The organism is Streptomyces sp. ADMS, assembly GCF_033441795.1.
Taxonomy (GTDB): Bacteria; Actinomycetota; Actinomycetes; order Streptomycetales; family Streptomycetaceae; genus Streptomyces.
In genome coordinates this window covers 1-57671 of record NZ_JAVFVX010000018.1, presented here as the reverse complement: position 1 = coordinate 57671, position 57671 = coordinate 1, and the positions used below count along the sequence as shown (strand labels likewise).

The following is a 57671-nucleotide window of genomic DNA, read 5'->3' as shown; positions in this document are numbered from 1 at the left end:
CACCTGGAACGCCCGGAAACCCAGCGCCCACATGGCGTCCAGCTTGCGGGTCAGTGCCCGCGTGTCGGAGTCCGACGACAGGCACATGGCCTGGCCGGGGGCCACCGCCCAGGCGAGCGTGACGTGGTTGCGGCGCGCCCGCTGCGCCAGCTCCCGGAACTCCGCTCGGCGCGCGGCGGGGTAGGGCTCACGCCAGCGGGCCTGGCGGTAGAGGTCGTCGCCGGGGGCGTAGAGGTAGCGGTTCTGCTTGGTCCGGCCCATGAAGTCCAGCTGCCCGAGCCGCTGTTCGCCCGTCCAGGGGGTGCCGTAGAAGCCCTCGGTCGTGCCGCGCACGGCGGTGCCGGGCCAGTCCCGTACGACGGCACCCGCGAACTCGTCCTCCGGCCCGAGGAGTTGGCGCAGGGTCTGGACTCCGTGGAACAGCCCGTCCGCGCCGGCTCCCGCGAGGGCGACGGTGTCCCGGCCCGCGACCCGGCCGACGGCGAGGCGGTAACCGCCCGGCGGGAGATCGGCGCGCGGGGTGGCGCCGAGGGCGGTGAGGGCCTCGTCGGCCGCCTGCCCGCCGACCAGGATCGTCAGCACGTCCGGGTCCGCGACGGATGCGGAGACCGTGCGGGCGCCCGCCTTGCGCAGCAGCGCCCTGAGCGCCTCGACCGCGTACGGGTCGGCCCCCGTGTCCGCGATCAGCGCGACCTCGTCCGTGACCGCGACCGGCCCGTTGCCGCTCGCGCGCAGGGACTGTGGGCGGGGCCACACCGACGGCAGGGCGGCGACGGACTCCTCGGCCGAGGTGCTGCTGGGGGAGGGCGGGGCCGCGACCGCTGCGGGAGCCGATCCCAGGGCCGCCCCGGCGACAACGGCGAACACCAGGGCGACCGCCCCCTTACCGCGCCCGTGCCGCACCCACACCACTCTCCGTCACTCGATCCGCCCCGACTCTCCCGACGATGTGTCAGAAGCGCGTCGAGCCCACCATCCGTGCGGTGAGGGTGTCAACGAGAGTGGCCGATGTGCCGGATTTGCCCCAGCCTGGAGGTGTCGCGAGGTGGGGGAGATGAGCAAAGAGAGACGGAAGGGGGACAGGAGGTGGCGGAAAGGCGACGGATGCCAGTAGGAGGGAGACGGAAGAATCGCGGAATGTGACCGTCGACGCCGTGGTTCGTCCGTTCATACACGTCTGCGATCGCGCCCACTGGGTAGGGCTGCCGATGAAACCCGCCAACCGCCGTCAGCCGTCGTACGCGACAAGGAGGCCTCCGTGGCCGTACCGGCACACATCTTCAGCGCCGAGAGCGCAGCCGCCGAGGCGCCGCTCACCAGTGAGCCGCCGCTGCCCGCCGCCGAGCCCCTCACCAGCGAGCCCCCGCTCGCCGACGCGGAGGCGATGACGAGCGAGCACGCCGACGCCGAAGCGGACCCCACAGGGCTGTACGAGGGCCCGGTCCCGGCGCTGTCGGACCTCGCGGGGCTGTAGATGTCCCTGCACGGGTCGGCCGAACCCGCCGAGGGCCACGAGAGCGGAGAGGGCGGGGAGGAGCCGGCCGGGGAACGGCTCGCGCTCGCCCGTCTCGCCGAGCTGCACGGCGTCGCTCCCTCCTACCGCCCCTCCCCGGACCGTACGGTCGCCGCCTCCGACTCCGCGCTCGTCGCCGTGCTGGCCGCGCTCGGCGTCGACGCGGGCACCCCTCGGGCCGTCCGGGACGCCCTCGCCGCCCGGGAACGGGAACTGGCGGCACGGCTGCTGCCGCCGACAGTGGTGTGCGGCGCCGACGGTACGGCGAGCGCGCTGGCCGGACTGCCCGGGGGCACCCGTCTGCGCATCAGCACCGAACAGGGCGAGATCCGCGACGCGGTCGAACAGCTCCCGCCCGGTGTGCACGAGTTGCATGCCGTCGCGCCCGACGGCCGCACCGCCCGCGCCCATCTCGTCGTCGCCCCGGCCCGGCTGCCCACGCCCACCGGACGCTCGTACGGCATCCTCGTCCAGCTCTACTCGCTCCTGTCCCGGCGCTCCTGGGGTATGGGCGACCTGGGTGATCTCGGTGAGCTGAGCGCCTGGGCCGGGCGGACCCTCGGTGCCGGATTCGTGCAGGTCAACCCTCTGCACGTGGCCGTGCCCGGGGCGCCGACCGACCCGTCCCCGTACCGGCCGTCCTCCCGCCGCTTCCCCGATCCCGTGCATCTGCGGGTCGAGGACATCCCCGAGTTCGCCTACGTCGAGGAGGACGAGGACCGCGAGCGGGTGCGCGGGCTGCTGGAGCGGGCCGCGCGACTGCGGGAGTCCGTGCTGCGGAAGGGCGCGCTGATCGACCGGGACGCCGTGTGGGAACTCAAGCGCGAGGCACTGGAGCTGGTGTGCGCCGTACCGCTCGGGCCGGGCCGGCTCGCCGCGTACGCCGACTTCCTCGCGCGGGCCGGCGAGGCACTGGAGGATCACGCCACCTGGTGCGCCCTGGCCGAGGTGCACGGCTCGGACTGGTCACGCTGGCCGGCCGGTCTCCGGAACCCCCGGTCGGCCGAAACCGCCCGTGCCCGGGGCGAGTTGATGGACCGCGTCGACTTCCACTCGCACCTCGCCTGGCTCACCGACACCCAGCTCGCCGACGCCCAGCGGACGGCACGCGACGCGGGCATGCCGGTCGGGATCGTGCACGACCTCGCCGTCGGTGTGCATCCCGGGGGTGCCGACGCCTGGGCGCAGCAGGAGTACTTCGCGTCCGGCATGTCGGTCGGGGCGCCCCCGGACGCGTTCAACGCGCGCGGCCAGGACTGGGGGCTGCCGCCCTGGAGGCCGGACCGTCTGGCCGAGTCCGGCTACACCCCGTACCGCCAGCTGCTGAGGTCCCTCTTCGGCTACGCGGGCGCCCTGCGCATCGACCACGTCATGGGCCTGTTCCGGCTCTGGTGGGTGCCCCAGGGGCTGGCGCCGACGGAGGGGGCGTACGTCCGCTACGACGCCGAGGCCATGCTCGCCGTCCTCGCGCTGGAGGCCTCGCGGGCCGGGGCGATCGTGATCGGCGAGGACCTGGGCACCGTGGAGCCCGGGGTGCGCGAGACGCTGCACGAACGCGGAGTGCTCGGTACGTCCGTGCTGTGGTTCGAACGGGACTGGGACGGCGACGGGCGCCCCCTGCCCCCCGACCACTGGCGCGCCGACTGCCTCGCCACCGCCACCACCCACGACCTGCCGCCGACCGCCGCCCGCCTCACCGGCGACCACGTCGAACTCCGCGACCGGCTGGGCCTGTTGACCAGCCCCCTGGCGCAGGAGCGGGCTGACGCGGCCGCCGACACGAACGAGTGGCTGACGCTGCTCTCCCGACTCGGTCTGCTGAAGGGGGGTGGCGGTCGCGTGGGGGTGGCGGAGGAGGACGAGATCCAGGCCGTCCACCGCTATTTGCTCCGTACCCCGGCCCGCATGATCGGCGTCTGGCTCCCGGACGGCGTCGGTGACCGCCGCCCGCAGAACCTGCCGGGTACCTGGAACCAGTACCCGAACTGGCGGCTGCCCATCGCCGACGCGGAGGGCAGGCCGGTGACGCTGGAGGAACTGGCGGCGTCGGCGCGGCTGCGGGCGCTGATGGAGGTGCTGCGTTCGGGCGGGGCCGCCTGAGGCCGGGGGCGTCCGGGCCCTTGCCGGGGCGTCCGATGCCCTCATACGGCACCCCGGGCGCGCGGCCCCGCCGGGCGTTCGCTACTTTTGCACCGTGGACAAGACGAACGCCCTGCGCGCCGGTGCCCTGGTCGCCGGTACGACGCTGATGATGCTGCTCATGACGTCTCCCGCGCTCGCGCTCACCCGCGACGACGGTGACGACCCCGGCCCGGGCCTGAGCGTCATCGAGACGCTGGGCCTCTATGTCGTTGCCCCGATCGCCCTGTTCGTGGTGATCGCGGGTCTGGTGATGGTCCTCGACGGCTCCACGGACCGTGCCCCGAAGACCAAGCCCGCCAAGGCGAAGGCCTGACCTTCCGGGCCACGGCCCGACCTCTCGTTCCGAGGGCGCCGCTCTCGTCCCGTCCGGCACGGGGTGAGAACGGCGCCCTCGGCGTGTTTTCCGCCCGGTCCTACGGCTGTTGCGGGCCTTCCGTGGCGTTCAGCAGCTCCCGCAGCAGGTCGGCCAGTTGGCCGACCTGCTCGGAGTCCAGGGCGGCCAGGGCCTCCGTCTGGACGGCGAGGCCGGCGCCGACCGATCCGTCGACGCGGCTCAGGCCCTCCTCCGTAAGGGTGACCTGGAGGCCGCGACGGTCATGGGGGTCGGGGGAGCGGCGTACCAGCCCGGCCCGCTCCAGTTTGTCGAGGCGGCCGGTCATCCCGCCGGTGGTGAGCATCAGCGTCGACGACAGCTGGCGCGGCGAGAGCGTGTACGGCTCGCCCGCCCGGCGCAGGGTCGCGAGCACGTCGAACTCGCCGCGCGCGATCCCGAACCGCGCGTAGGCCTTCTCCGTCCGGTCGCCCATCGCGCGGGAGAGCCGGTAGATGCGGCCGAACACCTCCATCGCGGCGGTGTCGAGATCGGGCCGCACCTCCGCCCACTGGCCGATGATCGCGTCGACGGGGTCCCTGCGCTGCGGCGGCTGTGCACTCATGCGCCGAGTATCGCCGGTGGCGCGCGCCGAACGGTCACTCGCGAGAAAGCAGCTCGGTGGAAAGCAGCTTGACGAAAAGTAGCTTAGCGCTAAGCTACTTAGCGCCGACCTACCCAGAAGGTGCGCCCATGCCCGCGAACCGCTCCGCCCTCTTTCCCGTCATCGCCCTCACCGCCCTGGCCCCCATCTCCTGGGGCACCACCTACGCCGTCACCACGGAGTTCCTCCCACCCGACCGCCCCCTCTTCACCGGCCTGATGCGTGCCCTGCCCGCCGGTCTCGTCCTGCTCGCGCTCGCCCGGGTGCTGCCGCGCGGCGCCTGGTGGTGGAAGGCGGCGGTCCTGGGCGCGCTCAACATCGGCGCCTTCTTCCCGCTGCTGTTCCTGTCCGCGTACCGGCTGCCCGGCGGTATGGCCGCGGCCGTCGCGTCGGTCGGCCCGTTGTTCGTCGCCGGGCTCGCGGCGGTGTTCCTGGGCGAGCGTCCGGCCGTACGCACCCTCCTCACCGGGATCGCGGCGGCACTCGGCGTCAGTCTGGTCGTCCTGAAGGCGGCCGGGGCGCTGGACGCCGTGGGTGTGCTGGCCGCCCTCGCCTCCACGGCGTCGATGTCGGCGGGCACCGTACTGACGAAGCGCTGGGGCCGCCCGGACGGCGTGGGCCCGCTCGCCCTCACCGGCTGGCAGCTGACCGCCGGAGGCCTGCTCATCGCGCCCCTCGCCCTGCTCGTCGAGGGCGCTCCGCCCGCGCTGGACGGCCGCGCGACCGCCGGGTACCTCTACCTCGCGCTGGCGAACACGGCGGTGGCGTACTGGCTCTGGTTCCGCGGCATCGGCCGGCTCACCGCCACCCAGGTCACCTTCCTCGGCCCGCTGTCCCCGCTGACCGCCGCGCTCGTCGGCTGGGCAGCCCTCGGCCAGGCACTCACGCCGCTCCAGCTCGCGGGCATGGGGCTGGCGTTCGGGGCGACGGTCGTGGGGCAGTTGGGGGTGCGCTCACCCGCTCCGGGGCCCGGTGCCGGGGTGCGGAAGGTCCGGAGGCCCGTCCTGGCGTCGCGTCGCTGAGCGGGCGGTCAGCCGAGCAGGGCGGCGACCTCGTCGCGGATCGACGGCATGGCCGTGTACACCGTGCCGGGACAGTCGGTGGCCGCCCAGTGGCGGTGCCCGCCGATGACCGGCGCCGGCCGGCTGACTCCGCTGACGGGGTTGACGTAGACCACCTTGCCCGAGGGGGCGAGCGAGTGCCGCTCCGCGAGTTCGGCCAGGAGCCGGACCAGGGCGGTGCGTGCGGCGGACGACGCGGGCGTGGTGGTCAGCGTTCCCAGCAGGGCGATGCCGATGTTGCCGGAGTTGTACCCCTGGACGTGCGCCCCGGTGACCATCCGCCCCGAGGCGTCGTGCGCGGGCGTGCCGTCGGTGCCGGACCAGCGGCCCTCGTACACCAACCCGTCCGCGTCGATCAGGTAGTTGTAGCCCATGTCGCCGTATTCGGCCGCGTCGGTACGGTAGATCGCGCGCACCCGGGCGGCCGGATCCGGGTCGTCGCTGCCGTCGGCGGTGTGGTGGACGGTGAGCGTCTGGACCGGGTAGTACTCGGACGGCCAGCGCTCGGTGTCGCCGGCACCGAAGCGCAGGGTCTCGTCGGCGCCCCAGTCCGCACGGGACAGCAGCGTGTACGAGGCGGACGGGGCCGACGCGGCCGACGCCTGGCCGGGCAGCGCGCCGAGCGCGGCGCCGGCGCCCAGGGCGGCCAGGAACGCCCGTCGGGGCAGCGGGGAAACCGTCTGTCCTGTGCTGCGGGGGCCGGGGATGTCCGGGCGACTCGTCATGGCTCTTCCTGTCGGATGCGTGGGATGCGGTCAGAGGGCCGAGATGGCGCAGGCGTCCTTGGGGGCGTAGAGCCGGGACCAGGTACTGGCACCCACGATGCCGTCCGCACCGCCCGTGGTCTCGTTGCAGGTCTGCACCCAGTGAACGCCCGCCAGGGTCCTCTCTCCGTAACCGCCGTCCTCTTCCAGCCAGTTGGGATAGCCGCTGTAGTAGTTGACGAGGCACTGCACCTGACGAACCGCACTGCCCGTGCTGCCGGGGCTGACCGTGGGCCGGGCGGCGTCGTCGATGTGGTTGCAGTTGGTCTCGGCCGCGGCGGCGTTCGCCGTGGGGGCGCCGGTGAGGAGCGCCCCTGCCACCGCCAGTACGGCGGTGCCGCGGACGAGAGCCGAGCGGTGGACACGCGTGCGCATGATGTCTCCTTCGGAAATCCTGGCCGGCCGAGCGGCGCGCCACCCCCGTACGACTTGGACGCGCCGCCCGACCGGAGCGCATCAGCGCGAGTTGGCGAACTCCCTGAACGCGGCCCGGGTCCCCGAGCCGACGATCCCGTCGGAGGCGCCCGTGCAGCCGTAGCTCCGGAGCAGGCGCTGCAGCGCGCTGATCGTGCCGCTGCCGGGGTCGCCGTTGATCGCGCCGTTGTGGTCGTGGTACGTCGCCAGGCGGCGCTGGAAGGCCTTCCCGCTGTTCGTGCCGAGCCGGCCGTCGTTGCCGTCGTTGGTGTTCCAGCACGTCGCCAGCCAGCGCTGGACCTTCTGGGCCTGCGCGGAGGTGAGGCCGAAGTTCTGCGTCGCGAGGATGCCGACGGACCGGGTGTTCGCCGAGGGCGCGGTGGCCGGCGCGGCCGCCGCGAAGCCGGCACCCGTGCCCAGCAGGCTTCCGCCGGCAATGGCGACGACGGTGGCGGTACTGACGAATGACCTGGTCAAAAAGCTCGAAGGCATTCGTTCCCCCTCAGGGTCGTTGGTCGCACGGATCTGTTTTCGGACGATCCGTGAACGACTTTCGTGATGACCTTGTCAGCTCCCTCGCAGCATCGACATACTTTTCCGCCTGAGCGTAAAAGCCGTGGTCAGTGAGGGGAGTCGAATGCTCCGAATCCACTTCACGGACGCCGATCTCGCGTGCGTCCAAGTGGCGGCCAGGCCGGATCCGCTCTGGGAAATCTTTTTCAGCCTGCTCCGTTTCCAGAGACGCAAGGGCCTGTGGGCGTATGCCGGTTGGCATCGGAGCGCCCGCGAGGCGCTGCACAGCAAGGGCCTCGCGCCCGCCGTGCGCAACGTGTTGCTGCCCCTTTATCCGGGAGGCACCTATTTCCCGGATTTCCTCACACCCGGTGAGGCGTCCGAAGGCCTGGACGCGGGTCTGGAAGCGATCCTCGACGTTCCGCGCAAGCGCGTGCTGCGAGAACTGAACATCCTGGACCGGGTGAACGGCGCTCCCGACTGGACCCGACAACTGACCGACGTCGGACCGCGCAAGGAATTCGTCCGAACGGTCCGGACTTATTACGACGTGGCCATCCGTCCGCACAGCGATCACATTCAGGCGCACATCGACGCCGACCGCTCCGTCCGGGCCCGCAACCTGCTGGACGGCGGTACGGACGCGCTCCTGTCCGGGCTGGGGCCGTACATGCGCTGGCGGCGACCCACGCTGGAGGTCGACTACCCCGAGGACCGTGATCTGTACTTACAGGGACGCGGTCTGACGCTCGTCCCCTCGTACTTCTGCTGGGGCGGCCCGGTGTCGCTGGCCGACTCCGGTCTCCCGCCCGTCCTGGCCTACCCGCTGCGCCACGAGGCCTCCCGCGCCGGCGAGACCGGCGCCCAGGGGCCCCGGGCCCCGCTCTCGGCGCTTCTGGGCACGACCCGCGCCGTCATCCTCCGGGCGACGGCGACCGGCGCCACGACCGGCGAACTGGCCCGTGCCGCGGGAGTCTCCGCGGCGTCGGCCTCCCGCCACACCACCGTGCTGCGCGACGCAGGCCTCCTCGTCAGCCACCGCGACGGCCCGGCCGTCCTGCACACCCTGACTCCCACGGGCGCCGCCCTGCTGCGGGCCGGCGAACCGACCCACCGGGCGGCCCCGGCCGGGCGCGAGTAGAAGGAGTCGGGGGCACCCGGCCGTCCGGACCCACCGGGTCCTCCGACCGCCGGGCGCCCCCGACTCCGTACAACCGTCTGCCGCTGCTACTCGGCCGCCGCGTCCGCCGCCTGCGCCCTGAGCGCACGCTCGACACCGGAACGGGACTCCGAGACGAGCCGTCGCAGGGCGGCGTTCGGCTCGGCGGCGGTCAGCCAGGCGTCCGTCTTCGCCAGGGTCTCCCGCGAGACCTGGACGGCCGGATACAAGCCGACGGCGATCTGCTGGGCGATCTCGTGCGAGCGCGAGTCCCAGGCGTCCTTGACCACCGCGAAGTACTTGTCGGTGTACGGCTCAAGGAGCTCGCGCTGGTCGGTCTGGACGAAGCCCCCGATCACCGCCTCCTGGACGGCGTTCGGCAGCTTGTCGGACTCGACGACCGACGCCCAGGCCTCCGCCTTGGCCTCCGGGGTCGGACGGGCGGCCCGGGCCGTGGCGGCGTGACGTTCGCCGGCGGCCGTCCTGTCCCGCTCGTACTCGCCCGCGATCTCCTCCTCGTCGAAGCGCCCGACGGCCGCGAGCCGCTGGACGAACGACCAGCGCAGCTCGGTGTCGACGGCCAGCCCCTCGATGGTCTGCGTGCCCTCCAGCAGGCCATCCAGCAGGTCCAGCTGCTCCGGCGTCCGGGCCGTGGCCGCGAAGGCGCGGGCCCAGGCCAGCTGGTGGTCGGAGCCCGCCTCGGCCGACCGGAGGTGGGCCAGGGTGGCGTCCGTCCAGCGGGTCAGCAGGGCCTCGCGGGCGGTCGGGTCCGCGTACAGGTCGATCGCCAGCTTCACCTGCCGCTGGAGCGACTGCACGACGCCGATGTCCGACTCCTTGCCGATGCCCGACAGGACGAGGGAGAGGTAGTCGCGGGTGGCCAGTTCGGCGTCGCGGGTCATGTCCCAGGCGGAGGCCCAGCACAGCGCACGCGGGAGGGAGGCCTCGAAGTCGCCGAGGTGTTCGGTGACGAAGGCGAGGGACTCGTCGTCGAGGCGGACCTTGGAGTACGACAGGTCGTCGTCGTTGAGCAGGATCACGGCCGGACGAGGCCTGCCGACCAGCTGCGGTACGGGCGTCAGCTCGCCGTCGACGTCCAGCTCGATGCGCCCGCTCTCGTCGTCACGGAGCAGCCTGCCGCTCTCGTCGTCGAGGTCGTACAGGCCGACGGCGATACGGTGCGGCCGCAGCGTCGGCTCGCCCTTCGCGCCGGCGGGCAGGGCCGGGGCCTCCTGGCGGATGGCGAAGGAAGTGATGACACCGTTCGCGTCCGTCTCGATCTCGGGACGCAGGATGTTGATACCGGCCGTTTCCAGCCACGACTTCGACCAGGCCTTCAGATCGCGCCCGGAGGTCTCCTCCAGGGCGCCCAGCAGATCGCTGAGCCGCGTGCTGCCGTACGCGTGCTGCTTGAAGTAGGCCTGCACGCCCGCGAAGAACGCGTCCATGCCGACGTACGCGACGAGCTGCTTCAGTACGGAGGCGCCCTTGGCGTACGTGATGCCGTCGAAGTTGACGAGGACGTCGTCGAGGTCGCGGATCTCGGCCATGATCGGGTGGGTGGACGGCAGTTGGTCCTGGCGGTAGGCCCACGTCTTCATGGAGTTCGCGAAGGTGGTCCAGGAGTGCGTCCAGCGCGAGCCGGGGGCGTACGCCTGGCAGGCGATGGAGGTGTAGGTGGCGAACGACTCGTTCAGCCACAGGTCGTTCCACCACTCCATGGTGACGAGGTCGCCGAACCACATGTGCGCCAGCTCGTGCAGGATCGTCTCGGCGCGCGTCTCGTACGCGGCGTCCGTGACCTTCGAGCGGAACACGTACTGGTCGCGGATGGTGACGGCACCCGCGTTCTCCATGGCGCCGGCGTTGAACTCGGGAACGAACAACTGGTCGTACTTCTTGAACGGGTACGCGTAGTCGAACTTCTCCTGGAACCACGCGAAGCCCTGCCGGGTCACCTCGAAAATGGCGTCGGAGTCGAGGAACTCGGCGAGCGAGGGACGGCAGTAGATACCCAGCGGAACGGTCTGCCCGTCCGCCTCGTACACGCTGTGGACCGAGTGGTACGGACCCACGACGAGCGCGGTGATGTACGAGGAGATACGGGGCGTCGGCTCGAAGCGCCAGACGTCGTCCTTGGGTTCGGGCGTCGGCGAGTTGGAGATGACGGTCCAGCCGGAGGGGGCCGTCACCGTGAACTGGAAGGTCGCCTTGAGATCCGGCTGTTCGAACGACGCGAACACGCGCCGCGCGTCCGGCACCTCGAACTGGGTGTAGAGATAGGCCTGCTGGTCGACGGGGTCGACAAATCGATGCAGGCCCTCACCGGTGTTGGTGTAGGCGCAGTCGGCGACGACGCGCAGGACGTTGCGCCCCACCAGGAGCCCCGGCAGCGCGATCCGGGAATCCTTGAAGACCTCGTCGGGGTCGAGTTGGTCCCCGTTGAGCGTGACCTCGCGTACGGCCGGGGCCACCAGATCGATGAAGGACTCCGCGCCGGTCTCGGCGGAGTCGAAGCGCACCGTGGTCACGGACCTGTAGGTGCCGCCCTCCTGTGCGCCGGAGAGATCGAGCTCGATCTCGTACGAGTCAACGGTGAGCAGCTTCGCCCGCGCTTGCGCCTCTTCGCGGGTCAGGTTTGTGCCAGGCACGCGGTCATCTCCTCGTTATGTGTCGGTTGCGCCATCCTTCCACGGGATCCGCGACCGACGCGATGTCCGGAACCCGCCGGTGAGCGGGGTGGACGGGCGCGAACGCGGGGCCCCTGAAGAGGCTGCGTCCTGCTGACGCCGCGGGAGGCGAGTTGGTTCCCGTGACCGGTGGTGGGGAGGAGAGGAACGGGCGTTCCGCCCAGGCCGTACCCCTCAAGCGCCGGCCGGCATCATCCAGCCCGAGCCGGCGTTCGAAGTCGATGCCCGTTCAGGGCCGTAGAGGGGTCTACCTGCCGCCCAGCTCCGCCGCCACCAGCTCCGCGATCTGCACCGCGTTCAGCGCGGCGCCCTTGCGCAGGTTGTCGTTGGAGACGAAGAACGCGAGCCCGTTCTCGGAGGTCTCGTCGGCGCGGATACGACCCACGTACGACGCGTCCTTGCCGGCCGCCTGGAGGGGCGTCGGGATCTCGGAGAGGACGACACCCGGCGCGTCGGCCAGCAGCTCCGTCGCCCGCTCCACCGACAGCGGACGCGCGAACCGCGCGTTCACCTGGAGGGAGTGCCCCGAGAACACCGGAACCCGGACACACGTACCGGAGACCTTCAGCTCCGGGATCTCCAGGATCTTGCGGGACTCGTTGCGGAGCTTCTGCTCCTCGTCCGTCTCGAACGAACCGTCGTCCACCACATTGCCCGCCAGCGGCAGCACGTTGAACGCGATCGGCCGCTTGTACACCTGGGGCTCGGGGAAGTCGACCGCCGAACCGTCATGCGTCAGCTTGTCCGCGTCGGCGACCACCTTCTGCGCCTGCCCGTGCAGCTCCGCCACACCCGCGACACCCGAACCGGACACCGCCTGGTACGTCGCGACGACCAGCGCCTGAAGCCCCGCCTCCGCGTGCAGCGGCCTGAGGACCGGCATCGCGGCCATCGTCGTGCAGTTCGGGTTGGCGATGATGCCCTTGGGGCGGTCCGCGACGGCGTGCGGGTTCACCTCGGAGACGACCAGGGGTACGTCCGGGTCCCGGCGCCACGCCGACGAGTTGTCGATCACGACCGCGCCCTGCGCGGCGACCTTCTCCGCCAGCGCCTTCGAAGTCGCGCCGCCCGCCGAGAACAGCACGATGTCGAGGCCGGTGTAGTCGGCCGTCGCCGCGTCCTCCACCGTCACCCCGTCGAGGACCGACCCCGCCGAGCGCGCCGACGCGAACAGCCGCAGTTCCCCGATCGGGAACTCGCGCTCGACGAGGATCCTGCGCATGACCGTGCCGACCTGACCGGTGGCTCCGACGATTCCGACCCTCACGACGACTCCTTCTGTATGGCGCTGTATTGCGTGACCGATTGCGTGACCGGCGCATTTCCATCATGCGTCCCGCCCAGGGCAACCTGTCCAATCCTTTGCTCGGCATGCCCGAGGAATGGGACGGAACAAGGGCGGCGCCCGCTTGCGATCGTCCGGTCGCACCCCACCTGAACTGGAGAAACCCGCCCGGCAGGGGCAGCCGGGCGCAAGCTGTGCGGGTCCGGGCCGACCAGGGACGGGCGAGGCCCGAGTCTCGCTTCGGTAACGGTGTGACGTACGTCTCCGCGGCGGCCGAACGTTTTGGGCGCCCTCGGCGTCGTAAGGGAAACGCGGTGAGGGGGGAGGGGTGCTGTGCTGCGCAGAAAGGCCCGGCGCGCCCAGGAGGACGAACACGGCGACCCGCTGGACGCGGGCCAGGAACGCCGCGTCCGGGCCGTGCTCGCGCTCGGCGGCGTGCCGCAGGCGGACCTGCTGGACGGGGTACAGCAGGTCCGCCTGCGGCTGCTGGAGCGCACCGCCAGCGGGCGCGAGGCGCCCCGTGACGTGTCGGCGTGGGTGGCGGTCGTCGCCTCCAACCTCGCCATGGACTGGCACCGCGCCAAGCGCCGCCAGGAACGGCTGGGGGAACGGCTGGCCTCCCTGCGTCAGCCGGTGGCCCACCCTTCCGGCGAGGAGACGAGCCTGCTCTCCCTGGCCGTCGCCCGCGGGCTGGACGACCTGCCCGACCCGCAGCGTCAGGTGCTGGTCCTGCGTTTCTACGCCGACCTGCCGGTCCGCGGGATCGCCGAGGAACTGGGCATCCCGGAGGGCACGGTCAAGAGCAGGCTGCACACGGCGGTGCGGGCATTGCGCGCCCGCCTGCACGAGGACGAGGTGGTGTGACATGGCCCCCGAGAAGGACACATACGACGCCTGCGACGGCTCGGGCGGCCTGGACGCCCTGCTGGCCGCGATCACCGGTGAACCCCTGTCGCCGGAGGCCCGCGCGGACGCCGCCTTCATGGCCGAGCACCGGTCGGCGGCGGCCGACGTGGCGCTGCTGCGCGAGCAGTTGACGCTCCTGGGCGAGACGCTGGCCCCCGAACACGCGGCTGAGCATCCGGCGGCGGAAGCCGCCGCAAGGACAACGGTTCCGGTACGGCAGCCGGTTCCCCTGCGGGAGCGGCACGCCGTACGCCGGCTGCGTGCCGTGGCTCTCGGTGTCGCCGCCGTGGCCGCCGCCGGGGCCCTGGTCACGGGCGGGGGCTGGTTGCTGACGCATGCCGCGGGCGGGGCCGACGACGCGGCGTCGTCCGCCGCGGTCGACCAGGGAGGCGGCGAGGACACCAGGGGCGGGGGCGACTCGGGATACCCGAGCTTCCCCGGAGTGAGCGACGCGGGCGGCGGAGGCGCGCTGGCCTACCCCGAGTACCTGGCCTGTGCCCGCCTGATCGTCGAGGGCACCGTCACCGCCGTGGAGACGGGACCCGGCGCCGGGCAGGACCGGATCACGCTGCGCGTGACCCGTTACTACAAGCCGGACAAGGGCCCGGCCGAGGTGAGGTTCGTGATGGACCAGGAGTCCGGTCCACGGCTGGCCGCGGGCGACCACGCGATGATCGAGATCGGGCAGGGGGAGGCGTCCCCGGGCATCTGGGCCACCGACGAGAAGGAGATCGCCGCCCAACGGGACTGGATCACAGGCGCGTTGCCGAAGTCCCGCTCACTGACGTGTGACTGAGGGGTTGCTGCGATCCAGTAGCTGGATTGTCCTCGTTGTGTGGTGATACGGCGCCGATGGACGGTGGCGAATGGATCCCCCCTCCCGTCGCACTCCTCGTACCTCCACCTCCGACCTCCCTCGCGGCAACACCCTCTCCTGCTCCGAGAACGCGATCCGCGCGGACGGAACAGCGGCGCCGGCACTCGCTGCAGCTGCCGCAAGGACATCCCGCACCTGACCCGCGAGCTGGTCGTCATGCAGGGCGGGTGGAGAAAAGGGCGGGCGGAGAAAAGGGCGGGCGCCCGGTACCAGGTACCGGACGCCCGCCCCCATGGCCGTACCCGCCGCTACGGCGTGACCTTCTCGATCAGCACGTTGCCGAGGCCGGCCACCGTGCCGTGCGCGTTCACCAGGGACACCTGGCCGAAGAACTCACGGCCCTCCGGCGCGACCGCCGAGGCGACGATGTTGCCGGAGACGGTCGCCGAGGCGCCCGTGCCGAGCTTCACCGGAGTGTCGGCGACCTGGATGGAGCCCAGGGCGGCCGAGTAGAAGACGTCCTGGTAGTCGTACGCGGTCGTACCGGCCGGGATCGCGTAGCCGAAGACCTCGATGGTGTACGTGCCGGCGGCGGGCGAGGCGATGGAGACCGCCTCCTCGGAGTCGCCGTCGGCGGAGGTGCCGACCGCGGTGCCTGCCGCGTCGTACACGACCAGGTCGAGGTCGGCGGCCGTGTCGGAGACGTTGCCGATGGAGACGTCCAGGGACGCGGCGCCCTCGGGCACCTCGACCGTGGTCGTCTGGGTCTCACCGTCGGCGATGGTCGGACGGGCGTTCAGGGAGGAGCCGAGCGGGCCGCCGACCAGCTTGCCGTCGACCGCGGCGAGGTTGTTCGTCACCTTCCAGGAGGCGGCGATCGGCGTGCCGACCTTGGCCTCGGGAACGGTCACGACGTCCGGGTCGAAGGTCGCGCCCAGGATGGTGGCGTCCAGCTTGTACGGGTTGTTGAGCAGCGGCGACGTACGGCGCGACTCGACCTCGACCTCCCAGACACCGGGCTGCGGGTTCGGGTACGAACGCACGTCGGGCGCACACCCGTTGGTGTTCGGGAAGTTGCTGTAGCAGTACGGCGTGCCGGTGTTCTCGACCGCGACACCGTACGGGTGGATCGAGATGAACCGGGTCTGGCTGGTGGCCGCCAGTCCGCTGATCGCGACCTCAAGGGTCCTGGCGCCCTCGGGCACGGTCACGAAGTAGGACTGGGTGCTGTTGCGCTGCACCGAACCCGACGCGGAGAACGTGTACTTGAGCGGCGCCGAGACCACGACCGTGGTCATGATCTGCTTGTCGATGCCCTCGGTCCTCGGGTCGTCGACCTCGAGGATCGCGCTCTTGATGCCGGCCGTGGCCGACTTCGCGGCGACCTTGACGGTGACCGGCTTGTTCAGCTCCAGCTTGACCTCGTCGGAACCGACGATCCTGAAGGTGCGGCCGGCGTTGTTCTCGAAGTGCAGCTCGTGCCGGACCGCCTTGGCGGGACCGGACGTACGCGTCACGGTGATCTCGTACGACTTCTTGACGCCGGCCTTGAGGCCGCCCTCGCGGTCGTACAGGCCGGTGCCGAAGCCCGGGGTCTTCAGCGCGAAGTCGATCGCGGTGTCGACGGGGGCCTTGACCGTGTAGTCGTGGGCGGTGGCGCCGGACTTGATGGCCTTCCACGCGTCCACGATGTTGATGAGGCCCGCGCCTTCCTCGTACGCCTGCACACCCTTGATGTGGTCGGCGTTCGAGTTCAGGGCCGTGCGGAGGTTGGCCGGCGGGAGGGCGATGCCCTTCTGCTCGGCGGCCGACAGCAGCAGGGCCGCGGCACCGGCGGCCTGCGGGGACGCCATCGAGGTGCCCTGGAGCATCGCGTAGCCGGCCGGCAGGGTGTAGCCCGCCTGGGCGACGGGCATGCCCGGCAGCCAGGTCTGCGTGGTGTTGATCGCGGCGCCGGGCGCGGTGATCGTCGGCGTGAACCCGCCGTCCTCACGCGGACCGCGCGAGGAGAACGGCAGCATCGCGTACTTCTTCGCCACGACCGAGCCGTAGTTGGCCGCCCAGGTCTCCTTCGAGATGGACGCGCCGACCGAGATGACCTTGTCGGCCAGACTGGGGTCACCGATCGTGTTGGCGCCGGGGCCGGAGTTGCCGGCCGAGATCACGAGCTGCACGCCGTACGTGTCGATCAGACGCGTGTACAGCTCGGCGCGCGCGTTGTTGCCGTCGTTCAGCGCCGGGAGGCCGCCGATCGACATGTTGACGATGTCGACGCCACGGTTGACGACGAGGTCGATCATGCCCTCGGTGAGCGCGACGTTGGTGCAGCCCGCGGCGAAGAGGCAGGCGCGCGACGACACGAGCTTCGCGCCGGGCGCGGCACCGTTCATCCTGCCGCCGAACAGGCTGTTCGCGGCGGTGATACCGGCGACGTGGGTGCCGTGCTCGCTGCTGATGATGCCGATGTTGGCGAAGTCGGCCTTCTGCCCGACCCAGGTGCCGCCCAGCGGGTCCATCGGGACGTCCTTGCGGATCTCCACGACGAACGGCTGGCGCTCGGCGACCTCGGTGGCCGGGTTGTCGGTACCGAAGTAGCCGATCTGGTAGCCGTCCTTGTACGGCTTCATCGGCGTGTCGTCGCTGAAGTCGTTGTTGCCGTTGACGTCGACGGTGACCGTGCCGGCCGCCGCGTCGTACAGGACGCCCCAGGTGTCGGTGGTGTCACCGTCGCGGTTCACGTCACCGGCGGCGTCGCCGCCCGCGGTGATGGACTCGCGGAACAGGTTCACCTGGTAGTTGCCCGCGGGAGCGGTCCAGGTCCTCCCGCCGAAGGTGAAGGTCGGCCCGGCCACCGGGGTGATCATGGCCCGCCAGCTGCCGTCGCCGTCGATCAGCGGGTCGGTGGCGGTGACCCAGTCGACGATCTTGCGCTCGCCGGTGGTGGTCTTCTGCAGCGCGGGGTGCGCGAGGTCGACACCGGAGTCGAGGATGCCGATGGTGATGCCGCGGCCGTCCGCCTTCGGGTTCTTCTTCACGAAGTCGACGGCGCCCGTCTCGAAGGACGGGTTGTACGGGTTCTCGGCGGGCGTGTTCTTGCCGGGCGCCGGGTAGGTGGCAGCGGCACTCGCCTGGGGGGCGGAGGCGGTGTCGGCATTCGGCGACGGGTCGTCCAGCGGGATGTCCTGGCGCAGGTCGATCCCGTGAACAGAGGACAGCTTCGCGGCGGCCGAGATGGCCGAGTCGGCCTTCGCCGTCGGAACGGTGGCGCGGACGTACCCGAGCTTGTCGTAGGTACGGCCGACCGAGCCGCCCTTGACCGCGTCGAGCTGCGCGGCGACCTGCTCGGTCTGGCCCGGCGCGGTGGCGATCATCATCGTGATGCTCTTGGCGCCGTCGGCCTTGGCCTCGGAGAGGAGTTCGGCGTCGGTGGAACCGAGCTTGTCGTGCGCCGACTTGACGGAACCGTCGGCGGTGGCGGCATCCGCCGCCGTGTCCGCGGAGAAGGCCATGGGTATGGGCCCTGCCGCGGAGAGCGCGGCCACCAGTCCGGCTGCGACGGCTATGCGTGCCACACGTCTCGCGCCTGAGATCGGTTCGCGCTGAGGGGTGAGGGTCATCTGCATCCCTTGTAGGTAAAGGAGCGTGCGTTGAGCGGCCGAGTTGATCGACCTTGGCCAGGAGCGTCCGGAATACGACGCCCGACGATCACATAGCTTTGCCTAAGGGGCGGATGTTTGGGGATGGTTGACCGAAACTATATGAACGAGTGGGGAAAACCCCCGATGCGCTTTGGCTGGATGGAGTCCGAATCGCGGCGCTTCGTACTCGGTGTCCTGCGTTGCACCCGACGCCGTCCGTGGACGATCCACCTGAACATTCCCACCCCGCACGCTAACGTCCTTGTATGCGCAGGACGCTGAGGGTCGCGGCGTACGCCGTCGTCGTCCGCAACGGACAGATCCTGCTCGCCCGCAGCCCCGACGGCGCGGGCGGCCACGAGTGGGTACTGCCGGGCGGCGGCATGGAACACGGGGAGGACCCGTACGACACGGTCCGCCGCGAACTCATGGAGGAGACGGGCTACCGCATCGACGTGACGGGCCTGCTGGGCATCGACTCCTCCCGGCGCACCTTCACCCACCGCCGGCGGCGCCAGGAGGACCACCAGGGCCTACGGCTGGTGTACGAGGGCCTGATCACCGGCGGCGAACTGCGCCCCGAGACGAACGGCTCCACGGACCTGGCCGCCTGGCACGACCTCGGCGCGATGTCGGGGCTGACGAAGGTGGGGCTGGTGGACGTCGGGCTGGAACTGTGGCTGGAGCGACCGGTCACGGGGAGGGTGGCGAAGACCGGAACGCAGGGCTGAGAACCGCGTCGAGTACCCCGGAAAATGAACGCGGAGTGACCGGCTCCGGGCCGTTCGCCGTGCGGTCGTGAACGCGCGGGGTGGCCCAAGATCCACGTACGGTGATCGGCGTCGCGCGTTGCTGCCTCGTTCACGCGCGGGTCATCCCCGGTGCCAAGCATCCAGAGTGAGCGGGACGTTCGCGACTGCGATCGCCCCGTGACCACTTCCGACGCGTTCGCACTCGGGGAGACCGTGCCATGTCGCGCACACGCTCTGTCGCCGGCTCCACGCCGGGGCTCAATCGACGTACGGTACTCGCCGCGGCCGGGGCGGTGTCCGTCTCGGCGGGCGTCGGCTACGCGCTGCGGCCCAGTGACAGCCAGGCAGCCACGGCAACCCCGGCAGCGGAGGCGGCCGAGGCTCCGGTGGCAGCGGCCCACCCGGCGGCGCCGGGCGTGCTCGCGCCCTTCACCCGGGGCACCACGCTCAGCACGGTCTCCGCGCCCCTCGGCTCAACCGGCTACCGGCGCCTCGGCGAAGGCCGGGCCTGGGGGCGGGTGGTGCGTACGGAACTGGCGTCGCCGAACCCGGCCCGTGCCGCCCGCCGGACCACGATGGCGGCCTTCGTCCAGTTCACGGACCTGCACCTGACCGACGTCCAGCACCCGCTGCGCCTGGAGTACATGCGCTCGGCCGACCGGCGCGCCTGGCGCCCGCACGAGGCACTCTCGGTGCAGGGCGCGGTCTCACTGGTCGAGCGGATCAACGCCCTGCGCGGAGCGCCGGTCACCGGCTCCCCGCTCCACTTCGTGATGACCACCGGCGACAACACGGACAACAACGCGCGCTCCGAGCTGGAGTGGTTCATGAAGGTGATGAGCGGCGGCCGTATGACGCCGAACACCGGTGACCCGCGCCACTACGAGGGCGTCCAGAACAGCGGCCTCCCGCTCTACTGGCAGCCCGACTCCGTCGCCCGCGACTCCGACAAGCAGCACGGCTTCCCGCACATCGAGGGCTTCCTGGCGGCGGCGATACGGGAGGTGCGCAGCCCCGGCCTGAACCTGCCCTGGTACTCGACGGTCGGCAACCACGACTCCCTGCCCCTCGGCTGCTACGCCTCGCACAGCGACCCCTTCCTCACCGACTTCGCGGTCGGCGGGCGGAAGCTGATGGATCTGCCGGCGGCGCGCAGCAAGGCGCTCCAGGACGAGATCAGAAGCTCCGAGGACCCGAGGGGCATCCGGTTCCGGGAGCTGGTCCAGGCCCACACCCGCGACCTGCGCCCGGTCACTCCGGACGAGAACAGGGCCCCGTTCACCAGGGCCGACTATCTGAAGGCGCACCTGGACCCGGCGTACGCGGGCGTGGGTCCGGTGGGCCACGGCTACTCGTCCGTGAACCTGGACTCGGGAACCCAGTACTACACCTTCCGTATCTCGGACGACGTCATCGGCGTCAGCATCGACACCACCGACCCGGGCGGCCACTACCAGGGCTCGATCGGCTCGGCCCAACTGCGCTGGCTGGACCGGACGTTGCGGGAGCACGCGAAATCAGGCTCGTACGCCGTCGTCTTCAGCCACCACACCAGCGAGTCGATGACCAACACCCACCGGGACCCGGCCCGCCCGGACGAGCGCCGCCACGACGGCGACGACGTCGTGGCCCTCCTCGGCGGCCACAGCAACGTCCTGGCGTGGGTGAACGGCCACATCCACCGCAACGTCGTCACCCCGCACCCGGCGCCGGACGGCCGCTCGTTCTGGGAGATCTCGACGGCGTCACACATCGACTTCCCCCAACTGGCCCGCGTCATCGAGCTGGTGGACAACAGGGACGGCACGCTCTCGCTGTTCACGACGATGGTGGAATCGGCGGCCCCGCACCGGACGGATTACACCGACCTCTCCCAGACAGGACTGGCGGCCCTGTACCGGGAGCTGTCGTTCAACGCGCCGGAGGCGCGGATGGACCTGTCGGGGGACGCGGGGGACCGGAACGTGGAGCTGGTGCTGCGGAAGGGCTGATGACCAACCGCGGTCTCCTCCATCTGCAAGGCCTGCCCGTAGTTCACGGTCGCCTATCATGATCACAACAATGAGTACGCGGCGCATACCTGGGGTGGCCCGCCGAGCCCATCAAGAAACCGCATTCGCGCAAGGACCACGATGCTCAGGAATCTGGCAGAACTCGCCCGTGCGGCTCTGACGGCCAGGGACACGCAGGGCGCCGGCGGGGTGTACGCCATGCCCACCCGCCTCGACAGCGGGACCGAGGTCACCGTCGCCGACACCTGTACGCGCGACGACCTCGGCTTCGTCCTGCTCTTTCACCGGCGCAAGGACGGCCACTTCGCCGAGGAGCTCTACTTCTCGACCCGACTGGACGACGGGTCCTGGGCGGCAGCAGACCACCTGTCCGGGGGCGTCATGGGGATCGAGCCGACCAACACCCGGGAACTCACAGGCATCCTGAACGGCAGGTCTCTGGTGCCGTTCGGCGAGTCGGAGACAGCCCTGTTCACCGGTCGGCCCGAGTCCGACGACGGGTATGAACTGCTGCGCTTCTACGAGTTCCTCGTGGACGGCGAGGCCGACCACCTGGACATCGAGAACACCTCATCAGAAGCTGAATCAGAAACCGACCCCACGCGCGACCCGGTCCGGAAGTCACTCATTTCTCAGGTATCCCTCTTTGCCCTGTTCCCGGGCGAGCGTGTCACCATTCGCGCGATGGCAGGGAAGGGCCCCGGTTCGCATCCCCTGGGCGAGCCGTACAAGCTGACCGGCCCTGGCACCGAGCCCGTAGCCGGCCCGGCCACATGAGGCAGGGCGACGCCAGGCCGCCTGTGCTGGGGTACGTGAAGAACGGTGACTCCGTGGACGGCTTGTCCCCCTGGGCGAGGAAGCCGTTCCAGGAGAGTCGGTACTGTGAACCGGTCGGAGTGGCCCGTGAACGGGCGGGTCGGATTGATCGGCGTACGTTCTGCTCGCCGTCGAGGTCGACGACTTCTGGGCCTTCTACATCAACGACGATCCGAGTCTGTGGGCGCTGGAGGACCTGCGCACGGACGACTTCTGGGTCGCTGACGCGGACCTCGAAGACGTCCTGGGTGAAATGGCCGTCGACTGGGCCCCGGAGTGGGAGGACGCCCTGCTGGAGAAGGCGATTTTCGACATCCGGGGAGAGTGGGAGCGGCGCCGCGCCAGGGTTTCGCGTCGGCGCGGCGGCCGTTGGTCGCTCAGATCCTGGTGGCGGTTACTTTGTTCTCGTCACATCAGAGCTCGTCGCCAACGCGACGGTGCACGCCAGGATCCCCGGCCACGAACTCCGCTTGCGCATCGTGGAGTTGGACGACGGGGCGCTCAGCATCGAGGTGTCCGACCCTGTGCTCGCGTTCCCCGAGGCCAGGCCGAGGGATCTCAGTGAGCGTGGGCGTGGACTGGTCGTCGTGCGGCAACTCGCCGAGTCCCTGGACTGGTTCCTTCGTGCGAGCGTCGGCATAACCGTGCGCGCCCGGCTCAACTCGCCCAAAGGCTGAGAACGCCCAACCACCCTCGGGAAACACGAGGAGGGGCCCCCGGTCGCCCGGTGGCCCCTCCTCTCCCCTCCTGGTGCTGCCCCGGTCCCTCCCTACCGGGGCAGCACCACGACATACGCCGCCGGCTCGCGGTCCCCCGACGCCATCAGAGCCGTGCGTACGACAGTTGCCTGCTGGTCGATCGCCTCGCGCAGCTTGCGCGGCGTGATGTGGACGACCGTGATGCCCAGCCGCTCCAGATGCTCGCGCTTACGGGCGTACTCCGACCAGAGCGCGTCGTCCTCCTGCCGGTGACCCGGGCGCGGGGCGCGGGTGTCGAGCTCCACCGCCACCGCCTGGTCGGGCCAGTAGGCGTCGAGGCCGCCGAGGCAGGGTCCGCCGGGCAGCCGCAGGTCCACGTTCCACACCGGGTCCGGGAGGCCGTACTCGCGCACCATCCGGTACAGCCGGTCCTCCGCGATCGCCCGGCCCTCGGCGAGGAGGGAGTCGACGGCGTCCACGACATGCGGCCGGCTCAGCAGCCGGGCCTGGTTCAACTCCCGTACCACTGATGCCGGTTCGCAGTGTCCCCCGCGCACCGCGTCGGTCAGCAGCCGGCGTACGGCGGTCGCGTCCGTGAGTCCGGCCACCGCGTCGGCGAGGGCGCGCGGGACCGGGGCGACCGGGAGCCCCTCGATCAGCTCGGGCGTGGGCAGGGCCGAGGTGCGGAGGATGCGGACGCAGCCCGTCGAGCGGAGTCGGCGCAGCCGGGGGACCAGGACGTCGAAGGCGTCGAGGGACAGCAGCGCCGGCGCGGACGAGAAGCCGTGCAGGGCGAGCGCGGCGAGGCCGGTGATCATGGCCTCGGCGTAGACCGGACGGCCTCGCTCCCGGTATGGCTCCTCGGAGTCGGGCTGCGCCGGGACTCCCGTCGCCGTCCGCTCCTTCGCCGCGTACAGCAGGACCGCGTGCAGCCGCTCCTCGCTGGTGGGCGGGCCCGGGTGCAGCAGGAACACGCCCGGCAGGATCTGCTGCCAGGGCCCTCCGGACCGGCACTGCTCGCTCGCCTCGGCGGCTGGGACGCCGTGCGCCCGCAGTTGCGCGGCGGTCAGTACCCGGCGCTGTACGTGGGACAGGTGGCGGAGGGGGCGGGGGCTCGGGGAGAGCGGGGTGTTGTGGGTCATGACTCCGGCTTTCCCGTGTCTGATCCGTCCCCTAACCGCTGTTACACGGCCGTCGACAATTCAGGACAAGCTCGCCCTAAAGTGCAAGCGTTCGAATGCCGAAAGGCGCTGGTCCATCCGGGGGTTACGGCGTCGAGTGCCCGGGTTCGGTAACGGTGGGGTGGGAGCGGCAAGGAGGGGTGGGGCAAGACGTCCGCCGCCCCCACCCGTCCACCCCGGAAGTCACCCGGCGGAGTGCCCCTTCACCGCCCAGCCACCTCGTCGCAGGCCTGCGCCCGAAGCGCCCGTGCAAGGTCGTCCCGTGACTCAAGAACCAGGCGCCGCAGGGCCGGCGCCGCCTCCGCGTGGGCCGCCAGCCACGCGTCGGTCGCCGCCAGCGTCTCCGGCGAGTCCTGGAGGGACGGGAACAGGCCCCGTACGACGTCCATCCCGATCTGGATCGACCGGTCGGCCCACGTCCGCTCGATCACCGCGAAGTACCTCTCCGCGTACGGCGCGAGAAGCTCCCGCTGGGTGCCCTGGACGAAGCCCGCGATGGTGGCTTCGACGAGGGCGTTGGACAGCGCGTCCGACTCGACGACCTGGGCCCACGCCTGCGCCTTCACGGCGGCCGAGGGGCGGGCGGCGAGGCAGCGGACCTGGTGGCGCTTGCCGGACGCCGTGTCGTCGCGGGCGAGTTCCGCGGCGAGCGTCTTCTCGTCGGCGACGCCGTGCGAGGTGAGCGGTTCCAGGAACACCCACCGCAGCTCCTGGTCGACGTCCAGGCCGTCGATCTTCGCCGTGCCCTCCAACAGCCCCTGGAGCAGCTGGAGATCCGCCTCGCTGGACGCCACGGCCGCGAGGAAGCGGGCCCACGTGAGCTGGTGCTGGCTGCCGGGTTCGGCGAGCCGGAGCTCCTTCAACGCGCCCTCGGCGAGCAGACGTTCACCGACCGCACGCCAGTCGGGGGCCGCGTAGTGGGTGAGCGCGGAGTTGGCCCACGCGTGCAGCATCTGGAGCACACCGATGTCCGACTCGCGCCCCGCGAACCGCAGCACCAGGTCGATGAAGTCCCGGGCCGGCATCAGCGCGTCCCGTGTGAGGTTCCACAGCGCGGACCAGCACAGGGCGCGGGCGAGCGGGTCGGTGATGTCGCCGAGGTGCGCCCGCAGCGCGTCCAACGAGCCTTCGTCGAACCGGATCTTGCAGTACGTCAGGTCGTCGTCGTTGACGAGAACGAGCTCGGGGGCCTCGCTCCCGACCAGCTCACCGACGATGGTGCGGGGCCCCGCGACGTCGACCTCGGCACGCGCGTACCGCTCCAACGCACCGTCCGGGGAACGCCGGTAGAGGCCGACGGCCACCCGGTGGGGCCGCAGCTCGGGGTGCGACTCGGCGGCCTCCTGGAGCACGGCCAGCTCGGTGATCCGTCCGTCGGCGCTCAACAGCACCTGAGGAGTGAGGGAGTTGACCCCGGCGGTCTGAAGCCACGCGCGCGACCAGGAGGCGAGGTCCCGCCCGCTGGTCTCCTCCAGCACGGACAGCAGATCACCGAGGCGCGTGTTGCCGTACGCGTGCCGCTTGAAGTACCGCCGTGCGCCTTCGAGGAACGCGTCCCGTCCGACGTAGGCGACGAGCTGCTTGAGTACGGAGGCGCCCTTCGCGTAGGTGATGCCGTCGAAGTTGAGTTTGGCGTCCTCCAGGTCACGGATGTCGGCCGTGATGGGGTGGGTGGAGGGGAGTTGGTCGGCGCGGTAGGCCCAGGCCTTGCGGTTGTTGGCGAAGGTGACCCAGCCGTTGGTGAAACGGGTCGCCTCGACGAGCGAGAAGGCGCCCATGAAGTCGGCGAAGGACTCCTTGAGCCACAGGTCGTCCCACCACTCCATGGTGACGAGGTCGCCGAACCACATGTGGGCCATCTCGTGCAGGACGACGTTCGCCCGCCGCTCGTACGCCGCCTGCGTCACCTTCCCCCGGAAGATGAACTCCTCGCGGAAGGTGACGAGCCCCGGGTTCTCCATCGCGCCGAGGTTGTACTCGGGCACGAAGGCCTGGTCGTACTTCCCGAAGGGGTACGGGTAGTCGAAGTGGTCGTGGAAGAAGTCCAGCCCCTGCTTGGTGACGAGGAAGACGTCGTCGGAGTCGAAGTGGGGGGCGAGACCCTTGCGGCACATGGCGCCGAGGGGGATGTCGAGGGTCGTACCGTCGGCGAACGTACGGGAGTACGAATCGGTGACGTAGTGATAGGGCCCCGCGAGGATGGTGGTGATGTACGTGGAGATGGGCTTGGTCTCGGCGAACCGCCACACACCGTCGCTGAGCTCCCCGAGCCCGTTGCTCCACGCGACCCATCCCTCCGGCGCCCGCACCTCGAACCGGAAGGGGGCCTTCAGGTCGGGCTGCTCGAAGTTGGCGAAGACGCGGCGGGAGTCGGCGGGCTCGTACTGCGTGTACAGGTACACCTCGCCGTCCTCGGGGTCGACGAAGCGGTGCAGGCCCTCGCCGGTACGGGAGTAGGCGCACTGGGCGTCGACGACCAGCTCGTTGTCGGCGGCGAGATCCTCAAGCAGGATGCGCGTGCCGTCGAAGACAGCTACCGGGTCGAGATCCCGTCCGTTGAGGGAGACGGCCGTCACACCGGGCGCGACAAGGTCCGCGAAACTGGCGGCACCGGGCTCGGCACACCGGAACCGGACGGTGGTCACGGACCGGAAGGTCCGGACCCCGCCCCCGCCACCAGCGCCACCCGCGTCGCCCACGGCGGACCGGACGTCGAGGAACACCTCGTACCCGTCGACGGAAAGCAGGGCGGCCCGCTCCCGGGCCTCGTCGCGGGACAGGTTCTCACCGGGCACGGAGCACTCCCTCGATTGTCATCAGTACGGCCGACCAGCACCGATCCTGCCACGCACCATCGACCCCGGGCACCCGGGAATGCGACGGTGGCGGGGATGCGTTGGCTGTGCAAAGCGCCCCTTTCTCTAGGAGACCCATGTCCGAGACGAGCCCGACCAAGACCCCCGTCGACTTCTGGTTCGATCCGCTCTGTCCCTGGGCCTGGATGACCTCCCGGTGGGTCCTGGAGGTGGAGAAGGTCCGTGAGATCGAGGTCCGCTGGCACATCATGAGCCTGGCGGTCCTCAACGAGGACAAGATCGACGAGCTGCCCGAGGAGTACCGCGAGATGCTCGCGGTGAAGGCATGGCAGCCGGTACGCGTGGTGACGGCGGCCTGGCAGAAGCACGGCGCCGACGTCCTCGGCCCTCTCTACACGGCCCTGGGGACGCGCATCCACAACAGCGGCGAGGGCCCGACGGTCGAGGCGATAGCCGGCGCCCTGGCGGACGTCGGCCTGCCCGCCGACCTGATCGACTACGCCGAGCAGAAGGACTTCGAGTTCGACGCCGAGCTGCGCGCCTCCCACAAGGAGGGCATCAGCAAGGTCGGCCAGGACGTCGGCACACCGGTGATCGCGGTCCCCGGCGCCGACGGCGAGCAGATCGCCTTCTTCGGCCCGGTCGTCACCCCGGCCCCCAAGGGCGAGGAGGCCGCCAGACTGTGGGACGGCACCCTGCTGGTCGCCTCGGTCCCCGGCTTCTACGAGATCAAGCGCAGCCGCACGGCGGGCCCGGACTTCAGCAACCTCTGAGCCTCACCCCACGTCACCCGACCTTCACCGCGCAGGCCTCCGAGAGTTCCTCTCTCGGAGGCCTGCGCGGTGTCCGACCCCGTACGCGCAGCCCGCTGCCCCTGCGGGAGTTCGTGTCCCCCTGCGTTCCGGGTCACGCTGAGACGGCGCCTCGCCTGGGGGATCTGGGGCGGCATCACCCCGCTGGCGCCGGGCCAGTACGTCCGGGAGATCGAGGGCAGCGAACGGAACGGATTCTGGGTCGACACGACGTATCACCTCACCGTCGTGGACAACCCGGCATGATGCGGGGCGGCCCCCGCGAGTCACGTCCTCGTGGGGGCCGCCCGTCATTCCGCCTGCCGACGTGTTCGGTGAGAAGACGATCACGAGGCAGGACGTTTCACAGTCCGGCCGGCCGACGGATCGTGCTGCGCACCACCGGTCCGTGCCCCGGCGCGGACCGCGAGACGGCGGACGTACGGGCCGCGAGACGGCGGCCGGCCGGGCGGACGGGCGGACGGCCGGGCCGTGTCCGGACCGTGTCCAGGCCACATCCAGGCCGTGCCCAGGCCACATCCAGGCCGTGCCCAGGCCGTGCCCAGGCCATGTCCAAGCCCATTGCCGGATTGGTGGAACCCTACAGAGCGCGTCCTCCGCACCTGAGTAGCTCGCACCACCTCACCTCAGTGACCGGCGTCACGCCATGCTGGGTGTAGCCCCCACCTTTTGTCCGGAGTCCACCAAGCCGCTGTTCCCCGCTTTGTCGGGCGCTGACGGTGATCGGCCGGCGGGCGCTGGGATAGCGTCACGAAGTCCCTTGCCGCTCACATCCCCGCGGAGTCCCCATGGCAACCGCCGTCGCCCCCGCCCGCACCGGCCAGGTCCTCGCCGACCTGCTCCCCGCCTCCCGCGTCCGGGACGCCGCGCTCGTGCTCGGCGGTGCCGGGCTCACCGGGGTCGCCGCCCAGATCGCCGTCCCCGTGCCCGGCTCGCCGGTGCCGGTGACCGGGCAGACGTTCGCCGCGCTCCTCGTCGGCACCGCGCTCGGTGCCGGGAGGGGCCTCGCAGCCCTCGTCGTCTACGCCCTGGCCGGGCTGGCGGGCGTGCCGTGGTTCGCGGAGGGCGGCTCGGGCACGTCGGTGTCCTTCGGCTACATCCTCGGCATGGTGCTCGCTTCCGCCGCCGTGGGCGCGCTGGCCCGCCGCGGCGCCGACCGCTCCGTGCTGCGCATGGCGGGCACGATGCTGCTCGGCGGGGCGATCATCTACGCGATCGGCGTCCCGTACCTCGCGCTGGCCGCCGGCATGAGTGCGAGCGCGGCGATCGCCGCCGGCCTCACCCCGTTCCTGCTCGGCGACGCCCTGAAGGCGGCCCTGGCGATGGGCGTACTGCCGACGGCCTGGAAGTTCCTCAACCGCTGAGCTCCGCCCGCACGTCGAGGAGTCCCGGGACGCCGCACACGGCCTCCCGGGACTCCTGCGTTTCCCGTTCCGTTCCGTTCCCTTCCTGACCTTCCCGACTCAGACCTGCGGCTGCCGGGGCCGCCGCTGCGACCACCACATGCCCGCCGCCCCGGCGGTCAGCAGTGCCGCGCCGGCGGCGCCGAGCGGGAGCAGGTCGCGCACCGGGCCGGTCCTCGGCAGCTTGTCGCCGCCGGGTGCCACCGGCTTGTTGTCGGTGCCGAGCAGCAGAGGGGTGGCCGGGGCGTTCGGTGACGGGTTCGTCGTACCGAACGGGACCGGGCCCTGCTGCCAGAACGTCTTCGAGCCGTCGGCGGTCTGGACGGGCAAACAGATCTTGCCGGTCTTTCCCAGGTCGAACGTCGCGTCGACGTCGTACGACTTCGACTTGCCGGCCGCGAGACTGCCGACGGCACAGTTGAAACCACTGTTCGAACCGTCCGGGAGATCTCCTTCGGCGATCTCCGAGCAGCCCTGAACATTCTTGACCGTCATGCCGTCGAATCCGACGACCAGGAGTCGGATATCGCCGCTTTCCTTACTCCCGTCGTTCTTTACCGTGGCGGTAAGTGCTGTTTCCTTCGAACTGTTGTCGACCGAGATGCTCTCGGGGAGTTCCGTGGTCAACTTGACGCCTGCCGGCGCTTTGGCAACGGCTTTTCCCCCCTTGCTGCTTCCGGGTCCCTGGCCATCCGCGCTGGCGGTGAAGGAAAGGATCATCACGGCCGAGAAAGATGCCGTGAGCAGCGATCCCGCCATGACCGTCGTGCGACCAGAACTCATGTTCGTCCCCCTTGAATCCCCCTGGACTGCGCCTGAATTCGCAGTCCATGAAGAGGTACCACAAGATTTCTCCCCACTATGCTGGTACGGCACGAAGTGTGACCATTGTGGTTCTGGTGGGGCGTGCGTTGAGGGGGTGCAGGGGATTGCCGGGGAATATGGGCGGCGGAGCTCCAGGTCTGGTGGTGACGGGCCGATATCGGCTGGTCGAAAGTATCGGACAGGGGGGAATGGGGCGGGTGTGGCGGGCCGTCGACGAAATGCTCGACCGGCCGGTGGCCGTCAAGGAAATGCGTATCGACGGCCTCGACGTGGAGGACACCCGTACGCGCCGCGAACGCACGCTCCGCGAGGCCAGGGCGACGGCCCGGATCGACCACCCCAACGTCGTTCGCGTGTACGACGTCGTGGACGAGGGTGAACGCCTGTGGATCGTCATGGAGTTGGTCGCCGGCCGTTCCCTCGAACAACTGCTGGCGGAGGACGGCCCGTTGGGCCCGGGTGACACGGCTCGCCTCGGCCTCGGCCTGATCTCCGCACTGCGTCAGGTGCACGCGGGTGGCGTCCTGCACCGTGACATCAAACCGGGCAACGTCCTGGTGGAACGGCGCGATGAACGGGTCGTCCTCACCGACTTCGGTATCGCCGCCATCCAGGACGCCAAGGCCCTCACGATGGTCGGGATGCTCGTGGGCTCCCCCGACTACATGGCACCGGAGCGGGTGTCGGGCCAGCACCAGGGCCCGCCGTCCGACGTGTGGTCCCTCGGCGCGACCCTCTGCGCGGCGCTGGGCGGCCGCTCCCCGTTCTCCCGCGAAACGACCCTGGCGACACTGCACGCGGTCCTGTACGAGGACCCCGAACTCCCCGCTGACGCAGGCCCGTTGCATGACATCCTGGCCGCCCTCCTGGAGAAGGAACCGTCGGCCAGGCCCGCACTGGAGGACGTGGAGCGGGCACTGCGGCCGGTGGCGTTTGCGGCGCCGGCGCCGGAGACACCGGGCGTGCGGCCGGACTCGGCACCCCCAACTCCCGTACGGGCACCGCAGGACACATCGACGCCCGCGTATCTGGAGGCGTCACTCGTACGGGCCGCACGACTGCCACAGGAGCAGTCACCGGAGGAGCCGCAGGAAGCGCAGGAACCGCGGGAGGACCAGCAGGAGCCCGAGCCCAGGCCGCCGACGGACGAGGTCCCCGTCGTGTGTACGGCCGCCACCCCGGTACTGGGAACCCCTTCCCTGCCTGCTTCTTGCGCAGGGGCATCGAACGCCTCCACCGAAGTCCCCTCCGAGATACGGTCCGAGGCCGGTTCGGCTATACCCACACGGAGTTCCGCACCGGCGGCGGGCCCCGGCGGAACGCGCAGGGCCGAAGTCTCCCTGGTCCGGACAACGGCCCAGGCCCAGGCGCAGGCGCTGACGGAGCGGCGGCCGGCGGAACAGCACCCGCAGCACCTGACGTCCCAACATGGTCCCGGGCAAGGGGCGGCCTCCCTCCCGGCGGCCACGCAGACCGCGCCACCGGTCGTGCCCCCCGGCGAACTGCCGGGCCCCGCGGGCCCCTCCGCCCCCGCGCGAGGCGGTGACCGGCGTCGGAGCAGGCGTCGTATGGGCATGGTGGCCGCGGGTGTGGTCACCGTGGGTGCCGTGGTCGGGGCAGTTTTCGCGTCGACGGCGGGATCGCCGGACGGCAAGAACACGGCGACCCCGTTGTCATCGCTCCCGGTATCGGTATCGGCATCGGACTCGCTCTCGGCCCCTCCGCCGACCCCGACGCCGGAACCCACTGTCGAGGGCACCTCCCGCCCGCGCAGTCTGCCGCCGGGCGCGCACGAGGAGGCGGGCGGATACGCGTGGGTGACGCCCAGGGGCTGGCGCCGGGACGTGAAGACGGGCGCCGAGGTGCACTACACGTCCCCCGACGGCAGGCAGGAACTCCTCGCCAAGTCCTCCCTCGCCCGCGGCGACCTGCTGGAGACCTGGGAGGAATCGGAGCGCAACGCCCGCCAGGGCCAGGACTACACGAAGATCACCCTCGCGGAGACGACGTACCAGGGCCACCCGGCGGTCGTCTGGGAGTACACCTTCACCCTGGACGGCATCCACTGGCACGCGCGGCTGCTCGGCTTCGACGTGGAGGGGAAGTCGTACCAGATCAGCACCTGGTACCACCAGGAGATCGAGGAGCAGGCGGTGCAGACCTACGAACGGGTGAAGGAGTCGTTCACGGTGCTGTGAACGACTCCGAACCATCCACTTACCTACTGCTACCGCTGAACTGTCCGACCTTGGCGACGTCGCCGTCATCGACGGCGTCCGAAGCCGGACCGTCGGGCACGACAACGCCTCCGCGTCCGGTCTTCTGCCGGACGACGGCGATGGCGAGCACGACGGCCGCGACCAGCAGCGAGAGCAGCACGGTCTCGCGCCCGTCGTGCTCGGTGTCGGTGAGCACGCAGCCCAGGACGAACACGATGAGGGCGGCGGTCCCCGGTTCCAGACAGGAGTACAGCCACATCCGCACGACGGGCTTCTCCGGGGACTCGCGCCCGATGATCTTCCGCACGCGCGGCTGCGAGAAGCAGATGACCAGCCAGACGAGCAGTACGCCGGTGCGGAGGGCGACGGCCCCGTTGGGCGCCGGTTTTCGTGATCAGCACCCGGGGCTGCCTTCACGAAACGGGCATGTCACACTCGTCCCATGCGCGTGTATCTCGGCTCCGACCATGCGGGCTTCGAACTCAAGAACCACCTCGTCGAGTGGCTCAAGGAGGCCGGCCACGACCCCGTGGACTGCGGTCCCCACATCTACGACGCCCTCGACGACTACCCGCCCTTCTGTCTCCGCGCCGCAGAGCGCACGGCGGCCGACCCGGACGCCCTCGGCATCGTGATCGGCGGCTCCGGCAACGGTGAGCAGATCGCGGCGAACAAGGTGAAGGGCGTGCGCGCGGCGCTGGCCTGGAGCGAGGAGACCGCGTCGCTGGGCCGCCAGCACAACAACGCCAACGTGGTCGCGGTGGGCGCGCGCATGCACACGCAGGACGAGGCGACGAAGTTCGTGGAAACGTTCCTGGCGACGCCGTTCTCGGAGGACGCCCGCCACATCCGCCGCATCGACATGCTCGCGGCGTACGAGACGACAGGCGACCTTCCGGAGATCCCGGCGCATCACCCGCAGGGATAGCAAACCTCTCTCCCACCCACGCGCCCACCGTCGCACTGCTTCTCCAGCCCACCGGGGCGATCCCGGCCGGCCCGGGATTCCGGGGCCGTGTCGCTCAGGGTTCTCGCCCGCCCGCACTGCTTCTTCAGCCCACCCGCCGGCCCCCGCCGTCACTCCAGCACAGGCAGTGCGGCTCAGGCGCCGGCCCGGGCACATTCAGCCCGTCCGGCGTTTGAGGACGAGGCCGTTCAGGCCGAGAGAGGTCCTGGGGCGCAGCCCCGGCAGGGTTCCAGGGGACGGAGTCCCGGGCGGGGTTCGGGGCGGAGCCCCTGGGCGAGGGCGGCCTCTCGACGGACCGAGACGAGCGCTGGGCGGGCGGGCAGAAAACCACGAAAGGAAGCGGCACCGTGCCGGAAGGGCACACGATCCACCGGCTGGCCCAGGACTACGCCGCCCACTTCGCAGGCAAGCCCGTCCGCGTAACCAGCCCCCAGGGCAAGTTCACCGACTCAGCCGCCCTGATCGACGGCACCGCCCTCACCACCACCGACGCCCACGGCAAACACCTCTTCCTCGGTTTCCGGGAAGCCGACTGGATCCACATCCACCTCGGCCTCTTCGGCAAGGTCAACTTCGGCGACGCCCCCGCCCCGCCCCCCACGGACACGGTCCGCCTCCGCCTCGCGAACAGCACCTCGTACGTGGACCTCCGGGGCCCCACCACCTGCGCCCTCATCACCGACACCGAGAAGCAGGCGATACACGACCGTCTCGGCCCGGACCCCCTCCGCCCGGACGCCGCCTCCGACACGGCCTACCGCACCCGGATCAGCCGTAGCCGTACGACCATCGCCGCCCTCCTCATGGACCAGAAGGTCATCGCGGGCGTGGGCAACGTCTACCGCGCCGAGGTCCTTTTCCGGCACGGCATCGACCCGTACCGCCCCGGCAAGGACATCACCCTCACCGAGTGGGACGCGCTCTGGAGCGACCTGGTCGCCCTCATGCGCGAGGGCGTACGCAACAACCGCATCGACACCGTCCGCCCGGAACACACACCGGAGGCGATGGGCCGCCCGCCGCGCGTCGACGACCACGGCGGCGAGGTCTACGTCTACCGCAGGGCCGATCTGCCCTGCCACCTCTGCGGCGGCCAGATCCGCACCGCCGGTCTCGCCGCCCGCAACCTCTTCTGGTGCCCCACCTGCCAACGCAGGTGACCTACGGGCCGGACAGGTGACCAGGCGTCAGAACCCGTGGGACAACCAGGGCGCCGCAACCGCCCCAAAGGCCACCGAGGCCTCGGCCACCGCCCCCTGCCGAACCTCCCGCACCCGCCCGGCGGACGCCAGCCCGGCCAACGACACGCCACCCAGGTACGCGGCCCCCAACTCCCGTACGGACAGCGCGAGATCAGCCGCATCCTCCGTACGCCGGCACTCGGCCCCCTTGGCATCGCCCGTCAGCCGCCACCGCCCGGAGTTCCACGGGCAGAACGCGTCCTCGACATCGAGCACGACATCCACCGGCGCCTGATACGTCCGCGCCTCCAACGCGGCCCCCACGTCCACCAGTCGGACGTACAGCGCGTCCCGCCTGCGCAGCCCGCACCGCCGGATGTCGGACACCATGTGATGCCACGGCTCGTCGACCGGCCGCCCCCGCGCGACGATCTTCGACGTCAGGTCGAGGCCGAACAGGAACCGCCACAGGGCAGCGTGCGAAGCGGCATCGAGCGCCTCCATGTCCTGGACGACCACCGCGCTGTTGGACCCGGAGACATCCCAGTCGGGCTTGACCCGGAACCGGACGAACCCCACGACATCCGCGCCCCGCTCGGCGACAACGCACTGCAGGGGCGAGGCCCCGTCGCGCTCGCTCTCCGGATCGAGCACGAAGACCGGCGCCCAGCCGGGCATCCGCGCCAGCATCCCGGGCCGCTCCGGCACCCGACGCGCGTACACCGCCTCGCAGACGTCAACGGCCTCGGCCGGTACGGCGTACCGCAGCCGTACGTCATCGGTTCCGGCCGGCACCGACAGCTGTACCCGCGTCGTGTCGATCTCGACGCTCAGCGAGTGAGTGGCGCAGCCGTACCCGAACCGCCCGTAGATCGCGGGCTCGGACGCCGTCAGTACGGCCAACGGCTCGCCCCAGCTCCGTACGTCGTCCAACTGCCGCCGCATCATCGACGTGAGCACCCCGCGCCTGCGGTGCGTACCGGCCACACCGACCATCGTCACGCCCGCGGCGGGCACGGAGGCGCCACCCGGTACCGTTAGCCGGAAAGTGAAGGCGCCCGCACTGCCCACGCACGTGTCACCGTCCCAGGCGCCGACGGAACGGTCGTACTCGGTAAGTGATTTCCACAACTCCCGTTCCTCGGCGGACTCGGTCATTCCACCGAAGGCGCGGATCAGGCTGTCGTACCACTGATCCCAGTCGTCGGGTCGCAGCACCCGCAGGTCGGTCGTGCCGGAGGTCCTGGTGGTCGTCATAGACCATGACTACCAGGGCAATGCGGGACGAGCGAGGGAATTTCTCCCTCGGGGCCTCGGACCGGCCCTCGGTGGGTTTCACTGTGAAGTTGAACCTCGGACGGGGGACAAGTGGGACCTCCCGTGCCAAGCAGCTGGTCCGATGGATAGGGTCCCGAACTAATGGCAGCAGGACGAGAGCGGCGCGCGGAAGCCGAGACGTTCACGGCCCGGTTGAAGAAGCAGGTCCACCGGGTCCGCACCGGCCTGCGCAGATCCGCCGTGGACTACTTCCGGGGCGACGGTTCGGACTGGATCGCGCTCGCCGGTCTGCTCCTCACCATCCCGATCATCACGGCCACGACCTTGGCCAACCCCGTGTGGGTCTCACCGTCCGCACTGGTCCTGCCGATTGTCACGGGCGGCCTCCTCCTGCGCCCGGCCAGCCTGCTGAGCCTGTACGCGGCGGCGGCGACGGCACTGATCGTGGAGTCGGTGGAACTGGGCCCGTACACGGAAGGCCCCTCCCGGGTCACCCCCGGCGTGGTCCTCGTGGTGGCGGCCTGCGGTTTCTTCGGCCTGCTGATCGCACAGTTCCGCAGCAGAGTGGGCGTCCCCTGGCGACGCGGCGGCACCATGCTGTTCGACCTGCGCGAACGCATCCGCGTCCAGAGCAAGTTGCCGCAGCTGCCGCAGGGGTGGCACCGGGAGATGGCGCTGCGCCCGGCGGGCGGCCAGTCGTTCTCGGGCGACTTCGTGGTGGCGGCCCGTACGAACGGGGGCCGCACGATGGAAGTGGTCCTGACGGACGTGTCGGGCAAGGGCATGGACGCAGGCTCCCGGGCCCTGCTCCTCTCCGGCGCCTTCGGAGGCCTGCTGGGCTCACTGCCGCCCCACGCCTTCCTCCCGGCGGCAAACGGCTACCTCCTCCGCCAGGACTGGGACGAGGGCTTCGCGACCTCGATCCACCTGGTCCTGGACCTGGACTCCGGCGACTACGAACTCTTCTCGGCCGGCCACCCACCGGGCCTCCAGCTCAGCGCGGGGACGGGCCGCTGGGAGGAAAAGGCGGCGGAGGGACCACTGTTGGGCGTGTACGACGGTGCCCAGTTCGACCCCGTGAAGGGATCGCTGCGCCCCGGCGACGTCCTGATGCTGTTCACCGACGGCCTGGTGGAAACGTCGGAGCGGGACATCGTCGAGGGCATCGACCGGCTGACGGGCGAGGCCGACCGCTATGTGGCCGGCGGCTTCCACGGCGCGGCCTGGCACCTCATCGAGGCGGTGGCCAAGGACGTGAACGACGACAGGGCCCTGCTCCTGATCTGCCGAGAGGGCCCCACGGCCCAGGCGACGATCTGACGCGGGCCGGCACCTCGCCAGCGCCGGCCCACTCTCAGCCTGTACGTCCTTTGCGGACAAGCGCATTCAGCGCGTCGGGGGGTCCGGGAGCGCAGTCTCCGGCGACAGGACGGGACGCGTAGGGGCTGCGGGGGCGCTGCATGACATCAGCGGCTCCGCCGCGGACCCCAGGCACCCACCCCGCAGCCAGCAGCCCCAGCAGCGCCAGCACAACCCGGTGATGAACGCGGACATCCGCGCATCCACCCCGCCCCGCAGTCGTCGTCGCCAGGATCGACGCGAACTCCCCGAGCCGGCAACGTGGTCGAGGCGATCTCCATGTCGTGCGGGTCGGAGACCAGCGCGAAGCTGGTGTGTGCCGGCCGGGCAGTATCCCGGCCAGGATGAACAGGGGGGATGGTGGGCAGTCCGATCCGGCTGCCGGTCCGGGCGAGGGCACTGGCGACGAGAAAAGCGCCGCCCACGACGATCAGGGTGTCCGCCTGTCCGATGAACCCACCTCCAGGGCCAAGGAAGCGTCAGGAGTTGGTCAGCACTTACTTCGCCAAACGATCCCCGAAGCCCGCCGAGTCACCGAACCCGCCGAAACCCACCGCCCCCCACACTGACCGGATGACGAAAAACCCTGCGCACCCCCCAGTGCCGCCCCCCGCACCCCCAACACCCCTGACCCTGGCCGAAGTAGAGGCCACGGCCCGAGCCGCACACGCAGCGCAGACGGACAAGGCGGGCCGCCCCTACGCGGAGCACCTCCAGGCCGTCGCGGAGGGCGTACGTGCGCGCGGAGGCGACGACGAGCAGATCGCGGCGGCCTGGTTGCACGACGCCGTGGAGGACGACGTACTGCCCGGCCCGTGGCTGGAGGGGGCCGCGCTGTCCCGCCGCACGAAGGACATCGTGCTGGCCGTCACCAAGCGCGCGGGGGAGACCCCTGAGGCCTACGCCCGGCGCATCCTCGAAACCCCGGGCGCGCTCCTGGTCAAGGAGGCGGACCTGGCGCACAACGGGGACCCGGCCCGCCTGGCGGCACTGGGCGACCCGACCCGCGTCCGCCTGACCGGGAAGTACGCCAGAATGCGCGCGCTTCTCGGTCTGTAGTGAGGTGAATGTCAGCCTAAGAACCTATAAAGAACACATTTCTGCGCCCTGCGTTTATCTGTGCCGATAAATCGATCCGGTGGGGCCGATGATGCGTCACCGGCCGCATACGGCGGCCTGGTTGGTGGCACGATGGATCTGGCGGGGGTGCGAGGGAACGCATCCCTGGGCCGGTAGAGCGGACCGACCATAGGGTGTGATCAGTGTGGCCATTTCGTTGTCAGTGGTGCTGATGTTGGGAATCATCCTGGTGGTGCTGATTCGCGGGGGCACGATCAAGGCGGGCCCGGCGGTCGTCGCCATCCTCTTCGGCTTCTTCCTCGCCTCGACCGGCATGGCCGACGACATCCAGCGCTTCCTGAACTCGATAGCCGACACGCTCAACGAGATCCAGTTCTGACCGCGTCACGACCGCCATGTCCGACCGCCGTGGAGAAAACGCGACCGGCCCGGTTCCGAGGAACCGGGCCGACGGTGAGAGAGAGCGGGCGACGGGAATCGAACCCGCGTAGCTAGTTTGGAAGACTAGGGCTCTACCATTGAGCTACGCCCGCACGTGTGCGCCGCAGGTCAGATGACCGCGGCACTGAAGGCATCGTAGCGGTTCGGGGCCCCTCGACGCACACCCGGTTCTCCAGTCTTGAAATGCGGCAACCCCATGGCCTGCGGGCATGTACCCTACGTGTCGCACCAGACGGGGTGTGGCGCAGCTTGGTAGCGCGTCCGCTTTGGGAGCGGAAGGCCGTGGGTTCAAATCCCGCCACCCCGACCACCTGCCGGACCACCGGCGAGATCACCTTTTGGGGCGAGTACCGCCTGCGGCTACTATGCAAGCTGCGCGCCCGTGTGTCTGCGTTGTTACGTCCCTCAAGGGCCGCGAATCCGCTGAAGACTCCGCCGCGTCCGGCAGAGGACGATCGGCAGAACCCTCAGCAGAACCCAGAGAAGTCAGCCCCCAAGGAGACCGAACCGTGAAGAGCGCCGTGGAGACCCTGAACCCGACCCGGGTTCGGCTCAGCATCGAGGTGCCCTTCGAGGAGCTCAAGGACAGCCTCGACGCGGCGTACAAGAAGATCAACCAGCAGGTCACGGTGAAGGGCTTCCGGAAGGGCAAGGTCCCGGCGCGCGTCATCGACCAGCGGTTCGGCCGCGGTGCGGTCCTGGAGGAGGCGGTCAACGACGCGCTTCCGAAGTTCTACACCGAGGCGGTCACCGAGGCCGAGCTCAACGTCCTGGGCCAGCCCGAGGTCGACATCACGGAGCTGAAGGACGGCGACACGCTGAACTTCACCGCCGAGGTCGACGTCCGTCCGGCGATCGAGATCCCGGACTACTCCGGCATCGAGGTCGAGGTCGACGCGATCGAGGTCACCGAGGAGGACATCGACAAGTCGGTCGAGCAGCTCCGTGAGCGCTTCGCCTCCACCTCCCCGGTCGAGCGTGCCGCCGAGGACGGCGACGTCGTGACGCTGGACCTGGAGGCCAAGGTCGACGGCGAGGTGCTGGAGGACGGCGTCGCGAGCGGCGTCTCCTACACCATCGGCTCCGGCGAGCTGCTGGAAGGCGTCGACGACGCCGTCAAGGGCGTGGAGGCCGGTGGCGAGGCCACCTTCACCTCCGAGCTCAAGGGTGGCTCGGCGGCCGGCAAGGAGGCCGAGGTCACCGTCAAGGTCACCCAGGTGGCCGCCCGTGAACTCCCGGCCCTGGACGACGAGTTCGCCCAGCTCGCCTCCGAGTTCGACACCCTGGAGGAGCTGCGCGCGGACAGCCGCAAGCGCCTCGAGAACATGAAGCAGTACGACCAGGCCACGCAGGCCCAGGAGCGCGTCCTGGAGAAGCTGCTGGAGCTCGTCGAGGTGCCCGTCCCCGAGAAGCTCCTCGAGGACGAGATCAACACCCGCAAGCACAACCTGGAGCACCACCAGCTCGGCCAGATGGGCCTCGACCTCGAGAAGTACCTCGAGATCCAGGGCAAGACGGCCGAGGAGTTCGACACCGAGACCAAGGAAGCCGCGGTCAAGGGCATCAAGACCCAGTTCGTCCTCGACGAGCTGGTCAACAAGGAGAAGCTGAACGTCAACCAGGAGGAGCTTACCGAGCACCTCATGCGGCGCGCGGCCTCCTCCGGCATGTCCCCCGACCAGTTCGCCCAGGCGGTCGTCGAGGGCGGCCAGGTCCCGATGCTGGTCGGCGAGGTCGCCCGCGGCAAGGCCCTCGCGGTGGTGGTCGAGGCCGCCACGGTCAAGGACACCAACGGCGAGATCATCGACCTCGACGACGAGGAAGAGGACGAGACCACGGAGACGGCCGAGGCCGCCACCGAGGACGCCCCGGCCGAGGCCGCGGAGGAGAAGCCCGAGGCCTGAAAGCCACGGCACCTCTGAAACGCACGTAGAACAGGCCCCCGGGGACTTTGTCCCCGGGGGCCTGTTCGCGCTCTGCAGGGGCGCGGGGAACTGCGCGAACGGTCCCCCACGAGCCCGCACGGCCCCACCGCCGGCGGAGCTACGGCGAACATCAGGGGGCCCGCGACGCTCGCCCGAACCCCGGCCCCGACACAGCCGACCCTCGCCGCAAAACCCCGCTCAACCCGGCGGAGCACATGCGCTCACAGCGAACAGTTCCATTCCCGGGATTCCCCGGAGGGACCCGCGCGTTAGGGTCCATGAGTACGAGGGCAGGGGAGTCCCCGGACAACGGCCGGACGGCCCCACGCCCCGGCAGAACACGTGAGACGGCCCGGCGCCGTCGTAATACGAGCAGGTGGATACGACGTGACGAATCTGATGCCTTCCGCCGCCGGCGAGCCTTCCATCGGCGGTGGCCTCGGCGACCAGGTCTACAACCGGCTGCTCAACGAGCGGATCATCTTCCTCGGCCAGCCGGTCGACGACGACATCGCGAACAAGATCACCGCGCAGCTGCTGCTCCTCGCCGCCGCTGACCCGGACAAGGACATCAACCTCTACATCAACAGCCCGGGCGGCTCGATCACAGCCGGCATGGCGATCTACGACACCATGCAGTTCATCAAGAACGACGTGATGACCATCGCCATGGGTCTCGCCGCCTCCATGGGCCAGTTCCTCCTCAGCGCGGGTACGCCCGGCAAGCGCTTCGCCCTGCCGAACGCCGAGATCCTGATCCACCAGCCCTCCGCGGGCCTCGCCGGTTCGGCGTCGGACATCAAGATCCACGCCGAGCGGCTGCTGCACACCAAGAAGCGCATGGCCGAGCTCACGGCGCAGCACACGGGCCAGACCGTCGAGCAGGTCACCCGGGACTCGGACCGCGACCGCTGGTTCGACCCCGAGGAGGCCAAGGCGTACGGCCTCATCGACGACGTCATCGCCACGGCCGCAGGCATCCCGGGCGGCGGCGGCACAGGGGCGTAAGCGCCCCCAACGCCCTCCAGCCCCCGCCTAAGCCCCTTTCAGGAGACACCGTGAACGACTTCCCCGGCAGCGGCCTCTACGACCGCACGAGGGCCGCCCAGGCCGCCCAGGCGGAGTACACCGGCCCCAGCGCCGAATCCCGCTACGTCATCCCGCGCTTCGTCGAGCGCACCTCGCAGGGTGTGCGTGAGTACGACCCGTACGCGAAGCTCTTCGAGGAGCGCGTGATCTTCCTCGGCGTGCAGATCGACGACGCCTCCGCCAACGACGTCATGGCACAGCTGCTGTGCCTGGAGTCGATGGACCCCGACCGGGACATCTCGGTCTACATCAACAGCCCCGGTGGCTCGTTCACGGCCCTCACGGCCATTTACGACACGATGCAGTTCGTGAAGCCGGATGTCCAGACGGTCTGCATGGGCCAGGCGGCCTCCGCCGCCGCGATCCTCCTCGCGGCCGGTACGCCGGGCAAGCGCATGGCGCTGCCCAACGCGCGCGTGCTGATCCACCAGCCGTACAGCGAGACCGGCCGCGGGCAGGTCTCCGACCTGGAGATCGCGGCCAACGAGATCCTCCGGATGCGTGCCCAGCTGGAGGACATGCTGGCCAGGCACTCCACCACGCCGATCGAGAAGATCCGCGAGGACATCGAGCGCGACAAGATCCTCACGGCCGAGGACGCACTGTCCTACGGCCTGATCGACCAGATCATCTCCACCCGGAAGATGAACAACGCCAGCGTCCGCTGACGTACTGGTGGACGCAGAAGCTGTAGCGTCTGCCGCCCCTTGGCACGGTTTGACTCGGAGCACGTCAAAGTGAACCGCGCCAAGGGGGGCCCGAACGGGGGGCCCGGCAAGGTACCGTCGGACATAAGGCAGCACCAGGAGCCGCTGGACCTAGGCGTCTCCCAGGCGAAGGGGAAGCACACCGTGGCACGCATCGGTGACGGCGGCGATCTGCTCAAGTGCTCGTTCTGTGGCAAGAGCCAGAAGCAGGTCAAGAAGCTCATCGCAGGCCCCGGTGTATACATCTGCGACGAGTGCATCGATCTCTGCAACGAGATCATCGAGGAAGAGCTCGCGGAGACGAGCGAGGTCAGGTGGGAGGAACTCCCCAAGCCTCGTGAGATCTACGAGTTCCTCGAGGGGTACGTGGTCGGTCAGGAGTCGGCCAAGAAGGCCCTGTCCGTCGCGGTGTACAACCACTACAAGCGGGTCCAGGCCGGTGAGAACGGCGGCGGTCAAAGCCGTGACGACGCCATCGAGTTGGCGAAGTCGAACATCCTCCTGCTGGGGCCCACGGGCTCCGGCAAGACCCTCCTCGCGCAGACACTGGCGCGCATGCTGAACGTCCCGTTCGCCATCGCCGACGCGACGGCGCTGACGGAGGCGGGGTATGTCGGCGAGGACGTCGAGAACATCCTGCTGAAGCTGATCCAGGCGGCGGACTACGACGTCAAGAAGGCCGAAACCGGAATCATCTACATCGACGAGATCGACAAGGTCGCGCGGAAGAGCGAGAACCCGTCGATCACGCGTGACGTGTCCGGTGAGGGTGTCCAGCAGGCACTGCTGAAGATCCTCGAAGGCACGACGGCCTCCGTCCCGCCGCAGGGCGGACGCAAGCACCCGCACCAGGAGTTCATCCAGATCGACACGACGAACGTCCTGTTCATCGTGGGCGGTGCCTTCGCGGGCCTGGAGAAGCTCATCGAGTCGAGGGCGGGCGCCAAGGGCATCGGCTTCGGCGCGACGATCCGCTCCAAGCGTGAGATGGAGAACAAGGACCAGTTCGAGGCGGTCATGCCCGAGGACCTGGTGAAGTTCGGGATGATCCCGGAGTTCATCGGCCGCCTCCCCGTGATCACCTCGGTCCACAACCTGGACCGCAAGGCGCTCCTGCAGATCCTGGTGGAGCCGCGCAACGCCCTCGTCAAGCAGTACCAGCGCCTCTTCGAACTCGACGGCGTGGAGCTGGACTTCGAGCGCGAGGCGCTGGAGGCCATCGCCGACCAGGCGATCCTGCGCCAGACCGGCGCGCGAGGCCTGCGCGCCATCATGGAGGAGGTCCTCCAGGCGGTGATGTACGAGGTTCCGTCCCGCAAGGACGTGGCCCGCGTCGTCATCACGGCGGACGTCGTCCTGTCGAACGTGAACCCGACCCTGATCCCGAGGGAGGCCCGCGGGCGTGGCCCGGGCGAGCAGAAGACGGCATAACGGCAGGGCAGGACAAGGGAATTGAGGCAACTGCGGAGGGGCCCCGGTCAGCCGACCGGGGCCCCTCCGCAGTTGAGGTGCCCAAGACCCTGACGAATGTCCGTCAGGCCTTGACGCGCACATCGGCGCGCAGCTTGGCCGCGAGCGCGGACGCGTTCTCCAGCGAGGTGCTTCCGCCCGTGGTCAGGGAGGCGAGGTCGTACGAGATCACATAGCTGAGGGTGCTGTGGTCACCCCAGATGCAGACCGGCATCCGCGTCGTCTTGCCGGATTCGGTGCTCTCGATGTGCTGGCACTTCATGACGCCGTTGACGAAGCCCGAGGGTGTGAAGGCCTGCGGGCTGCCGACGAGTTCGCCGGCGAAGGAGGTGTCCTTCTCCGACTCGGTCCTCATCTTGGCGAACATGGCGTCGACGACACTCTCCGGGTCGTCGATCGTGCCGTACACACCGGAGAACATGAGGTTCTTGGCGGTGAGTCCCGACCCCGAGGTGTAGCCCGCGCTGACGTTCTTGGGGTTCTGCACACCCCACGCCTCGGCTTCCTTGATCTCCGCGTCGGTCATCTCGTCCGCCGAGTCGCCGCCGCTGCTCTTGTACGTGCCGTCGATCACGGTCGCCGGCGTCGTCAGCTTGTGCGCGCCGTCGTCGGCGATGCCGGAACCGCCGCCCGAGCTGTCCCCGCTGCCGAACACGAACCACGCCCCCACGGCGATGGCGGCCACGACCGCGACCGCCCCGACGACGATCCCCGCCGTCTTCTTGTCCCCACCCGGCGCCGGCGGCTGCGGAACCCCGTAGGGGGCCTGGCCGTACGGCGGCTGCTGACCGTAAGGGTTGGGGGCACCCTGCGGGGCCTGCTGCGGGTAGCCGTAGCCGGGCTGCGGGGGAGGAGCCTGCTGGGGGTAGCCGTAGCCGGGCTGCGGAGCTGCCTGAGGGGCCTGGGGTGCCTGCGGCGGCTGACCGTACGGGCCCGGCTGGGTCGGCTGCCCGTACGGTCCGGGCTGCTGCGGCGGTTGGCCGTACGGTCCCGGCTGGTTGTGGCTCATCTCTGGGTTCCCCTCCAGATGCTTATGTGTTCCTGACATCCTGGCGCAGGCCAGGAGCCCGAGTTGCCCCGGGTGTCCCACCGTTACGAAAGAAACGCGTTTCGGGACACGGTGGTGACGCCTCTAAACTGACCGGGTGACCGAGAACGCTCAGCAGCAGCCAACAGCGCCCATCACCGAACTGCCGACCCAGTACGCGCCGGCCGAGGTGGAGGGGAAGCTGTACGAGCGCTGGGTGGAACGGGGTTACTTCGCCGCCGACGCGAAGAGCGAGAAGCCTCCGTACACCATCGTCATCCCGCCGCCGAACGTCACGGGCTCCCTCCACCTGGGCCACGCCTTCCAGCACACGCTCATGGACGCCCTCACCCGCCGCAAGCGCATGCAGGGCTACGAGTCGCTGTGGCTCCCCGGCATGGACCACGCGGGCATCGCCACCCAGAACAAGGTCGAGCAGCAGCTTGCCGAGGAGGGCAAGTCGCGGCACGACCTGGGGCGCGAGGAGTTCGTCGAGCGGGTGTGGCAGTGGAAGGAGGAGTACGGCGGCAGGATCCTGGGCCAGATGCGGCGCCTCGGCGACGGCGTCGACTGGAGCCGCGAGCGGTTCACGATGGACGAGGGGCTGTCCAAGGCCGTCCAGACCATCTTCAAGAGGCTCTTCGACGACGGCCTCATCTACCGTGCCGAGCGCATCATCAACTGGTGCCCGCGCTGTCTGACGGCCATCTCGGACATCGAGGTGGAGTACCAGGACGACGCGGGCGAGCTCGTTTCGATCAGGTACGGCGAGGGCGAGGACAGCCTGGTCGTCGCCACCACCCGCGCCGAGACGATGCTCGGTGACACCGCCGTCGCCGTCCACCCCGACGACGAGCGCTACAAGCACCTCGTCGGCAAGCAGATCAAGCTGCCGCTGACGGACCGTTCCATCCCGGTCGTCGCCGACACGCATGTCGACCCGGAGTTCGGCACCGGTGCCGTCAAGGTGACCCCGGCCCACGACCCGAACGACTTCGCCATCGGGCAGCGCCACAATCTGCCCAACATGACGATCATGGACGAGCACGGTGTCATCACCGTCCACGGCCCCTTCCTCGGCCTGGACCGCTTCGAGGCCCGCTCCGCCGTCGTCGGCGCCCTGCGCGGACAGGGCCGGATCGTCGCCGAGAAGCGCCCGTACACGCACTCCGTCGGGCACTGCTCGCGCTGCTCCACCACCGTCGAGCCGCGCCTGTCACTCCAGTGGTGGGTCAAGGTCGAGACGCTCGCCAAGGCCGCCGGTGACGCGGTCCGCGACGGCCGGGTCTCGATCCACCCCGAGGAGATGTCCAAGCGCTACTTCGACTGGGTCGACAACCTCAACGACTGGTGCATCTCGCGCCAGTTGTGGTGGGGCCACCGCATCCCGGTCTGGTACGGCCCGGACGGCGAGGTCGTCTGCGTCGGCCCCGACGACGAGACGCCGACCGGCGAGGGCTGGACCCAGGACACCGACGTCCTCGACACCTGGTTCTCCTCCGGTCTGTGGCCCTTCTCCACCCTCGGCTGGCCGGAACAGACCCCGGACCTGGAGAAGTTCTACTCGACGGACGTCCTGCTGACCGGCCACGACATCATCTTCTTCTGGGTCGCCCGGATGATGATGTTCGGCCTGTACGCCATGGACGGTGAGGCCCCGTTCAGGACCATCGCGCTGACCGGTCTGGTCCGCGACGAGCGCGGCAAGAAGATGTCGAAGTCCTTCGGCAACGTCGTCGACCCGCTGGACTGGATGGACAAGTACGGCTCCGACGCCGTCCGCTTCACCCTGGCCAAGGGCGCCAACCCCGGTACCGACGTCCCGATCGGCGAGGACTGGGTCCAGGCGTCCAGCAAGTTCGCCAACAAGATCTGGAACGCCACGCGCTTCGCGCTGATGAACGGTGCCACCATCGAGGGCGAGCTCCCGGCCGCCGAGCAGCTGACCGCGACCGACCGCTGGATCCTCTCCCGCCTGAACAAGACGGTCGCGCAGGTCGACGCCTACTACGACGACTTCCAGTTCGCGAAGCTCAGCGATGCCCTCTACCACTTCGCGTGGGACGAGGTCTTCGACTGGTACGTGGAGCTGTCGAAGACGACCTTCTTCGCGGGCGGAGAGCAGGCAAAGGTCTCCGGCCGGGTCCTCGGCGAGGTCATCGACGTCATGCTGCGGCTGCTCCACCCGGTCGTCCCCTTCGTCACCGAGACGCTGTGGACCACGCTGACCGGCCGTGAGTCCCTTGTCATCGCCGAGTGGCCGAAGGACAGCGGCTTCCGCGACGAGGCCGCCGAGGCCGAGATCGCCACCGTCCAGGCCGTCGTCACCGAGGTCCGCCGCTTCCGCAAGGAGCAGGGCCTGCAGGACGGCCAGAAGGTCCCCGCCCGCCTCACCCTCGACGGCACCGCGCTCGCCGCGCACGAGGCGGCCATCCGCCAGCTGCTGCGCCTCCAGCCGGAGGAGGACGGCTTCAGCGCCACCGCGACCCTCCCGGTCGCCGGAGCCACGGTCGCCCTCGACCTCTCCGGCACCATCGACGTCGCCGCCGAGCGCAAGCGCCTCGCGAAGGACCTCGCCGCCGCCGAGAAGGAGAAGGCCCAGGCGACGGGCAAGCTCGGCAACGAGGCGTTCCTGGCGAAGGCGCCGGACAACGTGGTCGACAAGATCCGGGGCCGGCTCACCAAGGCGGACGAGGACATCGCCCGTATCCAGGCGCAGCTGGAGGGCCTGCCGCAGGCGTAGGAGCCGGTACGGTGCGCAGGCCCCCGGGGTCTCTGATCCCCGGGGGCCTGTTCGCGCCCTACAGGGGCGCGGGGAACTGCGCGACAAGCCCCCACCGGCCCGCACCCGCCCCACAAGCCCCACCACCCCACTCCGTAGGCACCCTGTCGGTCCCCCTCCGTAGACTGACCCCGTGAGCGACACCGACCCCTTCGACGAGATCATCGACGCCGAGACCGACCGTGACCCGGACCTCGCGGTGATCGAGGCCGGAAGCCGCACCCTGCGCACCCAGGGCGGAGCCCCGAGCGCAGATGTGCCGACCCGACCCCGTGACCCCGAGACCGACCGGGCCCTGCGCGCGGTCGAGGCGGATCTCGCCACACGCTGGGGCGAGACCAAACTGGAGCCGTCCGTCAGCCGTATCGCCGCGCTGATGGACGTGCTGGGGGAACCGCAGCGCGCGTACCCCTCGATCCACATCACCGGCACCAACGGCAAGACCTCCACCGCCCGGATGATCGAGGCCCTCCTCGGAGCCTTCGACCTGCGCACCGGCCGGTACACCTCCCCGCACGTCCAGTCGATCACCGAGCGGATCAGTCTCGACGGGGCGCCCATCCCCGCCGAGCGGTTCGTCGAGACGTACGACGACATCAAGGCGTACGTGGAGATGATCGACGCCCAGCAGGAGTTCCGGCTCTCCTTCTTCGAGGTGCTGACCGGCATGGCGTACGCAGCCTTCGCCGACGCTCCCGTCGATGTGGCCGTCGTCGAGGTCGGGATGGGGGGCAGCTGGGACGCGACCAACGTCATCGACGCCGACGTGGCCGTCGTGACGCCCATCGACCTCGACCACACCGACCGGCTCGGCGGGACACCCGGTGAGATCGCCGTCGAGAAGGGCGGCGTCATCAAGCAGGACGCGACCGTCATCCTCGCCCAGCAGCCCGTCGACGCGGCCCAGGTGCTGCTGAAGAAGGCCGTCGAGGTGGATGCCACGGTGGCCAGGGAAGGGCTGGAGTTCGGGGTCGTGAGCCGACAGGTCGCCGTCGGCGGGCAGATGCTGACGCTGCGCGGGCTCGGCGGGGAGTACGAGGAGATCTTCCTGCCGCTGCACGGCGGCTACATGGCCCACAACGCCGCCGTCGCCCTCGCCGCGGTCGAGGCGTTCTTCGGGGTCGGCACCCAGCGGCCCGAGCCCCTCGACGTCGGCACCGTGCGCAAGGCGTTCGCCGCGGTGACGTCCCCGGGACGGCTGGAGATCGTACGCCGCTCTCCGACCGTCGTGCTCGACGCCGCGCACAATCCGGCGGGCGCACGGGCCACGGCCGGGGCGGTCGGCGAGGCCTTCGACTTCAGCCGGCTCATCGGTGTGGTCGGGGCCAGCGGCGACAAGGACGCGAGGGGTCTCCTGGAGGCCTTCGAGCCGATCTTCGCCGAGGTCGTGATCACACAGAACTCCAGCCATCGCGCGATGGACGCCGACGAACTGGCCGCCGTCGCCGTCGAGGTCTTCGGCGACGACCGGGTCCAGGTCGAGCCGCGCCTCGACGACGCCCTGGAGGCCGCCATCACCCTCGCCGAGGAGGACGGGGAGTACTCGGGCGCCGGTGTGCTCGTCACCGGCTCCGTCATCACCGTCGGCGAGGCCCGACTGCTCCTGGGGAGGGGCTGATTTCCGTGCGTACGCTCTGTGCTTCGACCCTGTTCGGCGAGGTTTTCCTGATCGGCTTCGCCAGTCTCGTCGCCATGAAAGACCCCGACCTGTCCATGTCGATCGTGTGGACGGTCAGCGGTATCGCCATGCTGCTGTGCTTGCTGCTCTGCGGTGCGGTGACCCGTCCCGGCGGGGTGCAGCTCGGCTGGGCGCTGCAGATCGGGCTCATCGCGTCCGGCTTCGTCGTCCCGTCCATGTTCTTCATGGGCGCGATGTTCGCCGCCCTGTGGTGGGCGTCCGTGCACTACGGGCGGAAGATCGACGAGGCGAAGGCCCACTTCGCGGCGCAGGCACAGGGCGCCAGTCCTGACGCTGCGTGACACCCGCTCGGACCAGCCCTGTAGCCTCTGACAACCGCACACACGTGACCCGAATGGAGCCACCCTCGTGACTCAGCGCACCCTCGTCCTCCTCAAGCCCGACGCCGTCCGTCGCGGCCTGACCGGCGAGATCATCGGCCGGATCGAGCGCAAGGCCGGCTGGCAGATCACCGCGCTGGAGCTGCGCACGCTGGACCAGGAGACGCTGGAGCAGCACTACGGCGAGCACAAGGGCAAGGCCTTCTACGAGCCCCTCGTCGAGTTCATGGCCTCCGGACCCGTCGTCGCGCTCGTCGTCGAGGGCGAGCGGGTCATCGAGGGTGTGCGCTCGCTCGCCGGTCCCACCGACCCCATCGCCGCCGCCCCCGGTTCCATCCGCGGCGACTTCGGTGTGATCGTCCGCGAGAACCTCATCCACGCCTCCGACTCCGAGGAGTCCGCGGAGCGCGAGCTGAAGATCTTCTTCCCCGGCCGCGCCTGACCCGTCCCGCGCACCGGCGTACGCCCGGTGAACTTCTTGCGCAGTTTCTGTTCGCGCCGTTCCTGAGGAACCGTCACGCCACTCGGATGCCTGGCCTGGGACGGCCGTCGAAAACCGGCCGTCCTGCGGCATATGCGTGCCGATCGGGGGAACGCCTACCCCCGAACGCTCGTCTCCAGAAGCGAGACGGCACAGCGCATGCTGACAATGGCGAAGACCCTCGCGCGGTGTTCGTGCAGGCGAGACTACGATGTAAGCCTCCACGCCACCGCACCCACTTCGCCGTCCCGAACCAGAGCCATCACACGCTTCACTTGGGAAGGCCAGACGAATCCTGATGGGGAACTCAATGTCGTTCATCGGCCGTGACATGGCTGTCGACCTCGGGACCGCCAACACGCTGGTGTACGTCAGGGGTCGCGGGATCGTACTCAACGAGCCGTCCGTCGTCGCGATCAACACCAACACCGGTGGCATCCTCGCGGTCGGATCGGAAGCGAAGAAGATGATCGGCCGGACGCCCGGCAACATCGTTGCCGTGCGCCCGCTCAAGGACGGCGTCATCGCCGACTTCGAGATCACCGAGCGGATGCTCCGCTACTTCATCCTGAAGATTCACAAGCGGCGGTATCTCGCCCGTCCCCGTGTCGTCGTCTGTGTGCCCTCGGGCATCACGGGCGTCGAGCGCCGCGCCGTCATCGAGGCCTCGTCCCAGGCCGGCGCGCGCCAGGTGCACATCATCGAGGAGCCCATGGCCGCGGCCATCGGCTCCGGCCTGCCGGTCCACGAGGCGACGGGCAACATGGTGGTGGACATCGGCGGCGGCACCACGGAGGTCGCGGTCATCTCCCTCGGCGGCATCGTCACCGCCCAGTCCATCCGCGTCGCGGGTGACGAACTGGACAGCTCGATCATCCAGCACATCAAGAAGGAGTACTCCCTTCTGCTGGGTGAGCGGACTGCCGAACAGATCAAGATCACGATCGGTTCGGCGTACGACCTCGACAACGACGAACACACCGAAATCCGCGGCCGGGACCTCGTCTCCGGTCTGCCCAAGACCGTCGTGATCTCCGCGGCCGAAGTGCGCAAGGCCATCGAAGAACCGGTCAACGCGATCGTCGACGCCGTGAAGACCACCCTCGACAAGTGCCCGCCCGAGCTGTCCGGCGACATCATGGACCGCGGAATCGTTCTGACCGGTGGCGGGGCCCTGCTCCGCGGGCTCGACGAACGGCTGCGCCGTGAGACCGGCATGCCCATCCACATCGCCGAGGACCCGCTGGACAGCGTGGCGCTCGGCTCCGGCAAGTGCGTGGAGGAGTTCGAGGCGCTCCAGCAGGTGCTGGACGCCCAGCCGCGCAGATGACGTGACTCTCCGATTCCGCCGTACGAGATGATCTCCTCTCGTACGGCGGATCGTTGGTATAGAGGCATAAGCTCCCCCGAACAACTCTTCTGCCCCAAAAACTCTATTGAGGAAGGCACGGCCGCCGCACGTGAGGGACACACGAGAGAGCCGGCTGCTCCTGGTGCTGCTGATCGCCATCGCGTTCGCGCTGATCACGGTGGACATCCGCGGCGGGGAGGACTCTCCGGTCGACGGTGCCCGGCAGGCCGCGGCCGCCGTCTTCGGCCCGGTCGAGGACGGGGTGGCCACCGTGGTCGACCCGGTCGGTGACGCCGTCTCCGCCGTCCGCGACTCCGGTGAGCGGCACGACCGGCTCGCCATGCTGGAGAAGGAGAACGCGGCGCTCAAGGCCCGTCTCGGCAGCGACGACCGCAACCGCAGCCGCCTCAGCCAGCTCGACAAGATGCTCAAGTCGGCCGGCGCCGGGCAGTACGGCATCAAGGGCGCCGAGATCATCGCCATAGGAGCGGCCCAGGGCTTCTCCTGGACGGTCACCATCGACATCGGCGCGAACGACGGCATCAAGCGCGACATGACCGTCCTGAACGGCGACGGACTCGTCGGCCGCGTCACCACCGTCGGCCCCGGCACCTCGACCGTGCTGCTCGCCAACGACCCCGACTTCACCGTCGGTACGCGGATGGAGGGCAGCGACGAACTGGGCTTCGCCTCCGGGCAGGGTGACCGGCCGCTGCGCGTCCAGCTCCTCAACGGCAAGGCCAAGGTGCAGAAGGGCGACCGGCTGGTCACCTTCGGCTCGCAGGCCGACAAGCCGTTCGTGCCCGGCGTACCCGTCGGTGTCGTGTCCCGTGTCGATCCGTCGGGCGGCGACCTGACCCGCACGATCTACGTCACGCCGTTCGTCGGCTTCACCAAACTCGACATCGTCGGTGTCGTCGTCGAGGCCCCGCGCACCGACCCGCGCGACACCGTCCTCCCGGCCAAGCCCAGACCGACCCCCACGCCGACGGTCACCGTCACGGTGACACCGTCCGCGCAGGCGGCCGACGGCCAGTTCCAGCAAGAGCAGTAGGAGCTGAACTCCCCATGCGTTTCAACCGGATGCTCCTCTCCACCACCCTGGTGGTGGTGGCCATGGTGGTCCAGGTGAGCGTCCTCGCCCGCCTGCACCTCCCGGGTGCCGTCCCCGACCTGCTGCTGCTGACCGTCCTCGGCCTCGCCCTGGTGTACGGCCATGTCGGCGGCGCCCTCGTCGGTTTCGGCGCCGGACTCCTCGCCGACCTCGCTCCGCCCGCCGACCACGCGGCCGGCCGCTACGCCCTCGTGCTGTGCCTCATCGGCTATCTGGCGGGCCTTGTGAAGCCCGAGAACGGCCAGCTCAAGTCGGCCACCGGCCCGATGGCCGTCGTGGTCGCCGCAGCCGTCGGCACGACCCTGCTGTACGCCGGTGTCGGCGCCCTCGTCGGCGACACCGCCGCCCGCAACGTGGGCCTCGGCAGCCTGCTGTTCACGGCCGCGCTGTACGACCTGCTGCTCGCGCCCTTCGTGGTCCCCGGCATCATGTTCCTGGCGCGCAGAGCGGAGAACGACCCGCTCGCCGAGGCCAACTCCTCGGCCAAGAAGGCCGACATCTCCTCGGGCTGGCTCTCCTCCGGCACCGGCCTGCGCATCGGCAGCCAGCGCGGCGGCCTGAAGATGAGGGCGACCCGGTCCAAGGCGGCCCGCGCCGGCCGCATCAAGGGGGTCAAGCGCCTGTGACCGCCCGCCGATCGAAGACCCCCGAAACCGACGCTCACAGCTCGACCGTGTACTCGTATGCCTCGTACGTCCGTGTCCCGCACGCGCACTGAGAGGCGGAGGCAGCACCAGTGACCAACATTCCCGAGACCGGCAGGACGCCACGCGTCCAGATCCGGCTCGTCGTCATCCAGATCCTTGTCCTCTCCCTCCTCGGCACCCTCGGGGGCCGTCTGTGGTACCTCCAGATCCGGGAGGGCGACGCCTACGCCAAGGAGGCGTCCGGCAACCATGTGCAGCAGGTCGTGCAGCCCGCCGTACGCGGGTCGATCCTCGACGCGCGCGGGGTGCCGATCGCGGACAACGAGACCCGCCTCGTCGTCTCCGCCTCCCGCACCGAGCTGCTGAAGATGAAGGACGACGGTGACGCCGTCCTCACCAAGCTCGCCGGTGTCCTGGGCATGAAGCCCAAGGACGTCAAGGACAAGGTCCGGCTGTGCGACTCCAAGACGCCGCAGCCCTGCTGGAACGGCTCGCCGTACCAGCCGATCCCCATCACCGACGAGGCCACCGCCCGCCAGGCACTCCAGATCCGCGAGCGCTCCGAGGACTTCCCCGGCATCACCGCCGAGCCCGAGGCCGTACGCCGCTACGCGAGCCCCGGCGGGTCCAACACCGCCCAGGTCCTCGGCTACCTCTCCCCGGTCACCGACGAGGAGATCACCAAGGCCCAGGACACCGACTCGCCCTACCTCCGCTCCGACCAGGTCGGCCGGTCCGGCCTTGAGCGCGAGTACGACAAGGAACTGCGCGGCAAGGCCGGCGTCACCCGCTACGAGGTCGACAACCTCGGCCGCGTCATCGGCACCGCCGAGGCGGACCCCGCCCAGTCCGGCTCCAACCTCGTCACCAGCATCGACGCCCGCGTCCAGCGGGTCGCCGAGTACGAGCTGAACTTCGCGATGAAGGAAGCCCGCAAGGAGTACGACGACAACACCAGCGAGAACTACAAGGCCGACGCGGGCGCGGTCGTCGTCATGGAGTCCAGGACGGGCCGGGTCGTCGCGATGGCGTCCAACCCGACGTACGACCCGAACGCCTGGGTCGGCGGCATCTCCGCCAAGGACTACGCCAAGCTGACCGGGAAGAACTCCAACTACCCGCTGCTCAACCGGGCGATCCAGGGCCAGGCGGCCCCCGGCTCGATCTTCAAGGTCATCTCCACGTCGGCCGCCGTCAACGCGGGCTACTCCTTCGACGGGCGCTACGACTGCTCCAGTTCGTACTCGATCGGCGGCCAGGTCTTCAAGAACTACGAGTCCAAGGGGTACGGCCCGATCAACCTCGGCCGCGCCATCGAGGTCTCCTGCGACACCGTCTTCTACCGGCTCGCCCACGAGGAGTGGGCGAAGGACGGCGGCCTGAAGCCGAAGAAGAACGCGAAGAACTGGTTCTACACCATGGCCCACCAGTACGGTCTCGGCGCCGTGACCGGCATCGACCTGCCGAACGAGGTTCCCGGCCGCGTCCCGGACCGCAAGTGGAAGCAGGACTACTGGAAGGTCAACAAGGCTTCCTGGTGCAAGTACGGCAAGAAGGGCGGCACGTACGCCGAGCAGATCGCGTACGAGAACTGCCTCGAAGGCAACCTGATGCGCGCCGGTGACTCCGTCAACTACTCGATCGGCCAGGGCGACATCCTCGTCACCCCGATCCAGATGGCGACGATCTACGCGGCGATCTCCAACGGCGGCACCCTGTACGACCCGACCGTCGGCAAGGCGATCGTCAGCGCCGACGGCAGGACCGTCCAGGAGATCAAGCCCGAGGCGCACGGCAAGCTGCCGATCTCGAAGTCGACGCTGAACGACATAGACGGTGCCCTGGAGGGAGTCGTCACCCGCGGTTCGGCGGCCTGGCGGTTCGGTGGCTGGCCGCAGGACAAGATCCCGATGCACGCCAAGACGGGTACGGCCGAGGTCTACGGCAAGCAGACCACCTCGTGGTTCGCGACGTACACCAAGGACTACACGATCGTCATGACGATCTCCCAGGGTGGTACGGGCTCCGGAGCCTCCGGCCCGGCCGTCCGCAAGATATACGAGGCTCTGTACGGCGTCTCCCCGGACGGCACGATCGACAACAGGAAGGCGCTGCTGCCCACCCCGCAGAAGAGCCTGCCGAAGATCGGGTCGGACGGCTCGATCGACTCCCCGAAGATCAAGCCGTACGAGCCGGCGAAGGAGGCCACCGAGGAGACCCTCGCAGTCGCGGGCGGACAGCTCCCGCCGGCCACGGTCGCGTCCGAGCGGACGGGCACCAACCGCAGCGGGCGGAGAGCCCACGGCACCGGCACCGGCAGGCGTAGGCGGAGTACGCGCGGTACGCGGAGGACGACGACATGACCGGCGCGAACACCTTCTCCGTCTCCGGATACGGCCCCGAACGCTCCTCCCTGTCCCGCCTGCTGGCCCGTGACTCGCTGGCCCGCAGGCTGGACTGGCCGATACTGCTGTCCGCGCTCGCGCTGTCCTTCGTGGGCGCGATCCTGGTCTACTCGGCGACCCGCAACCGCACCGAGATCAACCAGGGCGACCAGTACTACTTCCTGGTCCGGCACCTCATGAACACCGGCATCGGGTTGTGCCTGATGATCGGCACGGTCTGGCTCGGTCACCGCACCCTGCGCACCGCGGTCCCGATCCTCTACGGCCTCTCGGTCCTCCTGATCCTCCTGGTGCTGACCCCGCTCGGCGCGACCGTCAACGGCGCCCACGCGTGGATCGTGCTCGGCGGCGGCTTCTCGCTCCAGCCCTCGGAGTTCGTGAAGATCACGATCATCCTGGGCATGGCGATGCTCCTCGCCGCCCGGGTGGACGCGGGCGACAAGCCCTACCCCGACCACCGCACGGTCCTCCAGGCCCTGGGCCTGGCCGCCGTACCGATGATGATCGTCATGCTGATGCCCGACCTCGGGTCGGTCATGGTCATGGTCATCATCGTGCTGGGCGTACTGCTGGCCTCCGGCGCCTCCAACCGCTGGGTCTTCGGCCTGCTGGGCACGGGCGCCGTGGGCGCGGTGCTGGTCTGGCAGCTCGGGGTTCTGGACGAGTACCAGATCAACCGGTTCGCCGCCTTCGCCAACCCCGAACTCGACCCGTCCGGCGTCGGCTACAACACCAACCAGGCCCGCATCGCGATCGGTTCGGGCGGTCTGACGGGGACGGGTCTGTTCCACGGCTCGCAGACCACGGGCCAGTTCGTCCCGGAACAGCAGACCGACTTCGTGTTCACGGTCGCGGGGGAGGAACTGGGCTTCGTCGGCGCGGGTCTGATCATCCTGCTCCTGGGCGTGGTCCTTTGGCGGGCCTGCCGTATCGCCCGCGAGACGACCGAGCTGTACGGCACGATCGTCGCCGCCGGGATCATCGCGTGGTTCGCCTTCCAGTCGTTCGAGAACATCGGGATGACCCTGGGGATCATGCCGGTCGCCGGTCTGCCACTGCCCTTCGTGTCGTACGGAGGATCGTCGATGTTCGCCGTGTGGGTGGCCGTGGGGCTGTTGCAGTCGATCAGGGTGCAGCGGCCGATGTCGGCGTAGCGCTCCGCGGGATGGGCGATTGCGGTTCGTCGGCCGCGGGCAGGTGAGGGCTGGTCGCGCAGTTCCCCGCGCCCCTTCGGGGCGCGATCGTGCACCGGGAATGATCGGTCGGTGTCGTGCGCATGAACGGCGTACGTGTCCTGGATGGCCAGTAAGCGACCTTTGGGGGGCTGCCGTCGCCGCCGAATCATGACTAAATTCGACTCATGGCGGACACAAAGCGGGAAATCGAGCGGAAGTACGAATCCGACGACAGCGGACTGCCCGACCTGACTGGCGTCGCCGGAGTCGCGGACATCCTCGACAGAGGCACCGCGGAACTGGACGCGACCTACTACGACACCTCGGACCTGCGGCTGGCCTCGGCGTCGATCACGCTGCGCCGCCGCACCGGCGGCTCCGACGCCGGCTGGCACCTCAAACTCCCCGTCGCCCCCGGCGTACGGGACGAGATCCAGGCACCTCTCTCCGACGACCTCCCCGACGAGCTGGCCGCCCTGGTGCGCGCCCGGGTCCGCGAGGGCCAGCTCGTGCCCGTGGTGCGGCTGCGCTCCGCACGGGACCTGCGCGACCTCGTCGACGCCGACGGCCGGCAGCTCGCCGAGGTCGGCGTGGACACCGTACGGGCGGAGCGGCTGTTCGGCGGCGAGGGCACCGCCCAGTGGACCGAGATCGAGGTGGAGCTCGCCGACGGCGGGGACCCGCGCGTCCTGGACAAGGTGGAGAAACGCCTGCGCAAGGCGGGCGTACGGCCCTCGAAGTCCACGTCGAAGCTGGCACGCGCACTGACGGAGACCAAGGGCGGCCACCCGCGGCCCAAGGACGAGCCGGCCGACCCCGTCACCGCCGGCGACCACGTCCTGGCCTACGTCCGCGCCCAGCGGGACGCCATCGTCGGGCTCGACCCCGCCGTGCGTCAGGACGCCGAGGAGTCCGTGCACGACATGCGGGTCGCCACGCGCCGGCTGCGCAGCACCTTCAAGTCCTTCCGCCAGGTCCTCGACCGGAAGGTCACCGACCCGATCGCCGTCGAGCTGAAGTGGCTCGCGGGCGAGCTGGGCGTGGGCCGCGACCAGGAAGTGCTGGCCGAACGACTGGCCGAGGCCCTCGGCGAACTGGCCCCCACCCTCGTCCACGGCCCGGTCCGCGACCGGCTGGGCGCCTGGTCCAAGGCCGAGTACGGAGGATCGCGCCGCCGGCTGCTCGGTGTGCTGGACTCCCCGCGCTATCTGACGCTCCTCGACACCCTTGACGCCGTGGTCGCCGACCCCCCGGTGCTCAAGGCGGCGGCGGGAAACGCGGCCAAGGCGCTCACCAAGGCCGTACGCAAGGACTTCGCGAAGGTGTCCGCGCTGATCGAGGAGGCCATGGACCAGCCGCCCGGCACCGACCGCGACCTCGGGCTGCACGACGCCCGCAAGAAGGCCAAGCGCACCCGCTACGCCGCCGAGGCGGCGACCCTCGCCCTGGGCGGCCCGGCCAAGGCGCTCACCAAGTCGATGAAGTCCCTCCAGAGCCTGCTCGGCGACCACCAGGACAGCGTCATGGTCCGCACCACACTGGGCGAGCTGTCCGCCGTGGCACACGCGTCGGGGGAGGACACCTTCACGTACGGGCTGCTGTACGGACGCGAGGAGCGGCGGGCCGCGAGGGTCGAGGAGGCGCTGCCCGAGGAGTGGAGGACGATTCGGGGCTCGCTGGAGGTTTAGCGCCCGGTTCGGCGCCGGTTTCGACTCTGCTGCGCAATTCCTCGGGGCCGCTGGACTGCACTCCGCGACCTGCGG

General features: G+C 70.0%; 47 protein-coding genes, 2 tRNA genes and 1 pseudogene (1 of these 50 running past the window's edge). 35 read left to right on the top strand and 15 right to left on the bottom strand.

Features of this window, described 5'->3' with window-relative positions; translation table 11 throughout:
* Nucleotides 1-903, bottom strand: partial view of a beta-N-acetylglucosaminidase domain-containing protein gene (locus RB628_RS11015; protein ID WP_318320154.1) — the 5' portion only. It extends 2019 nt beyond the left edge of the window; only the first 903 of its 2922 coding nucleotides appear in the window; the start codon lies at nucleotides 901-903; the stop codon falls past the left edge of the window.
* Between the two features lie 355 nt (nucleotides 904-1258).
* Here RB628_RS11015 and RB628_RS11010 point away from each other — a divergent pair, with 355 nt between their 5' ends.
* From RB628_RS11010 to RB628_RS11000, 3 genes are all read left to right on the top strand, one after another.
* Entirely contained in the window at nucleotides 1259-1474 is a 216-nt protein-coding gene (locus tag RB628_RS11010) for a hypothetical protein (protein ID WP_398394433.1), read from the top strand.
* A complete protein-coding gene (gene malQ, locus RB628_RS11005; RefSeq protein ID WP_318320153.1) occupies nucleotides 1475-3613 on the top strand; it encodes a 4-alpha-glucanotransferase in 2139 nt (712 codons plus the stop codon).
* A gap of 94 nt (nucleotides 3614-3707) precedes the next feature.
* Nucleotides 3708-3968: a hypothetical protein gene (locus tag RB628_RS11000; protein WP_318320152.1), complete on the top strand. Its 261-nt coding sequence runs from the start codon at nucleotides 3708-3710 to the stop codon at nucleotides 3966-3968.
* A 100-nt stretch (nucleotides 3969-4068) separates the two neighbouring features.
* Here RB628_RS11000 and RB628_RS10995 read toward each other — a convergent pair whose 3' ends face one another.
* The gene (locus RB628_RS10995; protein ID WP_318320151.1) at nucleotides 4069-4590 is read right to left on the bottom strand and encodes a MarR family winged helix-turn-helix transcriptional regulator; all 522 of its coding nucleotides are present in this window, start codon (nucleotides 4588-4590) and stop codon (nucleotides 4069-4071) included.
* 128 nt (nucleotides 4591-4718) lie between these two features.
* On the opposite strand from RB628_RS10995, the gene RB628_RS10990 reads away from it, so the two are divergent.
* On the top strand, nucleotides 4719-5651 hold the full coding sequence (locus tag RB628_RS10990; protein WP_318320150.1) for an EamA family transporter: 933 nt from the start codon (nucleotides 4719-4721) through the stop codon (nucleotides 5649-5651).
* An 8-nt stretch (nucleotides 5652-5659) separates the two neighbouring features.
* Here RB628_RS10990 and RB628_RS10985 read toward each other — a convergent pair whose 3' ends face one another.
* From RB628_RS10985 to RB628_RS10975, 3 genes are all read right to left on the bottom strand, one after another.
* A complete protein-coding gene (locus tag RB628_RS10985; RefSeq protein ID WP_318320149.1) occupies nucleotides 5660-6415 on the bottom strand; it encodes a peptidoglycan recognition family protein in 756 nt (251 codons plus the stop codon).
* A gap of 30 nt (nucleotides 6416-6445) precedes the next feature.
* Nucleotides 6446-6829, bottom strand: coding sequence for a hypothetical protein (locus RB628_RS10980; RefSeq protein WP_318320148.1), 384 nt, complete (start codon nucleotides 6827-6829; stop codon nucleotides 6446-6448).
* An 81-nt stretch (nucleotides 6830-6910) separates the two neighbouring features.
* The gene (locus RB628_RS10975) at nucleotides 6911-7345 is read right to left on the bottom strand and encodes a peptidoglycan-binding protein (protein WP_318320147.1); all 435 of its coding nucleotides are present in this window, start codon (nucleotides 7343-7345) and stop codon (nucleotides 6911-6913) included.
* A gap of 160 nt (nucleotides 7346-7505) precedes the next feature.
* On the opposite strand from RB628_RS10975, the gene RB628_RS10970 reads away from it, so the two are divergent.
* The gene (locus tag RB628_RS10970; RefSeq protein ID WP_318320146.1) at nucleotides 7506-8522 is read left to right on the top strand and encodes a helix-turn-helix domain-containing protein; all 1017 of its coding nucleotides are present in this window, start codon (nucleotides 7506-7508) and stop codon (nucleotides 8520-8522) included.
* Between the two features lie 86 nt (nucleotides 8523-8608).
* On the opposite strand, the gene pepN (RB628_RS10965) is transcribed toward RB628_RS10970, so the two are convergent.
* Both pepN (RB628_RS10965) and RB628_RS10960 read right to left on the bottom strand, forming a co-directional pair.
* Nucleotides 8609-11191, bottom strand: coding sequence for an aminopeptidase N (gene pepN, locus RB628_RS10965; RefSeq protein ID WP_318320145.1), 2583 nt, complete (start codon nucleotides 11189-11191; stop codon nucleotides 8609-8611).
* Between the two features lie 286 nt (nucleotides 11192-11477).
* A complete protein-coding gene (locus tag RB628_RS10960) occupies nucleotides 11478-12497 on the bottom strand; it encodes an aspartate-semialdehyde dehydrogenase (RefSeq protein ID WP_318320144.1) in 1020 nt (339 codons plus the stop codon).
* Nucleotides 12498-12848: 351 nt separating this feature from the next.
* Between RB628_RS10960 and RB628_RS10955 the strand changes: the two genes are divergently transcribed.
* Nucleotides 12849-13379, top strand: coding sequence for a sigma-70 family RNA polymerase sigma factor (locus RB628_RS10955; RefSeq protein WP_318320143.1), 531 nt, complete (start codon nucleotides 12849-12851; stop codon nucleotides 13377-13379).
* Between the two features lies 1 nt (nucleotide 13380).
* Nucleotides 13381-14217 (top strand): hypothetical protein, encoded by an 837-nt coding sequence (locus RB628_RS10950; RefSeq protein ID WP_318320142.1) that lies wholly within the window; start codon nucleotides 13381-13383, stop codon nucleotides 14215-14217.
* Between the two features lie 329 nt (nucleotides 14218-14546).
* Here the strand turns inward: RB628_RS10950 and RB628_RS10945 are convergent, their stop codons facing one another.
* Nucleotides 14547-17855 (bottom strand): S8 family serine peptidase, encoded by a 3309-nt coding sequence (locus tag RB628_RS10945; RefSeq protein ID WP_318320141.1) that lies wholly within the window; start codon nucleotides 17853-17855, stop codon nucleotides 14547-14549.
* 287 nt (nucleotides 17856-18142) lie between these two features.
* Here RB628_RS10945 and RB628_RS10940 point away from each other — a divergent pair, with 287 nt between their 5' ends.
* The 4 genes from RB628_RS10940 to RB628_RS42570 all read left to right on the top strand — a co-directional run bounded on the left by RB628_RS10940 (nucleotide 18143) and on the right by RB628_RS42570 (nucleotide 22133).
* A complete protein-coding gene (locus RB628_RS10940; protein WP_318320140.1) occupies nucleotides 18143-18607 on the top strand; it encodes an NUDIX hydrolase in 465 nt (154 codons plus the stop codon).
* Nucleotides 18608-18846: 239 nt separating this feature from the next.
* Nucleotides 18847-20619: a TIGR03767 family metallophosphoesterase gene (locus RB628_RS10935; RefSeq protein WP_318320139.1), complete on the top strand. Its 1773-nt coding sequence runs from the start codon at nucleotides 18847-18849 to the stop codon at nucleotides 20617-20619.
* A 141-nt stretch (nucleotides 20620-20760) separates the two neighbouring features.
* Nucleotides 20761-21417, top strand: a complete 657-nt coding sequence (locus tag RB628_RS10930; RefSeq protein ID WP_318320138.1) for a hypothetical protein — start codon at nucleotides 20761-20763, stop codon at nucleotides 21415-21417.
* Nucleotides 21414-22133 carry an ATP-binding protein gene (locus tag RB628_RS42570; RefSeq protein WP_412180633.1) on the top strand — a complete coding sequence of 240 codons (720 nt, stop codon included), beginning with the start codon at nucleotides 21414-21416 and terminating at the stop codon, nucleotides 22131-22133. The genes RB628_RS10930 and RB628_RS42570 overlap by 4 nt, the downstream gene beginning before the upstream one ends.
* Before the next feature lie 92 nt (nucleotides 22134-22225).
* On the opposite strand, the gene RB628_RS10920 is transcribed toward RB628_RS42570, so the two are convergent.
* A complete protein-coding gene (locus tag RB628_RS10920; RefSeq protein WP_318320136.1) occupies nucleotides 22226-23296 on the bottom strand; it encodes a hypothetical protein in 1071 nt (356 codons plus the stop codon).
* Nucleotides 23297-23538: 242 nt separating this feature from the next.
* Nucleotides 23539-26130: an aminopeptidase N gene (pepN, locus tag RB628_RS10915; RefSeq protein ID WP_318320135.1), complete on the bottom strand. Its 2592-nt coding sequence runs from the start codon at nucleotides 26128-26130 to the stop codon at nucleotides 23539-23541.
* Between the two features lie 137 nt (nucleotides 26131-26267).
* Here pepN (RB628_RS10915) and RB628_RS10910 point away from each other — a divergent pair, with 137 nt between their 5' ends.
* The 3 genes from RB628_RS10910 to RB628_RS10900 all read left to right on the top strand — a co-directional run bounded on the left by RB628_RS10910 (nucleotide 26268) and on the right by RB628_RS10900 (nucleotide 28327).
* Nucleotides 26268-26924 (top strand): DsbA family protein, encoded by a 657-nt coding sequence (locus RB628_RS10910; RefSeq protein WP_318320134.1) that lies wholly within the window; start codon nucleotides 26268-26270, stop codon nucleotides 26922-26924.
* A gap of 69 nt (nucleotides 26925-26993) precedes the next feature.
* Nucleotides 26994-27209, top strand: coding sequence for a hypothetical protein (locus RB628_RS10905; RefSeq protein ID WP_318320133.1), 216 nt, complete (start codon nucleotides 26994-26996; stop codon nucleotides 27207-27209).
* 542 nt (nucleotides 27210-27751) lie between these two features.
* Entirely contained in the window at nucleotides 27752-28327 is a 576-nt protein-coding gene (locus tag RB628_RS10900; RefSeq protein ID WP_318320132.1) for a biotin transporter BioY, read from the top strand.
* Between the two features lie 99 nt (nucleotides 28328-28426).
* Here RB628_RS10900 and RB628_RS10895 read toward each other — a convergent pair whose 3' ends face one another.
* Nucleotides 28427-29149 (bottom strand): hypothetical protein, encoded by a 723-nt coding sequence (locus tag RB628_RS10895; protein ID WP_318320131.1) that lies wholly within the window; start codon nucleotides 29147-29149, stop codon nucleotides 28427-28429.
* 230 nt (nucleotides 29150-29379) lie between these two features.
* Here RB628_RS10895 and RB628_RS10890 point away from each other — a divergent pair, with 230 nt between their 5' ends.
* A complete protein-coding gene (locus RB628_RS10890; protein WP_412180632.1) occupies nucleotides 29380-31389 on the top strand; it encodes a protein kinase domain-containing protein in 2010 nt (669 codons plus the stop codon).
* Between the two features lie 19 nt (nucleotides 31390-31408).
* Here the strand turns inward: RB628_RS10890 and RB628_RS10885 are convergent.
* Nucleotides 31409-31786 (bottom strand): annotated as a pseudogene (locus tag RB628_RS10885) (amino acid transporter); the annotation flags it as partial.
* 66 nt (nucleotides 31787-31852) lie between these two features.
* On the opposite strand from RB628_RS10885, the gene RB628_RS10880 reads away from it, so the two are divergent.
* Both RB628_RS10880 and RB628_RS10875 read left to right on the top strand, forming a co-directional pair.
* Nucleotides 31853-32338: a ribose-5-phosphate isomerase gene (locus RB628_RS10880; RefSeq protein ID WP_318320129.1), complete on the top strand. Its 486-nt coding sequence runs from the start codon at nucleotides 31853-31855 to the stop codon at nucleotides 32336-32338.
* A gap of 386 nt (nucleotides 32339-32724) precedes the next feature.
* Nucleotides 32725-33537: an Fpg/Nei family DNA glycosylase gene (locus tag RB628_RS10875; protein ID WP_318320128.1), complete on the top strand. Its 813-nt coding sequence runs from the start codon at nucleotides 32725-32727 to the stop codon at nucleotides 33535-33537.
* A gap of 27 nt (nucleotides 33538-33564) precedes the next feature.
* On the opposite strand, the gene RB628_RS10870 is transcribed toward RB628_RS10875, so the two are convergent.
* Complete coding sequence (locus RB628_RS10870; protein WP_318320126.1) at nucleotides 33565-34815, bottom strand: GNAT family N-acetyltransferase; 1251 nt, start codon at nucleotides 34813-34815, stop codon at nucleotides 33565-33567.
* 162 nt (nucleotides 34816-34977) lie between these two features.
* On the opposite strand from RB628_RS10870, the gene RB628_RS10865 reads away from it, so the two are divergent.
* From RB628_RS10865 to RB628_RS10850, 3 genes are all read left to right on the top strand, one after another.
* On the top strand, nucleotides 34978-36156 hold the full coding sequence (locus tag RB628_RS10865; protein ID WP_318320125.1) for a PP2C family protein-serine/threonine phosphatase: 1179 nt from the start codon (nucleotides 34978-34980) through the stop codon (nucleotides 36154-36156).
* A 612-nt stretch (nucleotides 36157-36768) separates the two neighbouring features.
* Nucleotides 36769-37254, top strand: coding sequence for an HD domain-containing protein (locus RB628_RS10855; protein ID WP_318320124.1), 486 nt, complete (start codon nucleotides 36769-36771; stop codon nucleotides 37252-37254).
* A gap of 205 nt (nucleotides 37255-37459) precedes the next feature.
* Nucleotides 37460-37654, top strand: coding sequence for a hypothetical protein (locus RB628_RS10850; protein ID WP_318320123.1), 195 nt, complete (start codon nucleotides 37460-37462; stop codon nucleotides 37652-37654).
* 83 nt (nucleotides 37655-37737) lie between these two features.
* Here RB628_RS10850 and RB628_RS10845 read toward each other — a convergent pair.
* Nucleotides 37738-37808: transfer RNA gene (locus tag RB628_RS10845), tRNA-Gly, on the bottom strand.
* A gap of 141 nt (nucleotides 37809-37949) precedes the next feature.
* Between RB628_RS10845 and RB628_RS10840 the strand changes: the two genes are divergently transcribed.
* The 5 genes from RB628_RS10840 to clpX all read left to right on the top strand — a co-directional run bounded on the left by RB628_RS10840 (nucleotide 37950) and on the right by clpX (nucleotide 42868).
* A tRNA-Pro gene (locus RB628_RS10840) sits at nucleotides 37950-38026 on the top strand.
* Between the two features lie 199 nt (nucleotides 38027-38225).
* On the top strand, nucleotides 38226-39620 hold the full coding sequence (tig, locus tag RB628_RS10835; protein WP_318320122.1) for a trigger factor: 1395 nt from the start codon (nucleotides 38226-38228) through the stop codon (nucleotides 39618-39620).
* Between the two features lie 420 nt (nucleotides 39621-40040).
* Nucleotides 40041-40649 (top strand): ATP-dependent Clp protease proteolytic subunit, encoded by a 609-nt coding sequence (locus RB628_RS10830; protein ID WP_062043785.1) that lies wholly within the window; start codon nucleotides 40041-40043, stop codon nucleotides 40647-40649.
* Nucleotides 40650-40699: 50 nt separating this feature from the next.
* On the top strand, nucleotides 40700-41398 hold the full coding sequence (locus RB628_RS10825) for an ATP-dependent Clp protease proteolytic subunit (RefSeq protein ID WP_318320121.1): 699 nt from the start codon (nucleotides 40700-40702) through the stop codon (nucleotides 41396-41398).
* Between the two features lie 183 nt (nucleotides 41399-41581).
* A complete protein-coding gene (clpX, locus tag RB628_RS10820; protein WP_318320120.1) occupies nucleotides 41582-42868 on the top strand; it encodes an ATP-dependent Clp protease ATP-binding subunit ClpX in 1287 nt (428 codons plus the stop codon).
* Between the two features lie 103 nt (nucleotides 42869-42971).
* Here clpX and RB628_RS10815 read toward each other — a convergent pair whose 3' ends face one another.
* Entirely contained in the window at nucleotides 42972-43916 is a 945-nt protein-coding gene (locus tag RB628_RS10815; RefSeq protein ID WP_318320119.1) for a hypothetical protein, read from the bottom strand.
* 136 nt (nucleotides 43917-44052) lie between these two features.
* Between RB628_RS10815 and RB628_RS10810 the strand changes: the two genes are divergently transcribed.
* The 10 genes from RB628_RS10810 to RB628_RS10765 all read left to right on the top strand — a co-directional run bounded on the left by RB628_RS10810 (nucleotide 44053) and on the right by RB628_RS10765 (nucleotide 57596).
* Nucleotides 44053-46677, top strand: coding sequence for a valine--tRNA ligase (locus RB628_RS10810; protein WP_318320118.1), 2625 nt, complete (start codon nucleotides 44053-44055; stop codon nucleotides 46675-46677).
* Nucleotides 46678-46849: 172 nt separating this feature from the next.
* Nucleotides 46850-48334, top strand: a complete 1485-nt coding sequence (gene folC, locus RB628_RS10805) for a bifunctional tetrahydrofolate synthase/dihydrofolate synthase (protein ID WP_318320117.1) — start codon at nucleotides 46850-46852, stop codon at nucleotides 48332-48334.
* Nucleotides 48335-48339: 5 nt separating this feature from the next.
* Entirely contained in the window at nucleotides 48340-48696 is a 357-nt protein-coding gene (locus tag RB628_RS10800; protein WP_318320116.1) for a DUF4233 domain-containing protein, read from the top strand.
* 67 nt (nucleotides 48697-48763) lie between these two features.
* Nucleotides 48764-49177 carry a nucleoside-diphosphate kinase gene (gene ndk / locus RB628_RS10795; RefSeq protein ID WP_318320115.1) on the top strand — a complete coding sequence of 138 codons (414 nt, stop codon included), beginning with the start codon at nucleotides 48764-48766 and terminating at the stop codon, nucleotides 49175-49177.
* Between the two features lie 349 nt (nucleotides 49178-49526).
* Nucleotides 49527-50546: a rod shape-determining protein gene (locus tag RB628_RS10790; RefSeq protein WP_053741250.1), complete on the top strand. Its 1020-nt coding sequence runs from the start codon at nucleotides 49527-49529 to the stop codon at nucleotides 50544-50546.
* 130 nt (nucleotides 50547-50676) lie between these two features.
* The gene (gene mreC, locus RB628_RS10785) at nucleotides 50677-51621 is read left to right on the top strand and encodes a rod shape-determining protein MreC (RefSeq protein WP_318320114.1); all 945 of its coding nucleotides are present in this window, start codon (nucleotides 50677-50679) and stop codon (nucleotides 51619-51621) included.
* A gap of 14 nt (nucleotides 51622-51635) precedes the next feature.
* The gene (gene mreD, locus RB628_RS10780; RefSeq protein WP_318320113.1) at nucleotides 51636-52307 is read left to right on the top strand and encodes a rod shape-determining protein MreD; all 672 of its coding nucleotides are present in this window, start codon (nucleotides 51636-51638) and stop codon (nucleotides 52305-52307) included.
* 110 nt (nucleotides 52308-52417) lie between these two features.
* Entirely contained in the window at nucleotides 52418-54691 is a 2274-nt protein-coding gene (mrdA, locus tag RB628_RS10775) for a penicillin-binding protein 2 (RefSeq protein ID WP_318320112.1), read from the top strand.
* Nucleotides 54688-55887 carry a rod shape-determining protein RodA gene (gene rodA / locus RB628_RS10770; RefSeq protein ID WP_318320111.1) on the top strand — a complete coding sequence of 400 codons (1200 nt, stop codon included), beginning with the start codon at nucleotides 54688-54690 and terminating at the stop codon, nucleotides 55885-55887. The genes mrdA and rodA overlap by 4 nt, the downstream gene beginning before the upstream one ends.
* Before the next feature lie 206 nt (nucleotides 55888-56093).
* Nucleotides 56094-57596, top strand: coding sequence for a CYTH and CHAD domain-containing protein (locus tag RB628_RS10765; protein ID WP_318320110.1), 1503 nt, complete (start codon nucleotides 56094-56096; stop codon nucleotides 57594-57596).
* Nucleotides 57597-57671 lie beyond the last annotated feature (75 nt).

Excerpts from the sequence above, each read along its gene's own strand:
- RB628_RS10945 (WP_318320141.1), bottom strand. The coding sequence starts at position 17,855 with ATGACCCTCACCCCTCAGCGCGAACCGATCTCAGGCGCGAGACGTGTG.
- RB628_RS10765 (WP_318320110.1), top strand. The coding sequence starts at position 56,094 with ATGGCGGACACAAAGCGGGAAATCGAGCGGAAGTACGAATCCGACGAC.
- rodA (WP_318320111.1), top strand. The coding sequence starts at position 54,688 with ATGACCGGCGCGAACACCTTCTCCGTCTCCGGATACGGCCCCGAACGC.
- RB628_RS10950 (WP_318320142.1), top strand. The coding sequence starts at position 13,381 with ATGGCCCCCGAGAAGGACACATACGACGCCTGCGACGGCTCGGGCGGC.
- RB628_RS10920 (WP_318320136.1), bottom strand. The coding sequence starts at position 23,296 with ATGACCCACAACACCCCGCTCTCCCCGAGCCCCCGCCCCCTCCGCCAC.
- RB628_RS10995 (WP_318320151.1), bottom strand. The coding sequence starts at position 4,590 with ATGAGTGCACAGCCGCCGCAGCGCAGGGACCCCGTCGACGCGATCATC.
- RB628_RS10910 (WP_318320134.1), top strand. The coding sequence starts at position 26,268 with ATGTCCGAGACGAGCCCGACCAAGACCCCCGTCGACTTCTGGTTCGAT.
- RB628_RS10790 (WP_053741250.1), top strand. The coding sequence starts at position 49,527 with ATGTCGTTCATCGGCCGTGACATGGCTGTCGACCTCGGGACCGCCAAC.
- RB628_RS10895 (WP_318320131.1), bottom strand. The coding sequence starts at position 29,149 with ATGAGTTCTGGTCGCACGACGGTCATGGCGGGATCGCTGCTCACGGCA.
- RB628_RS10880 (WP_318320129.1), top strand. The coding sequence starts at position 31,853 with ATGCGCGTGTATCTCGGCTCCGACCATGCGGGCTTCGAACTCAAGAAC.
- RB628_RS10990 (WP_318320150.1), top strand. The coding sequence starts at position 4,719 with ATGCCCGCGAACCGCTCCGCCCTCTTTCCCGTCATCGCCCTCACCGCC.
- RB628_RS10935 (WP_318320139.1), top strand. The coding sequence starts at position 18,847 with ATGTCGCGCACACGCTCTGTCGCCGGCTCCACGCCGGGGCTCAATCGA.
- mreD (WP_318320113.1), top strand. The coding sequence starts at position 51,636 with ATGCGTTTCAACCGGATGCTCCTCTCCACCACCCTGGTGGTGGTGGCC.
- RB628_RS10855 (WP_318320124.1), top strand. The coding sequence starts at position 36,769 with ATGACGAAAAACCCTGCGCACCCCCCAGTGCCGCCCCCCGCACCCCCA.
- RB628_RS42570 (WP_412180633.1), top strand. The coding sequence starts at position 21,414 with ATGAGGCAGGGCGACGCCAGGCCGCCTGTGCTGGGGTACGTGAAGAAC.
- RB628_RS10815 (WP_318320119.1), bottom strand. The coding sequence starts at position 43,916 with ATGAGCCACAACCAGCCGGGACCGTACGGCCAACCGCCGCAGCAGCCC.
- RB628_RS10900 (WP_318320132.1), top strand. The coding sequence starts at position 27,752 with ATGGCAACCGCCGTCGCCCCCGCCCGCACCGGCCAGGTCCTCGCCGAC.
- RB628_RS10870 (WP_318320126.1), bottom strand. The coding sequence starts at position 34,815 with ATGACGACCACCAGGACCTCCGGCACGACCGACCTGCGGGTGCTGCGA.
- RB628_RS10970 (WP_318320146.1), top strand. The coding sequence starts at position 7,506 with ATGCTCCGAATCCACTTCACGGACGCCGATCTCGCGTGCGTCCAAGTG.
- RB628_RS10985 (WP_318320149.1), bottom strand. The coding sequence starts at position 6,415 with ATGACGAGTCGCCCGGACATCCCCGGCCCCCGCAGCACAGGACAGACG.
- RB628_RS10980 (WP_318320148.1), bottom strand. The coding sequence starts at position 6,829 with ATGCGCACGCGTGTCCACCGCTCGGCTCTCGTCCGCGGCACCGCCGTA.
- RB628_RS10865 (WP_318320125.1), top strand. The coding sequence starts at position 34,978 with ATGGCAGCAGGACGAGAGCGGCGCGCGGAAGCCGAGACGTTCACGGCC.
- RB628_RS10930 (WP_318320138.1), top strand. The coding sequence starts at position 20,761 with ATGCTCAGGAATCTGGCAGAACTCGCCCGTGCGGCTCTGACGGCCAGG.
- malQ (WP_318320153.1), top strand. The coding sequence starts at position 1,475 with ATGTCCCTGCACGGGTCGGCCGAACCCGCCGAGGGCCACGAGAGCGGA.
- RB628_RS10890 (WP_412180632.1), top strand. The coding sequence starts at position 29,380 with ATGGGGCGGGTGTGGCGGGCCGTCGACGAAATGCTCGACCGGCCGGTG.
- RB628_RS10830 (WP_062043785.1), top strand. The coding sequence starts at position 40,041 with ATGCCTTCCGCCGCCGGCGAGCCTTCCATCGGCGGTGGCCTCGGCGAC.
- RB628_RS10940 (WP_318320140.1), top strand. The coding sequence starts at position 18,143 with ATGCGCAGGACGCTGAGGGTCGCGGCGTACGCCGTCGTCGTCCGCAAC.